Source organism: Enterococcus sp. AZ177 (assembly GCF_050544585.1).
Taxonomy (GTDB): Bacteria; Bacillota; Bacilli; order Lactobacillales; family Enterococcaceae; genus Enterococcus_L; species Enterococcus_L plantarum.
This window is the reverse complement of sequence record NZ_CP172944.1, coordinates 1,672,477-1,728,948: the sequence shown is the minus strand read 5'-3', so window position 1 is coordinate 1,728,948 and position 56,472 is coordinate 1,672,477. Positions and strand designations below refer to the sequence as shown.

General features: G+C 36.2%; 61 protein-coding genes and 1 riboswitch (2 of these 62 cut by a window edge). Of the genes, 48 read left to right on the top strand and 13 right to left on the bottom strand.

The window, feature by feature from the left end:
- Positions 1–348, bottom strand: the 5' portion of a protein-coding gene (locus IGJ34_RS08420) for a ribonuclease HI family protein (RefSeq protein ID WP_069654831.1). Its footprint begins 48 nt before the window's first position; the window shows 348 of its 396 coding nt (coding positions 1–348); the start codon lies at positions 346–348; the stop codon falls past the left edge of the window.
- A gap of 83 nt (positions 349–431) precedes the next feature.
- Here IGJ34_RS08420 and IGJ34_RS08415 point away from each other — a divergent pair, with 83 nt between their 5' ends.
- The gene (locus IGJ34_RS08415) at positions 432–875 is read left to right on the top strand and encodes an EbsA family protein (RefSeq protein WP_111247925.1); all 444 of its coding nucleotides are present in this window, start codon (positions 432–434) and stop codon (positions 873–875) included.
- 35 nt (positions 876–910) lie between these two features.
- Here IGJ34_RS08415 and IGJ34_RS08410 read toward each other — a convergent pair whose 3' ends face one another.
- A complete protein-coding gene (locus IGJ34_RS08410; protein WP_206850115.1) occupies positions 911–1,111 on the bottom strand; it encodes a cold-shock protein in 201 nt (66 codons plus the stop codon).
- A 361-nt stretch (positions 1,112–1,472) separates the two neighbouring features.
- On the opposite strand from IGJ34_RS08410, the gene IGJ34_RS08405 reads away from it, so the two are divergent.
- The 16 genes from IGJ34_RS08405 (at position 1,473) to IGJ34_RS08330 (ending at position 17,687) form a co-directional block, all read left to right on the top strand.
- Positions 1,473–1,856: a hypothetical protein gene (locus tag IGJ34_RS08405; RefSeq protein ID WP_430597214.1), complete on the top strand. Its 384-nt coding sequence runs from the start codon at positions 1,473–1,475 to the stop codon at positions 1,854–1,856.
- Positions 1,856–2,557: a CBS domain-containing protein gene (locus tag IGJ34_RS08400; protein WP_069654834.1), complete on the top strand. Its 702-nt coding sequence runs from the start codon at positions 1,856–1,858 to the stop codon at positions 2,555–2,557. Before IGJ34_RS08405 ends, IGJ34_RS08400 begins: the two co-directional genes overlap by 1 nt.
- 6 nt (positions 2,558–2,563) lie before the next feature.
- Positions 2,564–3,040 carry a signal peptidase II gene (gene lspA, locus IGJ34_RS08395; RefSeq protein WP_069654835.1) on the top strand — a complete coding sequence of 159 codons (477 nt, stop codon included), beginning with the start codon at positions 2,564–2,566 and terminating at the stop codon, positions 3,038–3,040.
- Positions 3,027–3,932: an RluA family pseudouridine synthase gene (locus tag IGJ34_RS08390; RefSeq protein ID WP_069654836.1), complete on the top strand. Its 906-nt coding sequence runs from the start codon at positions 3,027–3,029 to the stop codon at positions 3,930–3,932. Before lspA ends, IGJ34_RS08390 begins: the two co-directional genes overlap by 14 nt.
- A 430-nt stretch (positions 3,933–4,362) precedes the next feature.
- Positions 4,363–4,920, top strand: coding sequence for a bifunctional pyr operon transcriptional regulator/uracil phosphoribosyltransferase PyrR (gene pyrR, locus IGJ34_RS08385; protein ID WP_206836380.1), 558 nt, complete (start codon positions 4,363–4,365; stop codon positions 4,918–4,920).
- Between the two features lie 33 nt (positions 4,921–4,953).
- A complete protein-coding gene (locus IGJ34_RS08380; RefSeq protein ID WP_069654838.1) occupies positions 4,954–6,240 on the top strand; it encodes a solute carrier family 23 protein in 1,287 nt (428 codons plus the stop codon).
- Positions 6,241–6,278: 38 nt separating this feature from the next.
- Positions 6,279–7,205 carry an aspartate carbamoyltransferase catalytic subunit gene (locus IGJ34_RS08375; protein WP_111247921.1) on the top strand — a complete coding sequence of 309 codons (927 nt, stop codon included), beginning with the start codon at positions 6,279–6,281 and terminating at the stop codon, positions 7,203–7,205.
- A 9-nt stretch (positions 7,206–7,214) separates the two neighbouring features.
- Positions 7,215–8,498 carry a dihydroorotase gene (locus IGJ34_RS08370; RefSeq protein ID WP_430597213.1) on the top strand — a complete coding sequence of 428 codons (1,284 nt, stop codon included), beginning with the start codon at positions 7,215–7,217 and terminating at the stop codon, positions 8,496–8,498.
- Between the two features lie 2 nt (positions 8,499–8,500).
- Entirely contained in the window at positions 8,501–9,580 is a 1,080-nt protein-coding gene (locus IGJ34_RS08365) for a carbamoyl phosphate synthase small subunit (RefSeq protein WP_430597212.1), read from the top strand.
- Positions 9,580–12,759 carry a carbamoyl-phosphate synthase large subunit gene (carB, locus tag IGJ34_RS08360; protein ID WP_430597211.1) on the top strand — a complete coding sequence of 1,060 codons (3,180 nt, stop codon included), beginning with the start codon at positions 9,580–9,582 and terminating at the stop codon, positions 12,757–12,759. Before IGJ34_RS08365 ends, carB begins: the two co-directional genes overlap by 1 nt.
- An 82-nt stretch (positions 12,760–12,841) precedes the next feature.
- Complete coding sequence (locus IGJ34_RS08355; RefSeq protein ID WP_206836392.1) at positions 12,842–13,624, top strand: dihydroorotate dehydrogenase electron transfer subunit; 783 nt, start codon at positions 12,842–12,844, stop codon at positions 13,622–13,624.
- Positions 13,621–14,550 (top strand): dihydroorotate dehydrogenase, encoded by a 930-nt coding sequence (locus IGJ34_RS08350; RefSeq protein ID WP_069654844.1) that lies wholly within the window; start codon positions 13,621–13,623, stop codon positions 14,548–14,550. Before IGJ34_RS08355 ends, IGJ34_RS08350 begins: the two co-directional genes overlap by 4 nt.
- Entirely contained in the window at positions 14,547–15,263 is a 717-nt protein-coding gene (gene pyrF, locus IGJ34_RS08345) for an orotidine-5'-phosphate decarboxylase (protein ID WP_430597210.1), read from the top strand. The genes IGJ34_RS08350 and pyrF overlap by 4 nt, the downstream gene beginning before the upstream one ends.
- A complete protein-coding gene (pyrE, locus tag IGJ34_RS08340) occupies positions 15,263–15,898 on the top strand; it encodes an orotate phosphoribosyltransferase (protein WP_069654846.1) in 636 nt (211 codons plus the stop codon). The genes pyrF and pyrE overlap by 1 nt, the downstream gene beginning before the upstream one ends.
- Positions 15,899–16,080: 182 nt before the next feature.
- Positions 16,081–16,782: a carbonic anhydrase family protein gene (locus IGJ34_RS08335; protein WP_111247914.1), complete on the top strand. Its 702-nt coding sequence runs from the start codon at positions 16,081–16,083 to the stop codon at positions 16,780–16,782.
- 14 nt (positions 16,783–16,796) lie between these two features.
- Positions 16,797–17,687, top strand: coding sequence for a LysR family transcriptional regulator (locus IGJ34_RS08330; RefSeq protein ID WP_111247913.1), 891 nt, complete (start codon positions 16,797–16,799; stop codon positions 17,685–17,687).
- Between the two features lie 115 nt (positions 17,688–17,802).
- Here IGJ34_RS08330 and hisC read toward each other — a convergent pair whose 3' ends face one another.
- Entirely contained in the window at positions 17,803–18,861 is a 1,059-nt protein-coding gene (gene hisC / locus IGJ34_RS08325) for a histidinol-phosphate transaminase (protein WP_111247912.1), read from the bottom strand.
- Positions 18,862–19,088: 227 nt separating this feature from the next.
- Between hisC and IGJ34_RS08320 the strand changes: the two genes are divergently transcribed.
- Positions 19,089–20,255, top strand: coding sequence for a pyridoxal phosphate-dependent aminotransferase (locus IGJ34_RS08320; protein WP_111247911.1), 1,167 nt, complete (start codon positions 19,089–19,091; stop codon positions 20,253–20,255).
- Positions 20,256–20,424: 169 nt separating this feature from the next.
- Entirely contained in the window at positions 20,425–21,333 is a 909-nt protein-coding gene (locus tag IGJ34_RS08315) for a phosphate ABC transporter substrate-binding protein PstS family protein (RefSeq protein WP_430597209.1), read from the top strand.
- Between the two features lie 64 nt (positions 21,334–21,397).
- On the opposite strand, the gene IGJ34_RS08310 is transcribed toward IGJ34_RS08315, so the two are convergent.
- Together IGJ34_RS08310 and IGJ34_RS08305 are read right to left on the bottom strand one after the other, a co-directional pair.
- Positions 21,398–23,155, bottom strand: a complete 1,758-nt coding sequence (locus IGJ34_RS08310) for an ATP-binding protein (protein ID WP_430597208.1) — start codon at positions 23,153–23,155, stop codon at positions 21,398–21,400.
- Entirely contained in the window at positions 23,152–23,865 is a 714-nt protein-coding gene (locus tag IGJ34_RS08305; RefSeq protein WP_069654853.1) for a response regulator transcription factor, read from the bottom strand. Before IGJ34_RS08305 ends, IGJ34_RS08310 begins: the two co-directional genes overlap by 4 nt.
- Before the next feature lie 145 nt (positions 23,866–24,010).
- On the opposite strand from IGJ34_RS08305, the gene IGJ34_RS08300 reads away from it, so the two are divergent.
- The 3 genes from IGJ34_RS08300 (at position 24,011) to ffh (ending at position 26,465) form a co-directional block, all read left to right on the top strand.
- Positions 24,011–24,478 carry a DUF523 domain-containing protein gene (locus IGJ34_RS08300; RefSeq protein WP_111247907.1) on the top strand — a complete coding sequence of 156 codons (468 nt, stop codon included), beginning with the start codon at positions 24,011–24,013 and terminating at the stop codon, positions 24,476–24,478.
- Between the two features lie 225 nt (positions 24,479–24,703).
- Entirely contained in the window at positions 24,704–25,042 is a 339-nt protein-coding gene (locus tag IGJ34_RS08295) for a putative DNA-binding protein (RefSeq protein ID WP_069654855.1), read from the top strand.
- 4 nt (positions 25,043–25,046) lie between these two features.
- Positions 25,047–26,465 carry a signal recognition particle protein gene (gene ffh, locus IGJ34_RS08290; protein WP_206850098.1) on the top strand — a complete coding sequence of 473 codons (1,419 nt, stop codon included), beginning with the start codon at positions 25,047–25,049 and terminating at the stop codon, positions 26,463–26,465.
- 57 nt (positions 26,466–26,522) lie between these two features.
- Here the strand turns inward: ffh and IGJ34_RS08285 are convergent, their stop codons facing one another.
- Positions 26,523–27,074: an NADPH-dependent FMN reductase gene (locus tag IGJ34_RS08285; RefSeq protein ID WP_430597207.1), complete on the bottom strand. Its 552-nt coding sequence runs from the start codon at positions 27,072–27,074 to the stop codon at positions 26,523–26,525.
- Positions 27,075–27,324: 250 nt separating this feature from the next.
- Here IGJ34_RS08285 and rpsP point away from each other — a divergent pair, with 250 nt between their 5' ends.
- Both rpsP and IGJ34_RS08275 read left to right on the top strand, forming a co-directional pair.
- Positions 27,325–27,600 (top strand): 30S ribosomal protein S16, encoded by a 276-nt coding sequence (gene rpsP, locus IGJ34_RS08280; protein WP_010761445.1) that lies wholly within the window; start codon positions 27,325–27,327, stop codon positions 27,598–27,600.
- A gap of 11 nt (positions 27,601–27,611) precedes the next feature.
- On the top strand, positions 27,612–27,857 hold the full coding sequence (locus IGJ34_RS08275) for a KH domain-containing protein (protein ID WP_069654858.1): 246 nt from the start codon (positions 27,612–27,614) through the stop codon (positions 27,855–27,857).
- Positions 27,858–27,904: 47 nt separating this feature from the next.
- On the opposite strand, the gene IGJ34_RS08270 is transcribed toward IGJ34_RS08275, so the two are convergent.
- Together IGJ34_RS08270 and IGJ34_RS08265 are read right to left on the bottom strand one after the other, a co-directional pair.
- Entirely contained in the window at positions 27,905–28,243 is a 339-nt protein-coding gene (locus tag IGJ34_RS08270; RefSeq protein WP_206836412.1) for a hypothetical protein, read from the bottom strand.
- Positions 28,221–29,549: a DUF1576 domain-containing protein gene (locus IGJ34_RS08265; protein WP_069654860.1), complete on the bottom strand. Its 1,329-nt coding sequence runs from the start codon at positions 29,547–29,549 to the stop codon at positions 28,221–28,223. The genes IGJ34_RS08270 and IGJ34_RS08265 overlap by 23 nt, the downstream gene beginning before the upstream one ends.
- A gap of 295 nt (positions 29,550–29,844) precedes the next feature.
- Here IGJ34_RS08265 and IGJ34_RS08260 point away from each other — a divergent pair, with 295 nt between their 5' ends.
- Together IGJ34_RS08260 and IGJ34_RS08255 are read left to right on the top strand one after the other, a co-directional pair.
- A complete protein-coding gene (locus IGJ34_RS08260) occupies positions 29,845–30,393 on the top strand; it encodes a TetR/AcrR family transcriptional regulator (protein ID WP_069654861.1) in 549 nt (182 codons plus the stop codon).
- 124 nt (positions 30,394–30,517) lie between these two features.
- Complete coding sequence (locus IGJ34_RS08255; RefSeq protein WP_069654862.1) at positions 30,518–30,892, top strand: YxeA family protein; 375 nt, start codon at positions 30,518–30,520, stop codon at positions 30,890–30,892.
- A gap of 95 nt (positions 30,893–30,987) precedes the next feature.
- On the opposite strand, the gene IGJ34_RS08250 is transcribed toward IGJ34_RS08255, so the two are convergent.
- Both IGJ34_RS08250 and IGJ34_RS08245 read right to left on the bottom strand, forming a co-directional pair.
- Positions 30,988–31,203, bottom strand: a complete 216-nt coding sequence (locus IGJ34_RS08250; RefSeq protein ID WP_069654863.1) for a hypothetical protein — start codon at positions 31,201–31,203, stop codon at positions 30,988–30,990.
- A 207-nt stretch (positions 31,204–31,410) separates the two neighbouring features.
- A complete protein-coding gene (locus tag IGJ34_RS08245) occupies positions 31,411–32,169 on the bottom strand; it encodes a peptidylprolyl isomerase (RefSeq protein WP_430597206.1) in 759 nt (252 codons plus the stop codon).
- Between the two features lie 177 nt (positions 32,170–32,346).
- On the opposite strand from IGJ34_RS08245, the gene IGJ34_RS08240 reads away from it, so the two are divergent.
- The 9 genes from IGJ34_RS08240 (at position 32,347) to IGJ34_RS08200 (ending at position 40,470) form a co-directional block, all read left to right on the top strand.
- The gene (locus tag IGJ34_RS08240; protein WP_069654865.1) at positions 32,347–33,438 is read left to right on the top strand and encodes a DUF871 domain-containing protein; all 1,092 of its coding nucleotides are present in this window, start codon (positions 32,347–32,349) and stop codon (positions 33,436–33,438) included.
- Between the two features lie 262 nt (positions 33,439–33,700).
- Entirely contained in the window at positions 33,701–34,633 is a 933-nt protein-coding gene (locus IGJ34_RS08235) for an alpha/beta hydrolase (protein WP_430597205.1), read from the top strand.
- Positions 34,634–34,793: 160 nt separating this feature from the next.
- The gene (xerD, locus tag IGJ34_RS08230) at positions 34,794–35,684 is read left to right on the top strand and encodes a site-specific tyrosine recombinase XerD (protein ID WP_430597204.1); all 891 of its coding nucleotides are present in this window, start codon (positions 34,794–34,796) and stop codon (positions 35,682–35,684) included.
- Between the two features lie 24 nt (positions 35,685–35,708).
- Positions 35,709–36,071, top strand: coding sequence for a GNAT family N-acetyltransferase (locus IGJ34_RS08225; RefSeq protein WP_069654868.1), 363 nt, complete (start codon positions 35,709–35,711; stop codon positions 36,069–36,071).
- A 44-nt stretch (positions 36,072–36,115) separates the two neighbouring features.
- A complete protein-coding gene (locus IGJ34_RS08220; protein WP_069654869.1) occupies positions 36,116–36,895 on the top strand; it encodes a segregation/condensation protein A in 780 nt (259 codons plus the stop codon).
- Positions 36,892–37,509, top strand: coding sequence for an SMC-Scp complex subunit ScpB (scpB, locus tag IGJ34_RS08215; protein ID WP_069654870.1), 618 nt, complete (start codon positions 36,892–36,894; stop codon positions 37,507–37,509). The genes IGJ34_RS08220 and scpB overlap by 4 nt, the downstream gene beginning before the upstream one ends.
- A complete protein-coding gene (locus tag IGJ34_RS08210) occupies positions 37,510–38,226 on the top strand; it encodes a pseudouridine synthase (protein ID WP_430597203.1) in 717 nt (238 codons plus the stop codon).
- Positions 38,227–38,373: 147 nt separating this feature from the next.
- A riboswitch (FMN riboswitch) is annotated at positions 38,374–38,498 on the top strand.
- Positions 38,499–38,999: 501 nt separating this feature from the next.
- The gene (locus IGJ34_RS08205; RefSeq protein ID WP_111247896.1) at positions 39,000–39,608 is read left to right on the top strand and encodes an ECF transporter S component; all 609 of its coding nucleotides are present in this window, start codon (positions 39,000–39,002) and stop codon (positions 39,606–39,608) included.
- A gap of 139 nt (positions 39,609–39,747) precedes the next feature.
- Positions 39,748–40,470: an alpha/beta hydrolase gene (locus IGJ34_RS08200; RefSeq protein WP_069654873.1), complete on the top strand. Its 723-nt coding sequence runs from the start codon at positions 39,748–39,750 to the stop codon at positions 40,468–40,470.
- 81 nt (positions 40,471–40,551) lie between these two features.
- Here the strand turns inward: IGJ34_RS08200 and IGJ34_RS08195 are convergent, their stop codons facing one another.
- On the bottom strand, positions 40,552–40,764 hold the full coding sequence (locus IGJ34_RS08195; protein ID WP_069654874.1) for a ferredoxin: 213 nt from the start codon (positions 40,762–40,764) through the stop codon (positions 40,552–40,554).
- 39 nt (positions 40,765–40,803) lie between these two features.
- Here IGJ34_RS08195 and IGJ34_RS08190 point away from each other — a divergent pair, with 39 nt between their 5' ends.
- The 5 genes from IGJ34_RS08190 (at position 40,804) to rpsA (ending at position 46,110) form a co-directional block, all read left to right on the top strand.
- Positions 40,804–41,835 carry a helix-turn-helix domain-containing protein gene (locus IGJ34_RS08190; RefSeq protein WP_430597202.1) on the top strand — a complete coding sequence of 344 codons (1,032 nt, stop codon included), beginning with the start codon at positions 40,804–40,806 and terminating at the stop codon, positions 41,833–41,835.
- Positions 41,832–43,274, top strand: a complete 1,443-nt coding sequence (locus tag IGJ34_RS08185; protein ID WP_430597201.1) for a RecQ family ATP-dependent DNA helicase — start codon at positions 41,832–41,834, stop codon at positions 43,272–43,274. Before IGJ34_RS08190 ends, IGJ34_RS08185 begins: the two co-directional genes overlap by 4 nt.
- A 79-nt stretch (positions 43,275–43,353) precedes the next feature.
- Positions 43,354–43,902 carry an SAG1386/EF1546 family surface-associated protein gene (locus IGJ34_RS08180; protein WP_069654877.1) on the top strand — a complete coding sequence of 183 codons (549 nt, stop codon included), beginning with the start codon at positions 43,354–43,356 and terminating at the stop codon, positions 43,900–43,902.
- A gap of 114 nt (positions 43,903–44,016) precedes the next feature.
- Positions 44,017–44,685 carry a (d)CMP kinase gene (cmk, locus tag IGJ34_RS08175; protein WP_111247893.1) on the top strand — a complete coding sequence of 223 codons (669 nt, stop codon included), beginning with the start codon at positions 44,017–44,019 and terminating at the stop codon, positions 44,683–44,685.
- A gap of 213 nt (positions 44,686–44,898) precedes the next feature.
- Positions 44,899–46,110, top strand: coding sequence for a 30S ribosomal protein S1 (gene rpsA, locus IGJ34_RS08170; protein WP_206850079.1), 1,212 nt, complete (start codon positions 44,899–44,901; stop codon positions 46,108–46,110).
- A 98-nt stretch (positions 46,111–46,208) separates the two neighbouring features.
- On the opposite strand, the gene IGJ34_RS08165 is transcribed toward rpsA, so the two are convergent.
- On the bottom strand, positions 46,209–46,985 hold the full coding sequence (locus IGJ34_RS08165; protein ID WP_430597200.1) for a helix-turn-helix domain-containing protein: 777 nt from the start codon (positions 46,983–46,985) through the stop codon (positions 46,209–46,211).
- A 228-nt stretch (positions 46,986–47,213) separates the two neighbouring features.
- On the opposite strand from IGJ34_RS08165, the gene IGJ34_RS08160 reads away from it, so the two are divergent.
- The 6 genes from IGJ34_RS08160 (at position 47,214) to IGJ34_RS08135 (ending at position 54,279) form a co-directional block, all read left to right on the top strand.
- Positions 47,214–48,554 carry an acetaldehyde dehydrogenase (acetylating) gene (locus IGJ34_RS08160; protein ID WP_430597199.1) on the top strand — a complete coding sequence of 447 codons (1,341 nt, stop codon included), beginning with the start codon at positions 47,214–47,216 and terminating at the stop codon, positions 48,552–48,554.
- Positions 48,555–48,733: 179 nt separating this feature from the next.
- Positions 48,734–50,044: a ribosome biogenesis GTPase Der gene (gene der, locus IGJ34_RS08155; protein WP_069654882.1), complete on the top strand. Its 1,311-nt coding sequence runs from the start codon at positions 48,734–48,736 to the stop codon at positions 50,042–50,044.
- A gap of 247 nt (positions 50,045–50,291) precedes the next feature.
- Positions 50,292–50,567: an HU family DNA-binding protein gene (locus IGJ34_RS08150; protein ID WP_010761417.1), complete on the top strand. Its 276-nt coding sequence runs from the start codon at positions 50,292–50,294 to the stop codon at positions 50,565–50,567.
- An 860-nt stretch (positions 50,568–51,427) separates the two neighbouring features.
- Positions 51,428–52,474 (top strand): hypothetical protein, encoded by a 1,047-nt coding sequence (locus tag IGJ34_RS08145; protein ID WP_111247889.1) that lies wholly within the window; start codon positions 51,428–51,430, stop codon positions 52,472–52,474.
- A 3-nt stretch (positions 52,475–52,477) separates the two neighbouring features.
- Positions 52,478–53,737 carry a tetratricopeptide repeat protein gene (locus IGJ34_RS08140; RefSeq protein ID WP_430597198.1) on the top strand — a complete coding sequence of 420 codons (1,260 nt, stop codon included), beginning with the start codon at positions 52,478–52,480 and terminating at the stop codon, positions 53,735–53,737.
- Positions 53,738–53,745: 8 nt separating this feature from the next.
- The gene (locus IGJ34_RS08135; protein WP_069654885.1) at positions 53,746–54,279 is read left to right on the top strand and encodes a YpiB family protein; all 534 of its coding nucleotides are present in this window, start codon (positions 53,746–53,748) and stop codon (positions 54,277–54,279) included.
- A gap of 53 nt (positions 54,280–54,332) precedes the next feature.
- On the opposite strand, the gene IGJ34_RS08130 is transcribed toward IGJ34_RS08135, so the two are convergent.
- The gene (locus tag IGJ34_RS08130) at positions 54,333–55,223 is read right to left on the bottom strand and encodes a YitT family protein (RefSeq protein WP_069654886.1); all 891 of its coding nucleotides are present in this window, start codon (positions 55,221–55,223) and stop codon (positions 54,333–54,335) included.
- Positions 55,224–55,383: 160 nt separating this feature from the next.
- Between IGJ34_RS08130 and IGJ34_RS08125 the strand changes: the two genes are divergently transcribed.
- Both IGJ34_RS08125 and dapB read left to right on the top strand, forming a co-directional pair.
- Positions 55,384–55,731, top strand: a complete 348-nt coding sequence (locus IGJ34_RS08125) for a nucleotide pyrophosphohydrolase (RefSeq protein ID WP_206836453.1) — start codon at positions 55,384–55,386, stop codon at positions 55,729–55,731.
- Positions 55,724–56,472 carry the 5' portion of a 4-hydroxy-tetrahydrodipicolinate reductase gene (dapB, locus tag IGJ34_RS08120; protein WP_206836457.1) on the top strand. It continues 40 nt past the right edge of the window, so only the first 749 of its 789 coding nucleotides appear in the window; its start codon is at positions 55,724–55,726; its stop codon lies beyond the right edge, outside the window. Before IGJ34_RS08125 ends, dapB begins: the two co-directional genes overlap by 8 nt.

The following is a 56,472-nucleotide window of genomic DNA, read 5'->3' as shown; positions in this document are numbered from 1 at the left end:
ATTCTGGCTTTCAGGTAGCCATTTTACCAATAATAGCGGGAACTGACTTTCCAATTCTTGAAAAGTATGTAGATAAGGTTGGAATAATGGGTTTTTAGCATGTTTTTTTTCAATCGTTTGTACAACGATTTTACTATCGGAATGGATCAACACAGTTTGATTGTTTTGCCTTTTTTCGATGATCAATTGTAGAGCGTTAATAAAAACTTTAAATTCAGCTTCATGGTTGGAACACTCTCCAAGAAAGGTGTGGATTTGCTCGTGTAGTGCATCACCTACAATAACGATACCGCCACCACTAGGACCTGGATTTCCTTTTGTTGCAGCATCGACATATATTCGTAACATAAAAGTCTCCTTATTTTCTTTTTGTTAAAAGTTGAAATGTGGTACTATTATAACATACTGAATTTCTATTAAGGGGTCGCTACATGAAGAAAAGAGTCTATCATTGGCAACCAGAATTATCATCAGCGATAATTTATTGGTCCTGTACATTTGGCATTTTATTTTTAAGTTTGATTTTGACATTGGAACACACTCGTCCTTATTTGATTAGTAACATTGTGTTAGGTATTTTCTTTTTCTTTGTATTACTGGGGCATAATCGTTATTTTATTGTAGAAGACGAGTACTTGATCATTCATGCAATCTTACCAGTAAGACGTAAAAAAATAACATTATCAGCAATTGAAATAATTCGAGTGGGATCTAAATGTATTGAAATAAAAGCTCCTGGGTTTAAAGAAGAGACACAGATGTTTATTATGACAAAAAAAAATAAGACAACTTTTATAGAGGCCATCAAGAACCAAACGTTGTTTAAGGCACAAATTATTGAGGATCCAGATTTAACTATTAGTAAACACTATTAAAAAACAGCATTCTGCTTAGCAGAGTGCTGTTTTTTCTATATTTTCTTCACATGAGCGGCTTGCAAGCCACGTGTACCTTCCATTACTTGAAATTCAACAGCTTGATTTTCTTCTAAAGACTTAAAGCCATCTTCTTCGATTGCTGTGAAATGAACAAAGATTTCCTCGTCTTCATTGTAACCAATAAAGCCATAACCTTTTCTATTATCGAACCACTTGACGAACCCTTTTTCCATTCAAATCACGCTCCTTTATTTTCTAAAGTCTTTCATCATTATAAAGTGAAAAAAGGAAGCCGTCAATCTTTTGCAAAAAAGTCATCTTTGTGACGGAAATGGTTTAAAAGATATAGTATATTGTGAGATAACACATCGAAGAGCTTGTTTTATTTGAATAATGTTCGGGAAAGTCGACGGATTATGGGAAAACACATGTAAAAACTGTTCAAAATGTTGAATTGATTTTTATAATAAAAGCAGTAAATCAATTGGTTTGGTTGCAAAGTCTTTCTATTTAATTCTCATAAAATCAACTTCTTTCTTCCAGTACGCGGATTTTTGTTATATACTTTAAACTAAAGCTCGAGGAGGAATCAACATGAATATTCGTTGTACTAGAAATACCGGATTTTATGGGATGGGCAGTCCAATCGAGATAAGAAGAAATGACATAAAATGGTTTTATTTAAGCCATAACGAAACAAAACAAGTTGAAACAAATGAAATGGAATGCACAATTCAGGCTGCTTTTTTCTTTATGAAAAGTACCCCCATAACGGTGCGAGATTTAGGTCAGACAGTAGAGTTAGAAGTTACGATGAACCCAACACTGATCTCAATTTATGTTATACTCTTCACTGGCATGTTATTGGTTCCAGTGCTACATTTAAACATCTTTGGAATCATACTGTTACTTGTGGTGTATTTTATTTATGTATTGTCAATATTAAATAAAGCATATGTAATCAAGGAGAAAATATGATGGGCGATAGAGCTGAAGAGTTTTTAAGCAGTTTTAACCGCATTGAAAAGTGGTTTCGTGAACAATTAAATAATCCAACAAATATGGGCTTCAGCGAAATGGTTCGCAGACTATCAAGAAAAAAAGACAGTCAAGTCCCGCTTTTTCAAGATGATTTATTGCAGATGGCTCAACTGCGAAATGCGATTGTTCATGAACAGATTTCAACTGATTTTGTAATAGCCGAACCGAATGAATGGGCAGTTAATCGCATGCTGGAAATTGAGAAATCTCTGCTTAGTCCTGAAAAAGTTTTACCACGTTTTGCAAAAAAGGTAACTGGATTCGATTTAACTATTTCGGTTAAAGAAATTTTATCAATTGTAGCTCGTAAACAGTATTCGCAATTTCCAATCTATGACAGTGGGATATTTAAAGGGTTGATAACTGTTCGAGGATTAGGAATTTGGTTAGCGATCGAAAGTTCAAAAGGAGATATCCAATTAGAAGGAAGAAACGCTTCTGAACTTTTGGTAAGTAATTATAAAGAGAACAATTACCAATTTGTCAGTAAAGAAACAACGGTGTTTCAAGTTGAAGAAATGTTTGTGAGTCAAATCAGATTAGAAGCCATCTTGATTACTAAAGATGGCAATCCAAATGGCAGTTTGCTTGGTATTATCCGTCCAAGAGACCTATATAATAATTTAGAGAAGGAATGAAAGCCGTTGTTAGCAGTTTATTTAATTATCAGTGCAGTATTGGTCGGTTTAGATCAGTGGGTCAAATATTTAACGGTAGCCAATATTCCATTGGGCGAAACAAAAGAGTTTATCCCAGGGGTATTATCGTTTACTTACCTTCGAAATACAGGTGCCGCTTGGAGCCTTTTAGAAGGGAAAATGTGGTTTTTCTATATTGTTACGGTAATTGTGGTAGCCGTAGTGTTGTATATCTTAGTAAAAAATATTAATGGAAGTAAATGGTTTACAGTCGGTTTGAGTTTAGTCTTAGCGGGCGCTATCGGTAATTTTATCGATCGCATTCGTCTAGGTTTTGTTGTTGATATGTTCCAAACAGAATTTATTAGCTTTCCTATATTCAATGTTGCTGACTCTGCGCTAGTAGTTGGCGTGATATGTATTTTTATTTATTTGGTTTTAGACGAAAAAGCAGCGAAGGATGGAAAAAATGGAACAAATTAATGTAAAAATAAAACAAGAAAAAGGACGGATCGATAAAGTTCTAAGTGATTTATTGAAAAATCACTCCCGTTCGCAAATTCAGCAGTGGTTAAAAGACCAAAATATAACCGTCAATGGTGATATTACTCGCTCAAATTACAAAGTAAAAGAAAACGACGAGATCAGTATCAATGTGCCTGAACCAGAAGAACTTGATGTTGTTGCAGAAAATATTCCAATTGAAATCGTGTATGAAGATGATGATGTATTAGTCGTTAATAAACCACAAGGGATGGTCGTTCACCCATCGGCAGGACATCAGAATGGGACGCTTGTAAATGCTTTGTTATACCACATAAAGGACTTGTCTTCAATCAATGGAATCATTCGTCCTGGTATTGTTCACCGTATCGATAAAGACACCTCGGGCTTATTGATGGTTGCCAAAAATGATAAAGCACATATTGCTTTAGCAGAACAACTAAAGGATAAAACGTCACTTAGAAAATATATTGCCTTGGTTCATGGTGAAATATCACATGATAAAGGTGAAATCAATGCCCCAATCGGTCGTTCAAAAAATGATCGGAAGATGCAAGCTGTTATAGAAGGCGGAAAACCTGCGGTGACACATTTTGAAGTCTTAGAACGGTTTGAAGGTTTTACGTTACTTCAACTACAATTAGAAACTGGACGCACACATCAAATTCGTGTGCATATGAAATACATCGGCTATCCAGTGGCTGGTGATCCATTATACGGTCCAAGAAAAACGTTAAAAGGCAATGGACAATTTTTACATGCTGAAGTATTAGGATTCAAACATCCTACAACTGGCCAAATGATGGTCTTTGAAGCACCTTTACCTGAACTTTTCGAAAAAACTTTAGACCAATTAAGAAATAATGATTGATTTATTTTAAAAGAAAAGGTACACTGTTTTAGAAAGAAAATTAAATAAGTAATCCTTTAAGAGTAGTCCCGTGAGGCTAAGAAGGAGACATGCAGAACAATTTCTAGGTGCGCTTAGAAAAAATCTGTGTGAATTGAATGGTATCTTTGTATAGATAATTCAATCCTCCTATCCGAACGCGGGTGGGAGGATTTTTTGTTTGGTGTGAATTGCTGTGAATCATTGCGACTGCTTTGCAGAACAGATGACGAACAGTACTTGGCGAACGAAGTGAGCGAAGCTACCATAAGTACTGCATTCCCAAATATCCTCAACTACTTAAAATTAGGAAAAACAGACACACATGAAAAAGAGCAAGTGTAACGCCTTTACACTGAAACAGGAAGCTCATAAGGCATCGGTAAAAACTATATATTTAGGAGGAGAAAAAATGCAAGGAAAAGAAGTCGTTGATGCAGTAACGATGAAACGAGCGTTAACAAGAATCACTTATGAAATTATCGAAAGAAACAAAGGAATCCAAGATATCGTATTGGTGGGAATCAAAACACGTGGTATTTATATCGCTCAAAGAATAGCTGAACGCTTGAAGCAATTGGAGCACATTGAAGTTCCAGTAGGTGAATTGGATATTACCTTGTATCGCGACGATATGGACGGACAATCTATGAAAGAACGTTCATTAGAAGAACCAGAACTACACTCGTCTGATATTCCAGTTTCGTTAGAAGGGAAAGAAGTGATTTTGATCGATGATGTACTCTTTACTGGTCGGACGATTCGAGCAGCGATGGATGCAGTGATGGATCTTGGTCGACCAAGAAAGATTTCATTGGCAGTCCTAGTGGATAGAGGGCATAGAGAACTTCCAATTCGAGCAGATTACGTTGGGAAAAATATACCAACTTCAATGGCAGAAGAAATCATTGTTGAAGTAGAAGAAAAAGATGGCGCAGATCGAATTCTGATCGCAAGCACAGAAGAGTAGTCAAATACAATAGCAAAGATAGGGTAGGTTAAGATGACAGAAAAAGAATTTCGTAATGATGAAGCAGTTTTAGATATTCATGATAGACCAAAGGCAACACATTGGGTCGGTTTAAGTTTACAGCATTTATTCACAATGTTTGGTGCAACAGTTTTAGTGCCAATATTAGTAGGAATCGATCCGGGAATTGCGTTAGTAAGTTCAGGACTTGGAACAATAGTCTATTTATTCGTAACAAAAGGAAAAATTCCTGCTTATTTAGGAAGTAGCTTTGCGTTTATCGCAGCTATGCAGATGCTGATGAAAAGCGATGGCTACCCAGCAATCGCACAAGGGGCTATCACAACAGGATTAGTGTACCTAATCGTTTCTATTATAATCAGTAAAATCGGATCAGCTTGGCTGGACAAAATTTTACCACCAATTGTAGTCGGTCCAGTCGTGATGGTCATCGGATTAGGGCTTGCCTCTAATGCTGCAAATAATGCGATGTTTAACAAAGGCGAATATGATTTTAAATTCATTGCAGTCGCATTGATCACACTTGGTTTAACAATTTTCTATAACATGTTTTTCAAAGGATTTCTGGGCTTGATTCCCATTTTACTTGGCATCGTAAGTGGCTACCTCGTTGCGTTATTGTTCGGTATCGTAGATGTCGAACCAATTAAAAATGCAGCATGGGTTGCTATGCCCAATTTTGAAGTCCCTTTTGTTCAATATCAACCAAAACTACATTTAAACGCAATCACAACAATGGCACCCATCGCCTTTGTTACGATGACAGAGCATATCGGACATTTAATGGTTTTAAACAAACTTACTAAACGGAATTTTTTCCAAGATCCAGGTTTATCAAAAACCTTGATGGGTGATGGTGCTGCTCAAATCGTTGCTGGTTTAGTTGGCGGACCTCCAGTCACAAGTTATGGAGAAAACATCGGAGTGTTAGCCATTACGCGAGTACACAGTGTGTTCGTTATTGCAGGTGCCGCAGTCTTCGCTGTTGGGCTTGGTTTTGTAGGGAAATTAAGTGCAATCATTTTAAGTATCCCCGGTCCAGTCATTTCAGGAATCAGTTTTGTTTTATTCGGAGTTATTGCTGCTAGTGGGTTGAAAATCTTGATTGATAATCAAATTAATTTTGATAAGAAGAAGAATTTACTGATTGCCTCAGTGATTCTAGTTATCGGTATCGGAGGTTTAGTCTTTAAATTGGATACTTTTGAGTTATCATCAATGGCTTTAGCAACAGTTTTAGGCATTATTTTGAACTTGATTTTACCTGAAACAGCACGTAGCGAAGAAAAATCTGTCTAACCAAGCTCTTTCAGCTTTGTTAATAAGGAGGAAAACGAATGATCATCACATCTGAACGTATCAGTTTAAAACATCTTTTAACAGTAGAAGCATTAAGTGATCAGGAAGTAATGGGCTTGATTCACCGTGCGCAAGAGTTTAAACAAGGAGCGACTTGGCAACCGGAGAAAAAACAATATTTTGCGACAAATTTATTCTTTGAAAATAGTACACGGACGCACAAGAGCTTCGATGTTGCAGAGAAAAAATTAGGCATCGAAGTCATCGAGTTCGAAGAAAGTATGAGCTCGGTAAAAAAAGGTGAGACGCTTTATGATACAGTGCTGACTATGTCGGCAATCGGAGTGGATGTGGCAGTCATTCGTCACGGGGAAGAAAATTATTACGATGAACTGATCCAAAGTAAAACAATCCAGTGTTCCATTATCAATGGTGGAGATGGTAGTGGACAGCATCCTACTCAATGTCTACTAGATTTAATGACAATTTATGAAGAATTTAAACACTTTGAAGGATTAAAAATCGCAATCGTGGGCGATATCACTCATTCCCGAGTTGCAAAATCCAACATGCAGATGCTAAAACGATTAGGAGCAACAATCTTTTTCTCAGGGCCAGAAGAGTGGTACGATAAGCAATTTGAAGCGTATGGACATTATATGCCATTAGATGAAGTGATCGAAACAGTAGATGTTATGATGCTACTTAGAGTACAACATGAGCGTCATGATGGATCGGAACTGTTTTCGAAAGAGGAGTATCATCAGCAATACGGTTTAACGGTTGAACGAGCAAAACAATTACAAAAACATGCGGTTATCATGCATCCAGCGCCTGTCAATCGTGACGTAGAGCTTGCAGATTCTTTAGTTGAAGGAATTCAATCCAGAATCATCCAGCAGATGAGTAACGGCGTTTATATGAGAATGGCAATTTTAGAGGCAGTATTACACGGAAAGGCATAGGTGAACAAAATGAAAACACTTATCAAAAATGGCAGAATCGTAAAGAAAGACAATCAATTGATACTAGCAGAAATTTGGATTGAAGATGGCAAGATCAAAGCAATCGGAACATCTTTTGAAGAAAGTACCTTTGAAAAAGTTTATGATGCTAAAGGACAATTGATGACACCTGGATTAGTGGATGTACATGTGCATCTGAGAGAGCCGGGCTTTACGTACAAAGAAACAATCGAAACAGGTAGTAAATCAGCTGCAAGAGGTGGATATACAACCGTTTGCGCGATGCCTAACTTAAATCCTGTCCCTGATACTGCGGAAAAATTAAAAGATGTATACAAAATCATTGAAGAAAATGCGGTAGTAAAAGTTCTACAGTATGCACCCATTACAGAAGAATTACGCAGCGAAATATTGACTGATCAAAAAGCGTTAAAAGAAGTTGGAGCTTTTGCATTTACAAATGATGGCGTAGGGGTACAAACAGCTGGGACAATGTATCTTGCAATGAAAGAAGCGGCAGCGAACGATATGGCGATCGTGGCTCATACAGAAGATGAATCACTTCTTTTTGGTGGGGTAATGCACGAAGGCGAAATCTCAAAAAAACTGAGGTTACCTGGGATTTTAAGCTCTACTGAAGCTTCACAGATTGCTCGAGACGTCGTTTTAGCAGGAGAAACAGGAGTTCACTACCATGTCTGTCACGTCTCTACACAAGAAAGTGTTCGGGTAATCCGCGATGCAAAGCGAGCTGGAATTCACGTAACAGCAGAAGTTGCTCCGCACCATTTGATTTTAGTCGATGAAGATATCCCAGAAGACAATGGTTTTTGGAAAATGAATCCGCCACTTAGAGCAATCTCAGATCGAGAGGCTTTAATCGAAGGATTATTGGATGGCACGATTGACTGCATTGCAACAGACCACGCACCCCATGGCTTAGAAGAAAAAAATCAAACGTTTCTAAAAGCACCATTTGGAATCGTTGGAAGTGAGACTGCATTTCAATTAATTTATACCCACTTTGTTGAAACAGGAAAATTTACCTTAGAACAAGTGATCAACTGGATGGCAACCAAGCCTGCTGAAATTTTCGGTATAGACGCAGGGACACTCACAATAGGTGCTCAAGCAGACATTGCCGTTTTCGATTTAGAGTTGGAAGAAGCAATTGATGATAAAGATTTTGAGTCGATGGGAATCAATACTCCATTTGTTGGCTGGAAAGTAAAAGGGAACACATTAATGACCTTTGTTGATGGTAAATCAGCTTGGTCTAAGGGAGATGCATAAATTTGAAACGACTATTGATACTAGAAGACGGAACTGTTTTTGAAGGAAAAGCGTTTGGTGCAGCTGTTAATGTTGTTGGCGAAGTTGTATTTACAACAAGTATGACAGGCTATCAAGAAACAATCACTGATCAAAGTTTCAATGGTCAAATTATTACATTTACCTATCCGATGGTTGGAAATTATGGTGTTAATCGTGATGATTATGAATCGATTTCGCCAACATGTAAAGGAGTAGTCGTTAAAGAACATGCAAGACTTGCTTCAAATTGGCGTGCTCAAATGACATTGGATGAATTTTTAAAAAGAAAAGGAATTCCTGGGATTTCTGGAATTGATACTCGCGCTCTAACACGAAAACTTCGCTCAGTTGGGACAATGAAAGCTGCGTTTGTTGATGCAGATGACGACTTGACACATGAATTTGATCAGTTAAAGGCAACGGTTTTACCAAAGAATCAAGTCGCTCAAGTATCTACAACAAAACCATATCCAAGTCCAGGTATCGGTCGAAATGTTGTCGTGGTTGATTTTGGATTAAAACATAGTATATTACGTGAGTTATCCAAACGTCAGTGCAACTTAACTGTTTTACCGTATAATACCACTGCTGAAACAATTTTAGAGCTTTCACCAGATGGTGTCATGCTGACAAATGGACCTGGAGATCCAAAAGATGTACCAGAAGCACTTGAGATGATTCAAGTGATTCAAGGTAAAGTACCGATTTTTGGCATTTGTCTAGGTCATCAGCTGTTTGCCTTAGCGAACGGAGCCGATACCTACAAGATGAAATTTGGTCATCGAGGATTAAACCATCCAGTTAAAGAAATTGCAACAGGAAGAATCGACTTTACTTCTCAAAATCACGGTTATGCAGTAGATGAAACAACCGTTGATCCTGAAAAATTATTCATTACTCACGTTGAAGTAAATGATGGTTCTGTTGAAGGAGTCAGACATCGCCAATACCCAGCCTTCACAGTGCAATATCATCCAGATGCGGCTCCAGGACCTCATGACGGGCTTCATTTATTTGACGAATTTATGGAATTAATGGATGCATGGAAGGAGCAAGACTAATGCCAAAAAGATCAGATATCAAAAAAATCATGGTTATTGGTTCGGGGCCAATTATTATCGGCCAAGCCGCAGAATTTGATTATGCCGGCACACAGGCATGTCTTGCTTTAAAAGAAGAAGGATACGAAGTCGTTTTGGTCAATTCAAATCCAGCGACCATTATGACGGACAAAGAAATTGCGGATCACGTTTATATCGAACCTATCACATTAGAATTTGTCTCACGAATTTTGAGAAAAGAACGTCCAGATGCATTATTGCCTACTTTAGGTGGACAAACGGGTCTGAATATGGCAATGGAACTAGCGGCTTCTGGTATTTTAGACGAACTGAAAGTGGAATTATTAGGAACAAAATTAGAGGCAATCGACCAAGCCGAAGACCGCGATCTATTTAAGCAACTGATGGAAGAGTTAAATCAACCTATTCCTGAAAGTGAAATTGTCAACACTGTTGAACAAGCAGTAGCATTTGCTAATGCAATTGGCTATCCAATTATCGTACGTCCTGCATTCACTTTAGGTGGAACTGGCGGTGGAATGTGTGATAACGAAGAAGAATTGCGGATCATTGCTGAAAATGGTCTGAAATTATCTCCTGCAACACAATGCTTGATTGAAAAAAGTATCGCCGGTTTTAAGGAAATTGAATATGAAGTAATGCGCGATTCAGCGGATAATGCGATTGTTGTGTGTAACATGGAAAACTTCGATCCAGTTGGAATCCATACAGGAGACTCAATCGTTTTTGCACCAAGCCAAACCTTATCTGATTATGAATATCAAATGCTCCGTGATGCATCCCTTAAAATCATTAGAGCTTTGAAAATAGAAGGAGGCTGCAATGTTCAGTTAGCGTTAGACCCTCACAGTTTCAACTATTATGTGATTGAAGTAAATCCTCGCGTCTCTCGGTCCTCAGCCTTAGCTAGTAAAGCAACCGGGTACCCAATTGCGAAACTAGCTGCGAAAATCGCTGTAGGCTTAACTTTAGATGAAATGAAAAATCCAGTTACAGAAACAACTTATGCTGAATTTGAACCAGCGTTGGATTACGTTGTTGCAAAGATTCCTCGTTGGCCCTTTGACAAATTTGAAAAAGGGGAACGGCGCTTAGGAACACAAATGAAGGCGACTGGAGAAGTGATGGCGATAGGACGAAACATCGAAGAGTCGTTATTAAAAGCGGTTCGTTCGCTTGAAATCGGCGCATACCATAACGAATTAACAGAAGTCGAAAACGTTAGCGATGAGCTATTGACTGAAAAAATTGTGAAAGCTCAAGATGACCGATTATTCTACCTATCAGAAGCTATTCGAAGAGGATTTACGATTGAGGATCTGGCCATGCTTACCAAGATTGATTTATTCTTCTTAGATAAACTGCTGCACATTTTTGAATTAGAAACGGCATTGCAAGAGAATATCAACGATGTCGAACGTTTGAAAGAAGCAAAACAAAACGGTTTTACCGATCGAAAAATTGCTGAATTATGGGAAGTCACAGAACAGACCGTTAGGAAGTTTCGTCATGAACAAAAGATTCTCCCTATTTATAAAATGGTCGATACTTGTGCTGCAGAGTTTGAATCTCAAACGCCTTACTTTTACAGCACTTATGAATCTGAAAATGAAAGTATTCCCTCTGAAAAACCTTCTGTATTAGTTCTGGGTTCAGGTCCTATCAGAATTGGTCAAGGAGTAGAGTTTGACTATGCAACGGTTCACTCTGTAAAAGCGATTCAGGAAGCAGGCTTTGAAGCAATTATTATGAATAGTAATCCTGAAACTGTTTCAACAGATTTCTCAATTTCAGATAAACTTTATTTTGAGCCATTAACACTAGAAGATGTGATGAATGTAATCGAACTAGAGCAACCAATGGGTGTTATTGTTCAGTTCGGCGGCCAAACCGCAATCAACCTAGCGGAACCTTTAGTAAGACAAGGGGTGAAGATTCTTGGAACATCAATAGATGATCTAGATCGAGCTGAAAATCGTGATTTGTTTGAACAAGCATTACAAGAACTAGATATTCCGCAACCGCCTGGTGATACTGCGACCAGTGCTGCAGAGGCGGTGGCAGTGGCCAATAAAATTGGTTATCCTGTTTTAGTTCGCCCAAGTTATGTTCTTGGTGGTCGGGCGATGGAGATTGTTGAGAATCAAACTGATTTAGAAGATTACATGAGCAATGCTGTAAAAGCTTCTCCGGAACATCCTGTACTAGTCGATAGTTATTTAATAGGTAAAGAATGCGAAGTTGATGCAATTTGTGATGGTCAAACAGTGTTGATTCCAGGAATAATGGAACATATAGAGCGCGCAGGAGTTCATTCCGGTGATTCTATGGCAGTCTATCCTCCGCAAACTTTATCCAAAGAAATTCAACAAACAATTTCTGATTACACAAGAAAATTAGCAATTGGACTAAATTGTGTCGGTATGATGAATAGTCAATTCGTTATTCATGAAGAAAAAGTTTACGTAATTGAAGTCAACCCTCGAGCTAGTCGAACAGCGCCATTCTTAAGCAAAATTACTGGAATTCCGATGGCTCAAGTAGCAACAAAAGTAATTCTTGGTGAAAAACTAACAGATTTAGGCTATAAAGATGGTTTATATCCTGAAAGCCAACAAGTACACATTAAAGCGCCCGTATTTTCTTTTACGAAACTTCAAAAAGTAGACACGTACTTAGGACCTGAAATGAAATCAACGGGCGAAGTGATGGGATCAGATTACAGTTTAGAAAAAGCATTATATAAAGCTTTTGAGGCTTCTGGACTTCACTTGCCAAGTTTTGGAGCTGTATTATTTACTATAGCGGATGAAACGAAAGAAGAATCATTGGCATTAGCGAAGCGTTTCAATGAGATTGGTTATAGCTTGATTGCAACCAAAGGGACGGCAGAATTTTTTGCGGAATATGGCCTACTAGTGAAAACGGTTCTTAAAATAAATCAAGGGGGAGAGACAGTTCTTGACTTGATTCGTAATGGTGAAGCACAAGTAGTTGTTAATACGATGGATAAAAATCGCTCCGATCTAAATCAAGATGGATTTTTGATTCGTCGAGAAGCGGTAGAACACGGGGTTCCACTTTTAACCTCTCTTGATACGGCAGAAGCCATTTTAAAAGTCTTAGAATCACGAGCATTTTCAACTAAATCAATCTAATTTCTTGAGGTTGGGTCATCACGTTGTGAGTCACATCCTAACCTATTCTAGTACAATAAAAAGTTGTAAAGGAGTATCATAAATGAAACAGGAACTAATGACCATCCTCTCTCAAAAACAATTAGCACCTAGAATTTTCCAAATGACATTGACGGGTGATTTAGTCAATGAAATGGAAAAACCTGGGCAGTTTATCCATATAAAAGTCCCTAGAGCAGATATGCTTTTAAGAAGACCAATCAGCCTCAACCAAATTGATAAAAAAGCGAAAACTTGTACAATCATCTACAGAACTGAAGGGGATGGGACTAAAATTTTTTCTGAACTCACATCAGGCGATTCTCTAGATGTGATGGGTCCTTTGGGAAATGGCTTCGATGTTGACTGTTTAACGGTAGGTCAAAAAGCCTATGTAATTGGTGGTGGGATCGGTATTCCACCGATGTATGAGCTGTCAAAACAATTGAAGCAAAGAGGGGTTGACGTTGTACATTTTCTTGGTTATGCCTCTAAAGAGGTTGCTTACTTTCAGGATGAATTTATCGCTCTAGGTGATACACGTTTTGCGACTGACGACGGTTCGTTCGGTGTTCAAGGAAATGTTGGTAATTTGTTGTTAGATGCAGTTGAAAAAGAGCAACCAGATGCTGTTTATGCTTGTGGTGCCAATGGCATGTTAAAAATGGTGGCACAAGTTTTTTCCGATAATCCAAATGTTTTTCTCTCTTTAGAGCAACGAATGGCCTGTGGTATGGGAGCTTGTTATGCCTGTGTTTGTCACGTGCCAGATGATGAAACAGGGACAAAAAGCGTCAAAGTTTGTGATGAAGGGCCGATTTTTAGAGCCAGCGAGGTGGTTTTATGATGAATAATTCGTTAGCAATCAGTATTCCTGGGTTAGAACTTAAAAATCCAATCATTCCTGCTAGTGGTTGTTTTGGGTTTGGTGAAGAATATGCTAAATACTATGATCTAGGCAAACTTGGCTCCATCATGATCAAAGCGACAACGCCACAAGCACGTTTTGGAAATGCTACGCCAAGAGTAGCTGAAACACCTAGCGGAATGTTAAATGCGATAGGCCTACAAAATCCTGGTTTAGATGTAGTCATGAATACGAAACTCCCGGCATTAGAAGCGTATGATATACCAATCATTGCCAATGTTGCGGGAGCTTGTGAAGAAGACTATGTTGAAGTGTGTACTAAAATCGGTGACGCACCAAATGTCAAAGCAATAGAACTAAATATTTCATGTCCAAATGTAAAACACGGTGGGATTGCCTTTGGAACTGATCCAGAAGTGGCATTTCAACTAACTCAAGCTGTCAAAAAAGTAGCAAAAGTTCCGATTTACGTAAAACTTTCCCCGAACGTGACAGATATTGTGCCTGTAGCTAAAGCAATAGAAGCTGGAGGTGCAGATGGTTTTTCGATGATCAATACACTTTTAGGCATGCGGATCGATCTAAAGACCCGTCGTCCGATTTTAGCGAATCAAACAGGAGGATTATCGGGACCAGCAATCAAACCTGTAGCCATTCGTTTGATTCATCAGGTTTCACAAATTTCTAGTTTACCAATTATCGGCATGGGCGGAGTCCAAACAGTGGATGATGTCTTAGAGATGTTTATGGCTGGAGCAAGTGCGGTAGCCGTTGGAACTGCTAATTTTACCGATCCATATATCTGTCCGAAATTGATTGATGCTTTACCTAGTAGAATGGCAGAACTTGGCATCGAATCATTGGAACAACTAATAAAAGAAGTTAGAGAGGGGAAAAATCGATGAGTCAACGACCGATTATCGCACTAGATTTCCCATCAAAAGCAGAAGTAGAAGCGTTTTTAGACAATTTCCCCAAAGAAGAATCGTTATTCGTTAAGATAGGGATGGAACTGTTTTATCAAGAAGGACCTGAAATCGTCCGCTGGTTGAAAGGGTTAGGTCATTCTGTTTTTCTTGATTTAAAGTTACACGATATCCCTAACACCGTTGAGAAATCAATGATTGGTTTAGCAAAACTGGGTGTTGATATCACAAACGTTCATGCTGCTGGTGGTGTCAAGATGATGGAAGCCGCTAAAGCAGGACTAAAAAAAGGGACGAAAGCTGGAGCGAAAGTGCCAATCTTGATTGCTGTAACCCAGCTCACCTCAACGAGTGAAAAAGAAATGCAAAAAGACCAATTGATTGAAGTACCTCTGAAAGACAGCGTGTTGCATTATGCAAAATGTACGGAAAAAGCTGGACTAGACGGTGTGGTTTGTTCTGCATTAGAAGCACAAGACATTCATCAGGCGACAAGTGAAACGTTTGTTTGCTTAACACCAGGTATACGTCCAAGCGGCTGTGAAGTTGGAGATCAACAGCGCGTAGTGACACCAATCGCGGCAAAAAAAATTGGTTCAACTTATATTGTAGTTGGTCGACCAATTACACAAGCTGAAAATCCATATGAAGCCTATCAATCAATAAAAAATGAGTGGAATGGAGCAAGATAATGACAGAATTAGCCAAAAAAATTGCGAAAGATTTATTAGAAATTGAAGCAGTATTTTTAAGTCCGAATGAACCATTTACATGGGCAAGTGGAATCAAAAGCCCAATTTATTGTGATAATCGGATTACAATGAGCTATCCGATTGTTCGTAAAGATATTGCCAAAGGATTAGCAGAAAAAATCAAAAAAGAATACCCTGATGTCCAGGTTATTGCTGGCACTGCAACAGCTGGGATTCCTCATGCTGCTTGGGTAGCAGACATCTTAGATTTACCTATGGTTTATGTTCGAAGTAAAGCGAAAGAGCATGGGAAAGGCAATCAAATTGAAGGCCGAATTTTTAAAGGACAAAAAATGGTTGTGATTGAAGATTTGATTTCAACTGGCGGAAGTGTCTTAGAAGCTGCAGATGCGGCGGAACGTGAAGGGGCAGATGTTTTAGGTGTGGCGGCTATCTTTACGTATGAATTACCAAAAGGAAAAGAAAATTTTGCTCATCGAAAAATGGATTTAATAACACTAACAAATTATTCAACATTGATCGATGCGGCGTTAGAATCAGACTATATTGAAAAAAACGATGTAGCATTATTAAAAGAGTGGAAACAAGATCCGGAAAATTGGTTAAATAAATAGGAATAATATAAGAAGCATGATTTTTGATTACGTATTCAAAGGTTATGCTTTTTCTTGACCGAATTATTCATCAAATATGATATACTTTGAGTACAAAAATAGCAAAACAGCTATTGAAAATTGACTGTTCATATTTTTTAGGATACAGTTAGTCAAATGATAAAATCTGAAGGTGGGGTTTGATGAAAAAAATTCGAAATATGGACGTAGAATGGGGATACAAAGGCGATGTTGGACCGGAGCATTGGCATACACTTTGCGATTGGTTTTCAACAGGTGCTAAATATCCTTATCAATCGCCCGTTGATTTATCCAAAAACGTAACCGACGGGGCGTCAGCTAGTAGAGCCATCGATTTTTGTTATAAAACAGAAGAATTTACAGAAAAAGAATTTAAAAATACCTTTCACTTTGTTCCACCGAATACAGAAAGTTACGTGATTTTTGAAGATGAAAAATATTATTTGACCGATATTCATTTTCACACACCGAGTGAGCATACCTTTGATGGTGAACATGCACCGTTGGAATTTCATCTAGTTCATATGAATAACTCTGGTGATAATTTGGTTGTAGGTTGTTTATTTACGATCACTGAAGATGAAAATAGGTTCTCAAAAAAACAAACGACACTTAAATGGAACTCTGAAACCCATCAACAATGGTTTGATCCTTCTATTTTTTTACCGGAACAAAAGTCGCATTTCCATTATTTAGGATCGCTAACAACACCTCCAACAAAAGGGCCTGTTCATTGGTTTGTTTTCGATTCTATCCAAAAAATGGATCAAGATTTCTTTGAACGAATCTACGAAGGTATGTTACCGTTTAATAATCGTCCAGTCCAAGCATTGAATGGACGTAAAATCTATTTTTCTGAATAAGGCGGAGAACATCTATGAATATTCAACAAATGAAATATGTTGTAGCTGTTGCGAATAACGGTAGTTTCCGAGAAGCGGCAAAAAAATTATTTATCACACAACCCAGTCTTTCGAATGGGATTCGTGAATTAGAAGAAGAAATTGGAGTAACTCTATTTATCCGTACCAACAAAGGAGCTTCTTTGACAGATGAAGGGTTGACCTTTTTAGAACATGCGGAAAAAATTTTGACACAAATGGAAATCATTGAAAATCGCTATCAAGAAGTGACCAAAAGTGAACGTTTTTCGATCTCATCTCAGCATTATGATTTCTTAGGAGAAGTAATGGGGAAAGTCATTCAGCAATTCAAAGACCAATATAAAAATTTTCGTGTATTCGAGACAACAACCTTGAAAGTAATCGAAGATGTAAAAAGTTATCATAGTGAACTTGGTATTATTTATTTAAATAGTCAAAATCAAACGGGGATTGAGCGATATCTAGAGCAAGCAAATTTAACATTTGATGTCGTAGGCAGCTTCAAAACACATATTTTTCTTGGCAAAAACCATCCGTTAGCAAAACAAAAAGAAATCGAGTTGGACCAATTATGCTGCTATCCTCAAGTTCGATTTACACAAGAAGGAAGCAATTTTGCCTATTTTTCAGAAGATTTGATTGAGAATCAGGAACAAGAAACGGTGATTTATACGAATGATCGTGGAACCTTAATGAATTTACTAGTAGAGACTGATGCTTATGCATCTGGATCTGGTGTAGTGACTGGATTTACCAAAAAAGAAATCCGATTAGTTCCATTGGCAGAAAGTACCAACAACAAGATTTGTGTTTTATACCAAAAAAATAAAGCAATTAGTTCGATTGGACAATTTTTTATAAAAGAATTAAAACAGCTGTTTTAAAAAGAAAATCACTTTAGAGTCTTAATTGAACTGACGTATACAATTTAAACTAAAAAATCATCCTATTAAATAAGGGTGATTTTTTAGTTTAAATGAACAGTTGATTAATAAACCATTATGTTGTTTTCTTCCATATATAATCGGCCATTAGTTGATACACTATTTCCATATCTTCTTGCGTTCCAATTGAAATTCGTAAGTAATTGCTCAATCGTTCGATTTTTGGAAAATATCGAACAAAAACATCTTTCGTTTCCAAATAATGATAAAGCTCTTCAATAACCAACTCTGGATGTGTGAGCAAGAGAAAATTGGTTTTTGACTCTAAAGAGTGAAATCCTATTTCTTCAATTTTTTTAGAAAACCAATCTCTGGTTTTACAAATTTCAGCCGTTATTCCTAAATAATATTCCTCATCATAAACAGCGGCAACCGCTATATTTTCAGCCAACATATCAACAGAATAAGGATTAAAAGAAGATTTAATGCTTTCCACAATTTTGACATATTCTGGATTACCGATTGCATAACCAATTCTTAAACCAGCCAAAGAACGTGATTTAGAGAACGTTCTAATAATAATTAGATTGGGGTATTTATCTAAAAGTGAAACAGCTGATTGATCCGCAAAATCAATATAGGCTTCATCAATGATCACAATAACGTCTTGATTCTTTTGTAACAACTTCTCAATTTCTGACAATGGTTTGAATAACCCAGTAGGTGCATTGGGATTAGCGATGATTATGCCACCGTTTAATTGTATATAATCGTTACAATTTACTTCAAAAGCATTATTCAGCGGTAATTCTTTAAATGGAATCTTAAACAATTCAGCCCAAACTTTATAAAAACCGTAAGTGATATCTGGAAATAAAATAGGATCTGAACTATTAAAAAATGCAAGAAAACAAAAAGCTAACACTTCATCAGAGCCATTACCGATTAAAAAATGATCAGGAGATAACCCGTGTTTACCCCCTAATACTGTTTTTAAAGCGAGATTATCAACGGAACTGTATCGTTTTAGTTGCTCAGCATCAAAATGTTTCAAGACTGTAGCAACAGTGGGTGAGGGCGGATAGGGATTTTCATTGGTGTTCAATTTGATCATATCTGGATAATTTGGTTGTTCTCCTGGAACATACGGTGTGATATTTCTGATACCTTTCATTTAACTCGCTCCTTTCATTTCCTTTAACTATAAAGAAGCAACATTAGTTTCGCAAGTTTAATCTGTGAATTTGAAAAGAAAACACGGAGTTTTGAAATACAAATTTCATTTTACGGTAAATTATGCTATGATAATTCCATTAAGAAAGTACAATTAACACACGAACGTTTCGATTGATGTAAATTTGATTTGAAGGTCGAACCATTACGGTATGAGGAGATGGTTTCATGGATTTAACGAAAAGATTTAACAAGCAAGTTTATAAAATTGCTGTTTCAACGATCAGACAATTTGACGAACAAGTAACAGATATTGAGGGCATCATAAAGCTAACGTTAGGTGAGCCGGATTTTAATACCCCAGGACACGTAAAAACAGCAGCACATGATGCGATTGACAAAAATTTTTCGCATTATTCAGGTATGTCTGGGTTGACGGATGTTCGTGAAGCAGCTACTTTTTTTATGAAAGAAAAATATGGTGTCAGCTATCAACCAGCGTCTGAAGTTTTAGTCACTGTAGGAGCAACAGAGGCTATTTCAGCAAGTTTATTATCCATTTTGGAACCCGGGGATAAAGTCTTGATGCCAGCGCCAATCTATCCAGGCTATGAACCCGTAATCACGTTAGCACAAGCAGAACCAATTTATATCGATACAACACCGAATGATTTTGTATTGACTCCTGAAATGATCGAAGGTGCAATGAAAGAACATGGAGATAAAGTCAAAGCAATTATTCTAAATTACCCAAGCAATCCGACTGGTGTAACGTATACTCGTGAAGAAGTCAAAGCCATCGCTGATGTATTGAAAAACTATCCAATTTTTGTGATCAGTGACGAAATATATAGTGAATTAACTTATGAAGATCAACATGTATCGATTGCTGAATTTATTCCAGACCAAACCATTTTAATTAATGGACTATCAAAATCACATGCGATGACGGGGTGGCGAATCGGATTTATTTTTGGACCGAAAATTTTGATTGCGCAAATCATCAAAGTCCACCAATATTTAGTCACAGCGGCTTCGACTATATCTCAAAAAGCTGCTGTCAGAGCATTGATTGAAGGAATGAATGATGCTGCAGTGATGAAAGAAGAATACCGTGAACGCCGAGATTTCGTTTATGAGCAAATGACCTCTTTTGGATTTGAAGTTGCCAGACCAAATGGTGCCTTCTATATTTTTGCTAAAATTCCTGCAGGATATCTACAAGATTCGATGAAATTCTGTGTAGATTTAGCTCAGCAACAAGCAATCGCCATCATTCCAGGGATTGCTTTTGGTCAAGAGGCTGAAGGGTATGTACGAATCAGCTATGCTGCTGATTTAGCTACCTTAAAAGAAGCAATGAAGCGAATTGGCAAGTATATCCAATCGAAGTGATTGCATTTATTTTCGAGTGATCATTTAATCTAATCCCAATTTGAACGCTATAAAAATGAGGCAAACATAACCTTTACATTCCTTTACTCATTATTTACAGAACGTTGAAACAGAATTAACACTCTACTGTTAAACTAATCTTGTAACTAATTGAAAAGGACGTGTAAAAATGAAGAAACGTTTATTATCAACAATTGTTTTAAGTGTAGGACTTTTAATCGTAGGTTGTGGCAATCAAGGAGCTGCAACTGATGAGAGTAGTAATAAAGCTAAAGACAGTGGAAGTAATAGTAATCAACCGGTTAAAATTGTAGCAGTTGGCTCAACTGCTTTACAACCATTAGTAGATGCAGCAAAAGAGCAATTTGTTTCTGAGCATGCTAATTATACAATCTCTGTTCAGGGGGGAGGGAGCGGAACTGGACTTTCTCAAGTTGCTGACGGAGCTGTAACAATTGGAAACTCTGATGTTTTTGCCGAAGAAAAATCGGGAGTAGATGCTTCAAAACTCGTTGACCATCGTGTTGCTGTTGTCGGAATGGGACCAGTTGTTAACAAAGATGTAGGTGTTAAGAATATTAGTAAACAAGAATTAATTGATATATTTTCTGGGAAAACTAAAAATTGGAAAGATTTAGGCGGCAAAGACCAAGAAATTGCTGTCATCAATCGTCCAAGTGGTAGTGGTACGCGGGCAACGTTTGAAAAATGGGGTCTGGATGGTGCAAAAGCTGTTCAATCTCAAGAACAAGACTCTTCAGGTACGGTTCGTCAAATTGTGTCTCAAACACCTGGTGCAATCAGTTATCTTGCCTTCTCATATATGGACGAATCAACAGAGGCATTAAGCATTGATAATGTAAAACCTACAGAAGAAAATGTTGCAGATAATTCTTGGAAAATTTGGTCTTACGAACATATGTATACAAAAGGCCAACCAGATGAGGATGTAAAAGCATTTTTAGATTTCATGCTAACAGATGATGTTCAAGAAGGTGTAGTGAAAGAATTGGGCTACTTACCGATGACCATGATGAAAGTGGAAAGAGATGTAACAGGAACCATCACTACTAAATAATTTTTTCTCCTTAAAGAATCAAAAAGAGGCAGGATGTGAAAACGTCTGCCTCTTTTTGATAAAATCAGTTTTTAGGTAGTTTTACTATAAAAGTTGAGCCTAAGCCTAAATGACTATCGATCGTAACGGTTCCGCCTAATAATTCGGAATAATTATGCACGATTGATAAGCCTAAACCAGTTCCGCCTGAATGTCGACTTCTTGCTCTATCTACACGGTAAAAGCGTTCAAAAATTCGTTCTTGGTCTTCTAAGCTAATCCCGATTCCCGAATCCTTGACCACAAAATAAAATGTTTCAGCGAAACCAAAATCAATTGTGATCGTTCCATTAGATTGAGAATACTGAATGGCATTTTCAATCAAATTTTTAACGATTGGATAAAAAAGTTCATACTTTGTTGTATAGGTAATGGTTTCATCCCCAAGAATTTCAATTGATAAATTCTTTTCTGTGATAACTTTCCGGTAAGAACGCAGAATTTCTGTGATGAAAGGGTGTACGGCAACATTTTGATCATCGTATGAAATAGTTCTGCCATCACGAGAAAGTTGTAAAATTTCCTGAATCAATTGTTGCAAACGCAATGCGTCTTTTTGCATGATTTCTAAAAATTGCGTTAAGGTTTCAGGATCATCTTTTGCTCCATCTAATAAGGTTTCTGTAAAACCTAGCAAAGAAGTGACAGGTGTTTTTAACTCATGAGACACATTACTAACAAAATCTTTCTGGATTTTTTCCAATTGCCTAACACGGGTTAAATCATACGCTATTCCAAGAACTTGGTAATCATTTCCATCTTCTTCTATAAAACGTAAAGACATGTCTAAAATCGTTTCATTCAATGTGTCAGTTAGTTTGATTTCTTGGTGTATTGAACTTTTTTCTGTGATAACTTGATGAATCAAGTGGATTAGGGCAGGTTCTTTAATGACGTCAAAGTAATCTTTACCAGAATCATTTTCATCAATCATTAAAATTTCAGTCATTTTAGGGTTGATCAATTGAAGCTTCCCATCAATATCAATAATGAAGACGCCAATCATCAGCTCATCTAATAATGCGTGGAATTGTTCGTCAGTTGATGTATAAGCTAGATACGTTTGACTCATTTGTTGGCTCAAGAGGTTAACAGTTTGATACAGTTCATTCCATTCCGGAGAATCTTGGATAATTGAACGAGCTTCGTCTGGGTATTTTACAATTTTTTTCAAAACGGGTAAAACCGTCACCAACGGTTCATTTTTCTGGCGAAGTAATAAAAAGACAAATGCGGTAATAACAAAAAATAAAAGGCCTAACGTAATTAGAATATAACGTCGAAATGATTGTATGCTATTTGAAAACTGTGCTGTTTCTTCTGACATACGAATAATTCCGATTAGTTCGCCATTTTTTTTAACTGGTAAAGCAAGATAAAGCAATTGTTGCTTTAACGTAGTACTTTTTCTTAAAGCAGAACCAAAATCAGCGCCAGACAAAACTGCTTTGATTTCAGGTCGGCTACTTCTTGATTGGTGAAGTGCCGAATCGATACTGTCGAAAAAAATCTCGCCTTTATCATTCATGAGGGTCAAACGTTCGTTTTTATCAGTTGAATAGTGTTTAATCAACGTTTTTTCTTGTTCTGAAAACTGTTGCGTTAAAAATAAATCTGGGGAAAGTTGATCAAGAATCAACGTGCCTTTTTTTTGCAAATATTCTTCCTGTTGGGACAATAATTCCCTTTTGAAAAAGTAGTTTGTCAAAAGAATACTGCCCACAAATAAGGCCAGCATCATAATTCCAACTATCCAATATTCAATTCGCTGACGTTTTTTCATTTTTTAGGCTCCTGAAAGCGATAGCCAAATCCTCTAACTGTGACTAAATAAGCAGGGCGTTTTGGGTCAATTTCAATTTTATCTCTTAGATGACTGACATGAACATCTACAATGCGACTTTGACCTGCAAAATCATAATTCCAAATGCGGTCTAACAACGTATCACGATCAATGACACGATCTTTACGCTTGACGAAGTAGACAAGCAATTCAAATTCTTTCGGTGTTAACTCGATTTTCTTGCCGCGAACACTCACTTCATAATTTTGCTCATCGATACTAATTTCACCTAATACCAACGGGGCTTTAGTCGTTTCATTAAATTCTTCTGTTTTATTTGCTGTGGGTTTTAGACGACGGAAGATTGCTTTCATTCTTGCCAAAACTTCTCTAGGACTGAAAGGTTTTGTTAAATAATCATCGGCACCAATCTCCAATCCGATGATTTTATCAACTTGATCATCTTTAGCGGTCAAGATCAAAATGGGCGTGTCAATTTTTTCCCTACGTAGTGATTTTGTGATTTCTAAGCCATCCATGTTCGGCAGCATAACATCTAGAATGATAAAATCAAATTGATTGGACAAGGCTAACTCATAACCGACTGCTCCATCTTCTGCTGATATTACTTCATAGCCGTCTTTTTCTAAGTTAAATGTTAACAGCGTTACGATCGACGGCTCATCGTCAACAACGAGTATTTTCTTCATCTATTGAGCTCCTTTAAATACGAAATAAACACAAGGTTATTTTATCATAGATTCCGAGCTATCAAAAACTTTATGGAATGTTTCTAAAACTACTTTCAAAGCTAAAGAAATGGTATAATAGTAAAGATTGAAATGAGGGAAGCAAATGATAGGAATTAGCGCATGTCTTGGAGGGGTTTGCTGTCGCTATGATGGTCAAGCCAAAGAAATTACTGCCTTGAAAAAATTAGTAGAGAACGGTCAAGCCGTACTTGTTTGTCCAGAAGTGTTAGGTGGTTTACCAATTCCTCGAGAACCTGCTGAAATCAGAGGCGGGGACGGATTTGATGTATGGAATGGTGATGCGAAAGTCCTTACGAATACTGGGGAAGATGTGACTGCTCTATTTAAACAAGGAGCCATCACAGCCTATCAAAAGTTAGTTGAACAGAAAATCACCACGATTATTTTAAAAGAAAATAGTCCGTCTTGTGGAAGTAAAAGCATTTATGATGGGACATTTTCTGGCAATCATCGTAATGGTTCTGGCGTTGCAACAGCCTATTTTATTGATAGAGGGCTGATTGTTGTTTCAGAAAACGACTGGGAAACCGCGATTGATCGTGTCAAATAAGTTCCTGTGACTACCTTAAAATAATGTTCTAAAATTATTTTAACTGTTTAGTAGTAAAAAATAATGGAAGAACGCATTTTTATTAAAAGACCTTTGCGCAAATAATCACCGTTATTTGGGACGATTGAGCGATTCTTAAAAAAAACTCGAAAATCAAAGAAGAACTATTGACTAATCACCCTTAAATCGGTAATCTAAAAGGGATTGAAGATAGGAGCAACAACTATGGAAATTGAAAAGACCAATCGAATGAATGCGTTGTTTGAATTTTACTCCACTTTGTTGACAGAAAAACAAATGAATTATATGGAGATGTATTATGCGGATGATTTCTCATTAGGCGAGATTGCTGAAGAATATGATATTAGCCGTCAAGCCGTTTACGACAATATAAAACGGACAGAAAAGATTTTAGAAGAATATGAAAAAAAGCTTCATTTATTTTCTGACTATATCGTACGTGGGGAATTACTTGAGACACTTAAACGTTACGTGAACGAAACCTATCCGAAAGACACAGCAATCATACAGTATATAGAACAAATACAAGAAGTAGAGGAATGAGATTATGGCTTTTGAAAGTTTAACAGACCGCCTGCAACAGGCAATGAGCAAATTACGTCGTAAAGGAAAAGTATCTGAAGCTGACGTAAAAGAAATGATGAGAGAGATTCGTTTGGCTCTCTTAGAAGCCGATGTCAATTTACAAGTTGTCAAAGACTTTACAAAAAGAGTTCGTGACCGAGCAGTTGGTGTGGAAGTTCTTGAAAGTTTGTCGCCAGCCCAACAAATCGTTAAAATCGTCGATGAAGAATTAACCGCGACATTAGGAACTGAGACAGTTGGCTTAAATAAGTCAGAGCGTATTCCGACTGTTATCATGATGGTTGGGTTACAAGGGGCTGGTAAAACCACTTTTGGCGGTAAATTAGCGAATCATTTGATTAAGACTGAAAGTGCACGGCCATTAATGATTGCAGCTGACGTTTATCGTCCAGCGGCGATCGACCAATTAAAAGTATTAGGTCAACAATTAGACGTACCAGTTTTCGATATGGGGACTGAGACAAGTCCTGTGGAAATCGTTCGTCAAGGGATGGCATTAGCTAAAGAAAAGAAAAATGATTATGTCTTGATTGATACGGCAGGTCGTCTGCACGTCGATGAAGCATTGATGGATGAGCTAAAACAAATCAAAGAAGTAGCGCAACCAGATGACATTTTGCTTGTTGTTGATGCAATGACCGGGCAAGATGCAGTGAATGTTGCGGATAGCTTTAATCAACAATTGGGAATAACTGGTGTAGTAATCACCAAACTTGATGGAGACACACGCGGAGGTGCGGCACTTTCTATTCGTTCTGTCACTGGCGCACCGATCAAATTTATCGGTTCTGGTGAAAAACTAACTGATTTAGAAATTTTCCATCCAGATCGTATGTCTAGCCGTATTTTAGGTATGGGAGATATGCTGACACTGATTGAAAAAGCCCAACAAGATTATGATGAGAAAAAAGCTGAAGAATTAGCCACAAAAATGAAAGAAAACAGCTTTGACTTTAATGATTTTATCGAACAGCTCGATCAAGTAATGGGTATGGGTCCAATCGAGGACTTGCTAAAAATGATTCCAGGTATGAATAATATGCCTGGGTTAGAAAATGTCAAAGTCGATCCCAAAGATGTGGCTCGTAAAAAAGCAATGGTGCTTTCTATGACGCCAGCCGAACGTGAGAATCCAGACCTATTGAATCCGAGCCGTCGTCGCAGAATTGCAGCTGGTTCAGGAAATAATGTCGTTGAAGTCAATCGGATGATCAAACAATTCAAAGAATCCAAAAAAATGATGCAACAAATGTCCAAAGGAAATATGGATATTCCAGGCATGGATCAAATGCTTGGTGGTGGTATCAAGGGCAAATTAGGTAAAATGGCCATGAATCGCATGGTGAAAAAAAACAAGAAGAAGAAAAAGAAGAAAAAATAAAAAAAGAACTGACTCAGGTTGACGACCTGAGTCAGTTCTTTTAGCTAAATCGCTAGTTTAACTATTCTTCTCTAAAAAAACAAGATAAGCATCAACAATCGTTTTGAAAAAACTCATAGTATTTTCAGCAATAGTTCCATCTTCATTAATTAGATTTACCACATTGCCGATATAAGCTTCTGGCTGTTGCAATGTAGGAACATTTAGGAAAACAAGTGATTGACGTAAATGATGATTTGCACCGAAAGCACTTAATGCACCTGGGGAAACACTAACAACTAAACCAGGTTTACCATCCCAAACACTTTGACCGTAAGGACGTGAACCAACATCTAAAGCATTTTTTAAAACGCCTGGAACAGAGCGATTGTATTCGGGTGTGATGAAAACAAGACCAGACAATGACTTTACTTCTTCTCTAAATTTCGTCCAAGCAGCAGGAGGCGTACGTTTATCATCAAAATCTTGATTATACATTTCTAATTCATGTAAATCGACAAAAACAGGTTCATATTCTTTTGGGAACAAACTTGAAAGTGCATGTGCAATTATTTTACTATAAGAATCTTTTCTCAAACTTCCGACAAAAAAACCAATTTTTTTCTTCATAAAATAGTCCTCCATTCATTGAATAACATTGTTTATTTTATTTTAATTCGAAAAAGGTAGTTTTGCAAGAAATCACTATTTAATCATCAACACGTTGTATGCAATCATTATTCATTACTAGCTACTAAGAGCGTCAATAATAAGCGGTTTAAAGCTTTTTTAAAGGTGTCAAGAAAAAACTCTTTACAGCTTGCTGAAAATCTGGTAAACTAACATTTGTGATTAAGTTAATGGAGGTGTAATATATAAAATGTCAGTTAAAATTCGCTTAAAACGCATGGGTTCTAAGAAGAGTCCTTTTTACCGTATTGTAGTTGCAGATTCTCGTTCTCCACGTGATGGACGTTTCATCGAAACTGTTGGAACATACAATCCTTTAAAAGATCCTGCAGAAGTAGTTTTAAAAGAAGATTTAGTTTTAGACTGGTTGTCTAAAGGCGCTCAGCCTTCAGATACAGTTCGTAACATCCTTTCAAAAGAAGGCGTTATGAAAAAACACCACGAAGCTAAACTTGAAAAGAAATAAGGTGACCGATGATGACAGATGTGAAAGAGTTAGTCTTAACTATCGTTCGCCCATTAGTCAGTCAACCTGAGCTGGTCAACTTGGAAATAGCAGAATCAGATGATTTTATAGAGTACAATTTGACTGTATCGCCTGAAGATATTGGGCGTATCATTGGCAAGCAAGGACGTGTTGCTAAAGCAATTCGTACAATTGTTTACAGTGTACGTGTAGAAGGACCTAAAAAAGTTCGTTTAAATATCGTAGATGGCAAATAGCACAAAAGAAAGCACCCAAATTGTTGGGTGCTTTTTTTGTTGAATAATTATTTTTTTCTAAATACTTTAATCTCAAAAATTGGTGCATCAAAAATGATTTCAGCGTCATCAATCATCAGACCCAGTAGGTGATAATCTTCTTCTTCATGGTGAGTGATACCAAGTAATTCATCATAATAACTCTCAATGCTTAGATCTCTTGGTGTGTTTAATAAATCCAATAAATGCAGGACATTTTCTGGTTCTTCTTCAGTATTTCCTTGTATAGCAATAGAAAAACCTTCAGACGTAAAGTTAACACTAATACGGATTTCTTCAATGTCATTCGAAAAGAAGTAAGTCAATAATTCATCTATGATTCTCTTAGCTTTGTCTCTTTCTTGCATGTTGTTTCACCTTTCTGATCTGTAAAATATTATCAAGTAATGGTACCATGACCGCTGCCACAAAACCAGTAGAAAATCCATTATTATAAAGATTTAGTCCACCGTGAAGATAACTGACATTTGTGACCAACGACATATGTAAAAATCCGGCGATCAAGCCAAACGTGATGCCATAATATCCAGCAATTGGTGCTAACCCAGTACCGAAAATACCCGCAAGCACGACTGTTGTTTGGTTTACCTCGAAAACAGAAGACACTTGAGCGGTCAAAAAGACGCTAACTAACAAAGGGAGACTATTGAGAAGATGATTACCGAACGCACTAAAACCAACTGCAGATAAAATAGCGCCAACAATCGGTCCATTAAGTGTTGAATGACTGATTTGAGTATAACCAACAAGCAACAAACCCATCAGGGCCATATTCATCATAGTAGCACCTACACCTGAGATAGAAATAAAATCAGTGATCAATTTCCCGGATGTTTTGCTGATATCTTTTAATCCCTTCAGCGAAAAATGATTGACAATAAACCCAAGCAAAAACATGATGAAAAATAAAAACAGCAGAAAAAAAAGAAGTTTAGTATGATAATCAGTTGAAACTAAGTTTTTCCCTTCAATCTTCCAGCCGAACATCCTTAAAATACCAGTAAATAACATAGCAATAAGTCCAGAAGTAAAACCAACATTATATAACGAAAATCCTTTATGGAAGGTCAGAATATGCGAGGCTAGAGGTGGTAAAATCAACCCAATAAATATACCCACTGAACATCCTAACGGAATGGAAAACATCAAAGGTAACGAGATCCCAAAAGTGAGGTAACTAATAATAGGAGATAGGGCACTCCCAAATAAGCTGACAACGATAAACTGTGAAAAAGGTTTCTTTACAATGTTTGCATAAAAAAGCCCGCCAACGATGATCGGAATCGAATTATACATATTTTTTCCGAAAAATGAGCATCCAGATACTGTAAACAAAGCAGCGATCATAGGACCATTGATGGGAATATTTTCTTTTTTAGCAAGTAAAACACTAATTAGTGTAAGCAAACCACTATTAACAAACGCGCTGCCAAATGTTCCAAGTTCAATATAATCAGTTAATAAGTTGCTAGGTGAAGTTAAGATTCGAAGCATACCAGACCACAAAAACGAAAGAGGTTCACTAAATACGCCAATCAAAATTAAAATCAAGCAATAGCCAATCAGAAAATAATAGTTTCTATTCTTATCGATCATTTCTGAACGATTTTTATCAGTGTGTAAAAAAAGTGTCTGGCCATTATTGTTAGCCATAAAAATACCTCCATTATCTATTTAATAACATAACTATAGCTTGTAAAAGCTTCATCGGTCAATACCATTTCAGTAAAGTCGAGTAAATTATCATGTTTTTCTGACATATTCATAAATATTGATAAAATCAGCCGCCAAAAGAGTGTAAAATAAAATTGTAATATTAATAAGATAAATAGTTAGATAATTTAAAAATTATCATCAAGCTTAAAAGTTAGACATTACACTCTTTTCTGTCACAGGTTAAGACGTTTCACATGTTTATTTTGCTTTAAAAATTAAGGAGGGACTATTGTTGGTTAGGAAAAAAATTTATAAAAAAGAACATATCTTAGCTGCTGCACAAGATTTATTACTAGAAAAAGGATTTTCATTTATCACAGCGAGAAATGTTGCAAAACACATGGAGATTTCAACACAACCTATTTATCTTGAATTTAAAAATATGGAAGAGTTAAAATTAACATTACTAAAAACAATCCATGTATTTTTAGAAAATGAATTCTTTTCTAAAATAAAAACATCAAATAATTGTGCGAATTTTGCCTTAAATTATATTGATCTAGCAAAAACAAACAAAAAATTATATATCTCTTTATTTGTGGAACCTCATTCATATGGGAAAGAATTACAGAAATTATTTTTCAGTTCATTTCAAAAATATCTTCTTAATGATGACAACTATCGTACAGTTTCAAATGAACAGCTTGAAACGTTACATAAGAATATATGGATCGTTGCAGCTGGCATCGCTTCTTTAAGTGGTTCTGGAATAGTAAATCAAACAGAAGGACAATTGATTGCATTGTTTACAACTATCGAAAAAAATAGTGGAATAAGCTAAACCATTCAGAGACCGAGAACTATCTCAGTCAAAAGGACTAGATTGATTTCGTCTATTCGACTGATTGTTTTTTGTTATTCTGATGCTAAACTAACTTTATCAAGTGAAAGTTGGAGGAAGTATCGTGAAAATAATCAAAACAATCATTGTAATAGCAATACTTGGAGGAGTAGCTCTTTTTGGAGCTAAACTATATACGCAAAATCATTCAGATGAACTTTCTGGCACGATTGACCAATTAAACCCGTTAGTTCCAGAAGGGGAAGTTTATGTGAAAACAAAAAAGGCCGACAGTATTAATAGTTACGGCATTACGACATATAAACAACAATCTTTTGATAAAGAAGGAAAATCAAAAGAGATAATATTTACAGCAGATCATGAATTACAAACAGATCGCTATTTGAAAATTTATAATAAAGGCGCACACATAGAGACTTATGAAGAAGTTTCAGAGCAGGATATTCCAGAAAAAGCACTAAAGCAACTGCACAAATAAAAAACTACCAGAGTATTATCATCTGACCAAAAAGAGGAACAGTAAGGTTCTCTTTTTGGTCAGATGATTTCTGGCAGTTTCTTTGATCAATTTATTCAAATAGCCTGAGGTATAAAGTCAATTGTACATAAATCATTATGATAGAAATGGATTGTTGCATGAATTTGTCCATCCTCGATTAATTTTTGTGCAGTGTCTTTTACGTCTTCTTGGTTATATTGCTGGAAATTGATCACGTTTGCTACAAAATGAGGAGATTTCCGATAGGAAGCCTCAAGTATGAGCGTTTCGATTTGTGGATTAAACGTCATTCGTTTTCACCTCTTTTGTTAACAATACCACTTTATTTCTAAATTAGATAGTAATTCGTTGATACATGAGGATATAGAAAGAAATATTTTCATCAAATATTAGTGTAATAGAGCGAGAAAGGTAAAAAATCTTTACATCATACATAACTAATTTGTTTGCATCTGAAAGAAAAAAGAATGGCGATGAATCACCATTCTTTCAACGATTTATTTTTTTGCTTCTTGCAAGATATTGATCTTTTCGATTCGAATGTCTTTTTTAGGTTTATCTTGTTCTCCAGTTTCAGCAGAAGCGATTTTATCAACAACATCCATTCCTTTAGTCACTTGACCAAAAACAGTATGTTTGCCATCTAGGTAAGGTGTACCACCTTTTTTGTAAGCATCGATAATTTTTTCTGGATAATCATCTTTTAGCAAGCCATCTGACTTATCCTCAGCATTCTGAACAATAAAGAATTGGCTGCCGTTTGTGCCATTGCCTTTTTCATCTGTACCAGCATTTGCCATCGATAAGGCGCCACGCAGATTATATAATTGGTTAGAGATTTCATCATCAAACGAATTACCCCAGATACTTTCACCGCCAGTACCATCACCTTTAGGATCTCCGCCTTGGATCATGAAATCTTTGATAACGCGATGGAATGTAACATTATTATAATACCCATCTTTTGCATGTGTCATAAAGTTTTCGACTGTTTTTGGTGCTTGTTTAGGAAATAGTTTGATTTCAATTGTTCCTTCTGTTGTGACCATTTCGACTAAATCTTCATCTTCACTGACTTTATCAGATAACTGAGGTAGCTCTAGTGAATTTAAATCTACTGATTCAGATGATTTCGTCTTTGTTGAAGATGTAGCAGAAGAATCTGCTGTTTTTTTCTCATTTTTAGGACCACATGCTACAAACAATGCTAAAGCAGTTAATAAAGCTGTAGCAGCAATGATTTTTTTGGTTTTCATAAAGTTAAGTCTTCCTTTCAAAAATCGTTATATCTCATAATAACAAATCCGTTATAGAACCGCTAGTCAAAATGGAATATTTTTAAGATTCTTAAAAGGTGTAGACCACTTTTTCTTATTCTGCTATAATGAAAATGGATACATTATAATCAATACAAATCATAGGAGGTAGTAATAATGGGAAAATTAGGTATTTCTATTTATCCAGAACGATCAACTTTTGAAAAGGATAAAGCGTATCTAGACCTAGCAAATAAATACGGATTCAAACGTGTTTTTACAAGTTTACTTCAAATCACAGAAGACAAAGAAAAAGTACTAGCAGAGTTTAAAAAAGTGGTTGATTATGCAAATAGTCTTGGGATGGAAGTTATGGTCGACATTAATCCTGCCTTATTTGAACAATTAGAAATTTCGTATGATGACTTATCATTTTTTGATGAGATGGGTGCTTATGGTGTGCGTTTAGATGTTGGATTTACTGGAGCGGAAGAAGCACGTATGACAAGAAATCCATATGGAATCAAAATAGAAATCAATATGAGTTCAGGAACAAACTACGTAGATAATATTATGAGTTATTCACCAAACACAGACAACTTATTAGGATCTCACAATTTTTATCCGCATCGTTACTCTGGTTTAGGCTATGATCATTTTGTTTTTTGTTCAGAAAAATTTAGAAAATATAATTTAAATACAATGGCTTTTGTAAATTCACATGATGCTACTTTTGGTCCTTGGCCTACACAAGATGGATTGTGTTCGTTAGAAGACCATCGTGATTTAGAAATTGCTACCCAAGTGAAACATCTCGTATTGACGGGGTTGATCGATGATATCTTAGTGGGGAATGCTTATGCTTCAGAAGCGGAACTAAAGGCAATGGCGGATGCATTTAATGCAGAATATCCTTCTATAAAAGTAGACGTAGAAAAAGATATCACAGATGATGAAAGAGAAGTCTTATTCACAAGCCTTCACAGTTATCGTGGAGATCGTTCAGAATATATTTTACGTTCAACAATGACGCGTATTCACTTTAAAGACCGTGAATTTCCAGCTCACAACACAAGAAATATGACGAAAGGTGACGTGTTGATCGACAATGAGGGGTATGATCAATACAAAGGAGAAACACAGATTGCTCTGAAAGAAATGAAGAACGATGGACGAGTGAATGTCGTTGGGCGCATTTCAGACGACGAATTATTCCTATTAGACTTCTTGAAACCGTGGTCTAGTTTTAAACTGATTGAACATAACTAATAGTAATAAGATCAAACTGGAAGTAAAATACTTTCACTTGATCTTATTTTTTCTTAAAAGAGCTTTTTTTGTTAAACTCTACCAGTCAGGATAATATTGAAAGTTTTTTACAGCTGAAAGATATATTTTTGTATATGATTAATATTGCGAAAATTCGAATAAAACATTATACTATTTAAGAATTTAAAAAATCGTATTATTTATTCTTTGTCTAAGAATCACATGTTTTTGTGAGTGATACGTTTAAACGGGGAGTATTAGGATGAATCGAATTGTAAAATTTTTGATAGCTGTAGTAATTTTGTTGGTAATCGTATTAACAGGAGCAGGGATGTATTTCTATAATTATGCCGTTGTTCCATCAAAAAAAGATTTTCTAGCTGGAGATACACCAGGAACCGATACCGAGGTGAAAACACCTCAAGAAAAATGGTTTAAAGACAAACGTAATCGTTCTTATTGGGATGTAACATCCAAAGATGGTTTAAAGTTAAAGGCAATCTATTTGCCGGCTGAAGGAAAAACAGATAAAAATGTTATTATGGCACACGGCTACATGGGCAGTGCAGAGACGATGGCTAATTTTGCTAAAATGTACCATGATTGGGGCTATAATGTTTTGGTGCCAGATGCTAGAGGACATGGTGAAAGTGAAGGCGACTATATAGGTTTTGGTTGGCCAGAACGAAAAGATTATTTACAATGGATTGATAAATTATTAGCTGAAAATGGTAAAGATGCTCAAATCACCTTATACGGGATTAGTATGGGTGGCGCTACAGTCATGATGACCAGTGGTGAAAAGTTACCAGAAAATGTTAAAGCAATCGTTGAAGACTGTGGTTATTCCACAGTAAATGAAGAATTAGCGTATCAATTAAAAGATATGTTTCATTTACCATCATTTCCGTTAGTACCTGTTACAAGTTTGATCACGAAAATTCGTGCTGGTTATTTCTTTGGTGAAGCAAGCTCGATTGCACAACTGAAGAAAAATAAAGTACCGATGTTGTTTATACACGGCGATGCAGACAAATTTGTGCCTTTTGAAATGCTAGATGAAGTATACAAAGCCACAGATGCACCAAAGGAAAAATTTGTTGTCAAAGGTGCAGAACACGCTAAATCCTATTCTGCTGACACTAAAGCTTACAAAGAAAACGTTGAACGGTTTTTAAAAAAATATGTAGATTAATAAAAATCGTCATCCAGTATGAACAGCTGGTGACGATTTTTTAAAGCAAAAAGTAGTCATTATTTAGAATGACTGCTCATTAATTGTGATTCTTGCTACTTTAACTATACATCTACTAGAATTCTTTGATATGATAATAAAAAGAAATGAGGTAAAATAGATGGAAGAACAAATTATTGACTATCTGCATAACTTACAAATCGAACGTGGGCTATCTCTTAACACAAGAAAAAGCTATGAACGTGACTTACATAAATATTTTGCTTTTCTAAAAGAGCAAAAGGTAGAGACTTGGCAAGTAATTGATCGTTACATAATTATGGAATATTTACAAACCTTACATAATGAAAATAATGCGTCTGCTACCATTATTCGAATGATTTCAACTCTGAGAGGGTTTCATCAATTTTTAAGACAAGAACGCTATACAGATCATGATCCAATGCAGCATATCGATTCGCCGAAAAAAGCGCAAAAGCTTCCGAGCACACTGTCGATTGAAGAAGTGACGACTTTAATCGAAACGCCTGATACAACCAAGCCTCTAGGGATAAGAAACCGAACGATCTTAGAAGTCATGTACGCAACTGGGTTACGAGTAAGTGAATTAGTTGATTTGAAAATAGGCGATTTACATTTGTCGATTGGCTTACTACAGACGATTGGTAAAGGAGATAAAGAACGGATTATACCTTTAGGAGATTATGCGATTCAATGGATCGAAAAATATTTAGAAGAAGCTAGGCCAATCTTAATAAAAAAAAATCAAAATGAAACACATCTATTTGTAAATCATCACGGGAATTCCTTGTCAAGACAAGGAATTTGGAAAAACTTGAAACAAATTGTACAGGAAGCTGGAATTAATAAAACGATTACGCCACATACGCTTCGTCATAGTTTTGCGACACACTTATTAGAAAACGGGGCTGATTTAAGAATTGTACAAGAACTCTTAGGTCATGCAGATATTTCTACGACTCAAATCTATACTCATATCACGAAACAGCGAATGGCGGATGTTTATAAGCAGCACTTCCCAAGGGCTTAACGAATAAAAAAAGAAGGTGAGATCATGTTAACGTATTATCGAAAAGAGCAAAGAAAAATTGCAATGGGTCTTTTAAGTTTCCATCAAAAATTAACAGAGTATCACTCGTTACTAAAAGAAATAGATACATATGAAACTGACGATCACTTTTATTTACTTTTTTGGACACCAGTCGGAGAACAAAATATTCAAGGAATTATTGGGATAGAGTTAGAAACAGCTGATGGGATGATTTTACATGATATATCGATCAATCCTTCTTTTAGAGGTGAAAATCTTGGCTTCATTTTGTTAAATGAACTAACTGAGCTGTATCCTGATACAAAAATTTACGGAACATTAGCTACATCTTCATATTTATCTAAGTGGAAAGAACACAACGCCTGAATTTTATGGTAAACTAAAGCGTTGAAAAAGAAAGTTGGATAACCTTGCAGGAAATTAATGTTAAATTAGATGTATTTGAAGGTCCGCTCGATCTTCTACTGCATCTGATTCAAAAATTAGAAATTGATATTTACGATATTCCAATCGCTGCTGTAACAGAACAGTATATGAACTATATCCATACAATGAAAACTTTGGAATTAGAGATTGCTGGCGAATATTTAGTGATGGCAGCGACATTGATGGCAATCAAAAGTAAGATGCTTTTACCTAAACAAGAGTTGGAAATGGCAGAAGACGATGAGATTCTTGATGGGGAAGATCCTCGAGACGCGTTGGTTGCGCAATTACTTGAATATCGGAAATTTAAATATGCCGCAGGTCTTTTGCATGAAAAAGAATCCGAAAGAAGCCTTTATTATACAAAAGAACCAATGGATATCGATGAATACAAAGAAGACAATCCTTTATTAGAACCGAATCAATTGAATACAATCGATCTTTTTCTAGCTTTTCATGCAATGCTAGAAAAGAAAAAAAGTCGTCAGCCAGTTGAAACGACGGTTGCAGGGGATGATGTTTCGATTGAGGAAAAGATTGCAACAATCACTCAAAAAATGCGTCAGATCGATCGGAAAACACCGATACAGTTTGACTCTTTTTTCACTTCATATTCTAAACAAGAAGTAGTTACGACTTTTATGGCTTTGTTGGAATTAATGAAAAAAGGAATTGTTCATGTAGAACAAGAGGATAATTATAGTACTATTTTACTTTATAATACATCCGAAGAGATTGAGACAAATACGGAGGAAACAGCGTGACAACAGTAAGTCAAATCGAAGCGATTCTATTTGTTGTTGGTGAAGAAGGTATTGGATTAGAAGAATTATCTTATTTATTGGAATTATCTACCGCCAAAACATACGAAGCCTTGACCACTTTAAAAGAACGCTATGAATCAGATAAACAAGCAGCTTTAAATATTTTAGAAGTTGGCAATCACTTCATACTTTCAACTAAAAAAGTCTTTGCACCATTATTAAAAAAATATGCGCAATCCCCTATCTCCAACTCGTTGTCTCAAGCAGCGCTCGAAACATTATCGATCGTTGCTTATAAACAACCAATTTCAAGAGTTGAAATAGATGAAATTAGAGGTGTTCAGTCGGCAGGTTCAATGCAAAAACTAGTTGCCCGTCAATTAATCGAAGAAAAAGGACGGGTAGACGGGCCCGGTCGCGCTATTTTGTATGGAACTACGGCTTATTTCATGGATTATTTTGGTTTAAGATCCTTAGAAGAGCTGCCAGACATTCATCAAATGGAAGAAGAAATCGCTGAAGAGTTACCTTTAGACCTCTTTTTCGACCGTTACAAAGAGTTAAATGAAGAAGAATTACCAACGGACACAAATGAATCGGAGGAAGAAAACTAAATGGAAAGACTTCAAAAGGTTATTGCGCATGCAGGCATTGCATCACGCAGAAAAGCAGAAGAATATATCGTCAATGGACGAGTAAAAGTAAATGGAAAAATTATTCGAGAATTAGGAACACAAGTAGGGAAAAATGACAAAGTCGAAGTAGATGATGTACCGATTTACAAAGAAGAATATGGTTATTATCTTTTTTATAAACCAAAAGGTGTTATTTCAGCTGTTTCTGATGACAAAGGCAGAAAAGTTGTGACGGACTTTTTTTCTCATATCAAAGAACGAATTTATCCTGTTGGAAGATTGGATTATGATACATCTGGATTGCTGCTTTTAACAAATGACGGTGAATTTTCTCAAAGATTGACTCACCCAAGTCATGAAATCAATAAGGTGTATGTAGCAAAAGTAAAAGGATTAGCTAAAAAACATGATTTGCTTCCGTTGACTAAGGGAATGAAAATCGAAGGCTATAAGACTGCACCTGCTGCTTTTGAGATCATATCTGTTGATCTTAAAACGAACACAAGTATTGTTGAATTGACGATTCATGAAGGTCGTAATCACCAAGTGAAAAAAATGCTGCAAGCAGTTGGTTACCCAGTTCAAAAATTAAAAAGAGAAAAATACGGTGACTTGACCTTAAAAGGACTACGTCCAGGTGAATACCGTAACTTAAATAAAAAAGAAATCAGTGTCTTAATGAATCAATCAAAGTAATCTTATTATAAATATGAGTTGAAACTAAATTTAGTTTTAACTCATATTTATAATGGGTCAATTGCTGTATATGTGACCTTGTGAACAAATATATTGCTTTTTTTTTAAAAGGTTGTATACTGTACTTGTACAAAAAAATTAATAAAGGTTCGTCTTCAGGGGCAGGGTGAAATTCCCGACCGGTGGTTATAGTCCACGACCTACTTCATTTGAGGTGGCTGAATTGGTGAAATTCCAATACCGACAGTAAAGTCTGGATAAAGAAGATAGGGCTTATTTGAATTGGCATTTTTCAGATAAGATAACTCTACTCTATTTTCCCTGTTGGAAAATAGAGTTTTTTGCTGTAAAACACTGCGACTGGCTTTGCCAGACGTAGATGTAAACAGTACTTGGTGAGATACGTTTCCTTCATGCTGAAACACGACACTTCGATTCAGTATTATTGTTGTAAACCATGAAGAATCGTGGGACAACAAAGTAGAGGGTGAATAGTGTTTTTCGAGTGAAATAAGAGAAGTCACCTTCATTGTAAAACACTATATTTAACCAAAATGAAATATGAGTGAGTCTCTTTTAAAACGAAATACTGCTGTACACTCAACAACTGCTAAGAAATTTTCAATAAATTAGGAAATAACCTAGCAGTATATAGTGATGCAAACTTTGTTGTTCAGCCAAGCACCACCACACAACAAATCAAGAGTAATCGATGAAAAAGTCAGTTTAGAAAAGTTCGTTTGAAGATGGGTCCTTAAACAGGAGGATTTCATATGCGAAACAACAAGGTACAAAAAATGGTAAGTGTAGCAATGTTAGCAGCAATCGGTGTGGTTTTACAATATGTGGCGTTTCCAATTATACCGTCATTAGGTTTTTTAAAGATTGACTTTAGCGATATTCCCGTTATGATCAGTATGTTTTTGTTCGGCCCACTAGCTGGAATAAGTACTGCTTTCATAAGATCAGTATTGCATCTATTTACGACAGGAGCATCGCCACAAAACTTAGTGGGAGATGCCGCCAGCTTTTTTGCAACCACTGTCTTCACTTTGCCGATGTATTATTTTTTCAAGCGAGGAAGCGACAAACGTTCAAACAAAATTTTAGGTGTTTCTACAGGAATTATTGCGCTCACTGTTTTTATGGGTGTTGCGAATTACTTTGTCATCACACCAATTTATTTACAATTATTTGGCGTATCAGCTGGGCAATTCTTAGGAATGTCTTTAGCAAAATATGTTACGATTGGCATTATTCCATTCAATTTGATAAAAGGTGCAATCGTGAGTGCCGTTTTCTTGGTCCTTCATGCAAAACTTTTGCCATGGCTGTCTAGAAAACAATATCAGTTGAGTGATAAAAAAACATTAACGAAATAAACGATTGATTGATAGAATCTCTAAAACATAGAGTGGGACGACGTGTTTTGCTCTGTGTTTTTTTGTTCGTCAATACAAATTCTTCTAGTTCCATGGAAATTTTTGTTAAAATAGAAAAGATGAAGAGAGGAGAACAACGATGAAAAAATGGCAAAAACGATTACTTTGGTTTATGGGTGTATTGATAGCATTGATTTTAGTAGGTTTATTTTATGTAAAAACCATTACATATACTCCGACGACAATGGCCTTAGAAGCATCACAAAAAGCAACAGATGAGAAGGATGTATTGTTTTTTAAAGGGGATAAAGAGAAACCCGCACTAATTTTTTATCAAGGAGCTTTAGTTGAAAGTGCCAGCTATAGTATTTGGGCTGAGAAAGTGGCAGAGGCTGGATATTCGGTTTATCTAGTAAAAGAACCCTTAAATTTGGCTGTTTTAGGTCAAAATAAAGCGGAGCAAATCATACGTTCTAATGATCTAACAGATTACGTGATCGGCGGGCATTCCTTAGGTGGCGTTATGGCTAGTCGCTTTGCAACCGAACAAGATAATAGTGGATTAAAAGGTGTATTTTTCTTAGCCAGTTACCCTGATGAAAAAGGTAGTCTTTCATCCTTTAAAGGACAAGTTCTTTCACTGACAGGATCTAAAGATGGTGTTTTAAATTGGGATGCGTATGAGCAAGCGAAAAAATATTTACCCAAACAAACTGTTTTTCAAGAAATCAAAGGCGGAAATCATGCTGGATTTGGTAGCTACGGTGAGCAAAAAGGGGACAAACCCGCTGGAATCAATAATGACGAACAACAAGAAGCTGTTGCCAATCAACTAATTGATTGGCTAAAATCAATAAAATAAAGAATAAAAGGAGAGATTATAGTCTTTAGACAAGCATTCTCTCCTTCTTTTATTTCTAGTGTGAAAGTGAGAAACTATTTATTATTTTTCGATGATCTCTATTGCACGAACAGGACATTTGCGGTACGCTGTTAACGCATTGTTTTGTTCGTTTTTGGGAACAAATTCTTGTTGGGCCTGACCATCATTCTTTAAAATGACGATCCCATCATCATTATAATCAAAAATTTCTGGTGCATAAACTTGGCATAATCCGCAAGCGATACATTTTTCAGGAATAATTTTACATAACATAAGAGCACATCCTATTCTATCATTGAAAGAGGTGGAAATATGGAACTTTACTTTATTTTAGCGTTATTTCAGCACGGATACAAGGTACGAACTTCGACTTTGTACCACCTTTTAAAAGGCAAACGGACAAGCTCCGTATTACTATATGGTTTTCTATACGAAAATTTACGTTTTTTTCAGTTATTTCCATTATTATCTGAAAAGCAATTTAATACTATACTAGATGAATTAGTTAAGCAAGAATTATTGTGTTTAATGTCAGATAGCAGGGTTCAGATAACCGCAAAAGGGAAGCAGATCGTGCTTGAAGAGGGCAATCATTTTTCTTGGATCGATCATTATCGTTTTGGTAAAACAGACGAAATAATTTGGCGATTCTTACAGTTTACAGTGCAAGTGGTTTCGAACTTGTCCTACAATCATAAAAACTACATTCCTCTAGAACAGTCGCCACTATATCAGAAACAAATCAAACTGTTCCTAAAGTCAACAACGAAAGCACAATTGATCGGAACTGTAAAAAAAGAATGGATGCAACTTTTTTCTCAATTAACAAAAGATGAGGCGAATTTTTTCGCGCAACAATTTTCCGGCTATCAACTAATAGGTAAAACTTCTTTTCAACTAATGGATAATCAAGCGGATCCCTTTGAGCAGTTTTTGAGTAAAAAAGAAAAACTCCATCATTTACTGGATATAATTTGTCAAATGCCAGAGGATAGCTTCCTAAAGAAGCTGATTTTACCGCTAGTGAGACAAAATGAAAATAAGAGTATGAGCGAAACTTGGTCATATTTGGAAGCGCAGCTATCTTTAGAGGCATTGGCTCAGCAAAGAAGGGTCAAGGTAAGTACGATTAAAGATCATCTTATGGAATTAGCTTTAACGAAAAATTTTCCGTTTGAACAGTTTATATCAAAAAAAACAAATCAATTCTTACTTGAATACCCAAAACCCTATCAAGATTGGGTCTATTATTCCATCAAACAAATAATGCCAGAACTTGACTACTTTGAGTTTCGTTTATATCAAATTCAAAAACTTAGGGAAGAAAGAGACTTTAGACAATGACAATCGATTTAGAGCAAATATTGCAGGAAAATTTTGGTTTTAGTACGTTTAAACCTGGGCAAAAAGAAGTAATCCAGCAGCTTTTAAAGAAACGTGATACGTTAGCTGTTTTACCAACTGGTACAGGGAAATCATTATGCTATCAATTAGTTGGACAATTACTTAACGGCACAGTGATCATTATTTCCCCGCTTCTGTCATTGATGGAAGACCAAGTATACCAACTTCAGAAAAAAGGTGAAGCCAAGGTTATCGCCTTGAATAGTAGTTTGTCCTTTATGGAAAAACAATATGTACTTGATCATCTAAGTGACTACAAATTTATTTTAATTAGTCCTGAAACGCTAAGCCAAAAAGAGGTTCGAAAAAGAATTTCTGAGTTAACTATTGCTTTGTTTGTGGTAGACGAAGCGCATTGCGTTTCCCAGTGGGGTGTCGATTTTAGACCAGAATACACCAAATTAGCTAAAATCCAAGCAGAGTGTGGTTATCCATTGACTTTAGCCTTAACTGCCACAGCAACACCAGCTGTAAAAAAGGAAATAATGAAACAAATCTTTTCTCATCGTGAACCAATTTCAGAAGTCATTTTTTCTGTGAATCGGCCTAATATCGGTTTGATTGTTAATCAAACAACTGAAAAAGACGAGACACTGATTTCCTATTTGACACAATTAACAAACAGAGGAATTGTTTACTGCGCAACTAGAAAGATGGCTGAGAGAGTGAATCGTGTCATCAACGACCAAACAAATTTAAAATCAGCATTCTACCACGGGGGACTGACAGCCAATGAGCGCAGTTTATTACAACAGCAATTCGTCTCAAACCAATTAGATGTTTTATGTGCAACAAATGCTTTTGGTATGGGAATCGATAAACCAGATGTGCGCTTTGTTATTCACTACGATTGTCCTGATAGTTTAGAAAATTATGTACAAGAAATTGGTCGAGCAGGTCGTGATGGTCAGGCTAGTGTCGCGATTTTACTCTATCAAAAGGGTGATGAATCAATTCACTATTATTTCCAATCAGAAAGTCGGCTTGACCGAGAGCTGTTAAACGAATTAGCTGAAATACACTCAGACAATCAAGACAATGTTTTACCTACACTAAATGAAATTCAGCAAAAATGGCTACAAGGTTATTTAGAAAAAGAGTACACGATTGAAGAGTTAGAACAAAGATTATTAAGAAAAGAGAAAGAACGTCAACAACAGTTGGATGCTATGTTAAACTATATTAATGAAGAAAAATGCCGTCGGGTGTTTATTCAGCAGTATTTTTCAGAAACAATCGCAGAAATAAACCAAGAAAATTGTTGTGATCGATGCGACTTATCTTTTGACAACTACAAAGTTCAAATAGTACAATCACCAGAAGAAAACGAAATCTCCGAACAATGGGAGGACATTTTAATAAGATTATTTAAAGAATAAAAATAATCTTTTTTTAGACTGCAGTTGATAGAAAGCTGTGGTATAATAGCAAACGAGAGAATTTTAGGAGGAACGATACGTGAGTAAAAAAGATAAGAAAAAACAATCAGGTGCCCGTGAACCTTGGGAGCAGTCAATTTATGAGACAGATAAGAATGCTGGAGGTTCTCGCTCAGAAAAACGTCAACAAAAAAAAGGGAACACAGTTTTTCTAACGATTTTAGTTATCTTATTACTAATGATCATTACTTTACCAGTAGGAACATACCTTTATGTGATGCGAGATAAACCAAGTGACAACAAGCAGACTAGTCAGCCTTCATCCTCTGTGGTTGTTCAATCATCGACTAAAAATAGTTCGACAGAATCATCATCTTCAAGTTCTAGCTCTTCACAAGAGCAACCAGCTTCATCCTCTGAGGTAGCAACCGATGGTGGACAAAGTAGCAGTGTACCGCAAGAGACTACACCGACAAGTGAAGCGGCTGTGTACGATCAAGTTCGTAGTGGTGAGGGACCAAATCAAGTCGCTCAAAGAAATGGTATTACTGTTGAAGAATTATTACAATTAAATGGTATTTCCTTAGATACTGTTTTACAACCTGAGCAATCTTTACGCGTTAAATAACAAGAAAATCGGAGTGTAGCAATAGCGCTACTCCCCGTTATTAAGGGTCTGAAACAAAACAACTTATGTTTTGTACCAGACTCTTTTACTATGTGACAAACAAAGGAGTTCATTATGGAAAAGATAAGTATTGCGATCGATGGACCAGCATCTTCTGGCAAAAGTACAGTAGCAAAAATTTTGGCAAAAAAATTACATTATATTTATTGCGATACAGGCGCAATGTATCGGGCATTAACCTATTTAGCTATTCAAAAGAATGTCGACTTTGAAAATGAAAATGGTTTGGTTGATCTATGTCTCACACACACAATTTCTTTCAAGCAAACAGAAAAAGAACAATTAGTTTTTATTGATGGAAACGAAGTAACTGAAGAAATCAGACAACCGAATGTGACAAATGCAGTTTCAATTGTTGCGAAACATGCTTCTGTTCGTGAAAAAATGGTAGAGCTTCAACAAACAATCGGACGTCTAGGTGGTGTCGTTATGGACGGTCGTGATATTGGAACGGCTGTCTTACCAGATGCTGAAGTTAAAATCTTTTTGGTGGCAAGTGTGGAAGAACGCGCTGAAAGACGTTATAAAGAAAATCAGGAAAAAGGAATTAAAACCGATTTTACCACATTAAAAAAGGAAATCGAACACCGGGATTATCTGGACTCAACAAGGGAAGTGTCCCCGTTAAAGCAAGCAAAAGATGCTGTTAAAATCGACACAACTGGAATGAACATAGAAGAAGTTGTAAAAGCAATCGAAGAGGTCATCACAGTAAAAAGTTAACCTTTCAAATTTGGTCATAACATAGATAAGAAGATAATATGACTGTGGTAAAGTTATGCTATCTTTGCCTTGAAACAAGAAAATTTCTTCTCACTCTTAAAGAAATAAAAGAAAATGAGAGAAATCGCTTTATTTTTTTAGCAAAATCCCGTACTATTAAAGGAGTAGGTCAGATTTTACGAATTTTTTGGTGGCATAGGAGGATAAGTATTCATGACAGAAGACAAAAAAGTGGAAAACAGCAATGAAACAATGGAAGATGCAATGAACAGTTTCAAAGAAGTAAATGTTGGCGACATCGTTAAAGGTGAAGTGCTAGCAATCGAGGACAAACAAGTAATTGTTGGTATTGAAGATGCTGGCGTTGAAGGTGTAGTACCAGCAAAAGAATTATCTACGACTCAAGTAGAAGATATCAATGAATTAGTTAAAGTAGGCGATATCTTAGATTTAGTTGTCATCACTTCAATTGGCAAAGATAAAGAAAATGGTAGTTATTTACTATCTAAACGTCGTTTAGACGCTAAAAAAGTCTGGGAAGAAATCGAACAAGATTTTCAAGCTGGAAAAATCATTGAAGCCCCAGTTACAAATGTTGTAAAAGGCGGCTTAGTCGTTGATGTTGGTGTTCGTGGTTTTGTTCCAGCTTCAATGGTAGAAGACCATTTTGTTGACGATTTTTCTGAATACAAAGGCCAAACTTTGACGTTTAAAATCATTGAAATCGAGCCTTCTGAAAATCGTTTGATTTTATCTCATAAAGCTGTTGTTGCAGCAGAGAAAAATTCTAAGAAAAAAGATATCTTAGCGACGCTTCATGATGGAGACATCGTCGAAGGAAAAGTTGCTCGTTTAACTGATTTTGGTGCGTTTATCGATTTAGGCGGAATTGACGGATTAGTTCACGTATCAGAAATTGCGCATCAACACGTTGGGAAACCAAGCGATGTGTTAACAGTTGGCGATGATGTAAAAGTGAAGATTCTTTCAATCAATCCAGACGAAGAACGTGTTTCTCTATCTATCAAAGAAACACTAGCCGGACCTTGGGAAGATATTGAAAATAAAGCGGCTGTCGGTTCAGTTCTTGATGGAACAGTTAAACGCCTGACTAGCTTTGGTGCATTTGTAGAAGTATTCCCAGGAGTTGAAGGATTAGTGCACATTTCTCAAATTTCACACAAACATATTGCAACACCTCATGAAGTATTAAAAGAAGGCGATGCAGTTCAAGTGAAAGTACTAGAAGTTAATCCAGACGAACATCGCATTGCATTAAGTATCAAAGCCTTGGAAGCAAAACCTGAATCTCAAGAAGAACCAAAAGATGTTCAAGAATATGAGTTGCCAGAAGAAAATACTGGTTTCACAATGGGGGATATCTTAGGTGACGCGCTAAAAGCACAAGATACTGATTCAGAATAAGTATAATGATTCGAGCGGAGGGAAACCTTCGCTTTTTTTATTAAAAAGAGAGACTCACTACCTTAATGAGGTGGTAAGTCTCCTTTTTAGATAGACAATCAATTATAAATGATTCGTAAATCTGCCGGTATATGTTCGCCTTGATAGTGTTTGCGGAATTGATGGGGGGATTGACCTACTTTTTTCTTGAATAGTTTACTAAAGTAAGTCGAATCGACATATCCCACAGTTCCAGAAATTTCAGAAATAGACTTTTCTGTTTTCATTAATAATTGTTTTGCTTTTTCTATACGATAAGCAGTCAGATAACCAATAAAATTCATGCCAACAGCTTCTTTAAAAAATCGACTGACATAATGACGATTTAAATGCATGATATCAGCCAACGTTGTCAAATTGATTTCTTCATTATAATGGTCATGGATGTAATCCAAAATAGTATTGATTTGTTCTTTTGCTAAAACAGTAGGTTTATTATTCAAAACATCCATTAGAGAAACCTGGTTGAGTGATTTAACACAGCGATCAATGGCAAATTTTAATTCATTAAAATCAATAGGATTTAATAAGTAGTCGATCACCCCGCCGCGTAAAGCCTGATGAATACTCTGGAAATCATTCCGTTCCGTCAGTATAATGACTTTAATATTGGGTAGTTGTTGTACTATTTTACGTTTAACGATAAATCCGTCAATTTCTAAATGGTCGATAGCAATCAAAAGAATTTCTGGAAGTAGTTTATCAGCAATGTTTAGAGCTTCTTGTTCTGTTTCTGCAGGAGGTAACACTTTTATGTTCATAAATGCATCGTTGATAGAGTGTTGAAGAGTTTGTTGCTCTTTTGTATCATTGCTAACAATCAATAATCGGCACATAAATAACCCCTCTTTTCTTTCATGAGATAATGTCCTTTTTCTTTGTTAAATATACTTTACTACTTTATGATACCTTGAAAAAATGAACCTTTCAAGTATAACTCTTTGTGAAAAAATACGTTAATAGGTAAATTTTGTCCACAAACTTCTTAAAAAAGTACCTAACAAATTGAATAGAATAGATTAAAATTGAGTTGTAAGCGTTAAAAAAAGAAGGAGTGTTCAAATATGACTGAAATAATCAGAGTGAAAGAAATTGAAACACTAGTCGAAACTGCAAAGAAAGCACAGGCTGAATACGAAAGTTATACGCAAGAGCAAGTAGATGCTATCGTGAAAAATGTCTATCAAAAAACGCTTGATAACGCAGAAAAATTAGCAGTGTCAGCACATGAAGAAACTGGATTTGGAAAAGTTTCTGATAAAATAATCAAAAACACTTTTGCAAGTGAGCAAGTCTATGAAAGCATCAAGGAGTTACCGACAGTGGGAGTCATCAACCGCCGTAAAGAAGAGAAAATCATTGAAATTGGCATTCCTTTAGGGGTAGTAGCAGGTCTAATCCCTTCAACAAATCCGACTGCAACAGTGATCTTCAAGGCATTGATTGCACTAAAAACTAGAAATGCAATCGTTTTTTCACCGCATCCAAAAGCCTTAAAATCAATTTTAATGGCAGTTGATATTATTGAAAAAGCGGCTATTGAAGCTGGGGCTCCATCTGGCTTGGTTCAAGTGATTCAGGAACCGACTTTGGATGCGACTAGTGCTTTGATGAAGCATGTAGATGTTTCACTTATTCTTGCTACCGGCGGTAAAGCAATGGTTCAAGCTGCATACAGTTCTGGAAACCCAGCAATTGGGGTAGGTCCTGGTAATGTACCAGTATTAATCGATGCAACAGCTGATGTGGCACATGCAATCGATTGTGTCATTAGTAGTAAAACCTTTGATAACGGAATCATCTGTGCATCAGAACAAGCACTTGTTGTAGATAAGACGGTGAAAGATGCAGTAGTCGAACAGCTAAAAGCAAAAAAAGCTTATTTTATGAATGAAGAGGAATCTGCAAAAGTTAGCCAATTTATTTTGAGAGAGACGGGCACCCTAAATCCAGATATCGTTGGTAAAAGTGCATCAGACGTTGCAAAACTGGTTGGTATCTCTGTTCCAGACGACACATCGATTTTACTCTCAGAGCAAACAGAAATCGGTCATCACAATCCTTATTCAAGAGAAAAATTAACGCCAATTTTAGGTTTATTCACCGTTGATTCTTTTGAGAATGGTGTAGAAACATGTAAAGCTTTACTGGCGAATGAAGGAACTGGTCATACTGCAGTTATTCATACAACAACCGATGCTAATGCAGAATCATTTGGATTAGAGATGAGAGCATCACGTATTTTAGTCAATACATTAGGTGCACTAGGTGCAATCGGAGCGACAACAAAACTAGCACCTTCAATGACATTAGGTTGTGGTGCGATGGGTGGCAGTAGTACAACGGATAATGTAACGGCACACCATTTGATGAATATAAAACGCATTGCTTATGGTGTTGAATAGTAGAAAACGATTAATTTAAAAATAAAGTGTCCTGTAATTGCTATTTATGATACGTGCAATTACAGGGTATTTTTTCTGTTTAGCGGGTTAATTCACTTATTTCACTAGTTTTTCTTGCATCTTAGACAAGCTTTAGGTAAACTAGTAAGGATTGAAAACTTGTCAAGGAGGTAATTTGAATGGCAAATCCAACAATTGCAATTGTCGGGCGCCCGAACGTAGGGAAATCGACAATTTTTAACCGTATAGCTGGTGAGAGAATTTCTATAGTAGAAGATACACCAGGTGTAACAAGAGACCGTATTTATACCACAGGAGAGTGGTTAGGCCGTGAGTTTAGTATTATTGATACAGGTGGTATTGATCTAAGTGACGAGCCATTTATGGATCAAATCAAGCATCAAGCTGAAATCGCTATTGAAGAAGCGGATGTCATTATTTTTGTCGCAAGTGGCAGAGAAGGTGTGACGGATGCTGATGAATTAGTAGCAAGAATTTTATATCGCAGCAAGAAACCAGTAATTCTGGCTGTAAATAAAGTTGATAACCCTGAAATGAGAAATGATATTTATGAGTTTTATTCTTTAGGCTTAGGTGATCCACTTCCTATCTCTGGAAGTCATGGTTTAGGTATCGGAGATGTTTTGGATGAAGCTGTTAAACATTTTTCATCTGAAATCGAAGAGGACGATGAAGATACAATCAAATTTAGTTTGATTGGGCGTCCAAATGTTGGGAAATCTTCTTTGATCAATGCGATTCTTGGGGAAGACCGTGTCATCGTTTCAGAAATTGAAGGAACGACTCGTGACGCAATTGATACACATTTTGAATCGGAAGATGGTCAAAAATTCTTGATGATCGATACAGCTGGCATGCGCAAACGAGGCAAAGTATACGAATCAACTGAAAAATACAGTGTTATGCGTGCAATGCGTGCGATTGAACGTTCAGATATTGTTTTAATGGTTTTAAATGCTGAAGAAGGTATTCGTGAACAAGATAAGAAGGTTGCTGGATATGCGCATGAAGCAGGACGCGGCATTATTATCGTTGTGAATAAGTGGGATACTGTTGAAAAAGAAACCAACACGATGCGTGACTTTGAAGAAGAGATACGTGAAGAGTTTCGATACCTTGATTACGCACCAATCATCTTTGTTTCAGCATTAACAAAACAACGCTTGAACAAATTACCAGAATTGATCGAACGTGTCAGCATGAATCAAAATCTGCGTATTCCATCTGCTTTGTTGAATGATGTGGTAATGGATGCCATTGCTATTAATCCGACTCCGACAGACAAGGGCAAACGGTTGAAAGTATTTTATGGAACACAAGTGGCAATTAAGCCGCCAACATTTGTTATTTTTGTAAATGAAGAAGAATTAATGCATTTTTCATATGCTCGCTTTTTAGAAAATCAAATTCGCAAAGCTTTTACGTTTGAAGGAACACCAATCAAAATCATCCCAAGAAGGCGAAAATAGAGCATTTTACCACACTTGTTTTAATTGCACAAATAAATTCATTGAGTTATAAAAAAAAATGATATTTTTAGAAAAAACTGGTTAAAACGCATCAAAAACCTTGCTATTACAAGCTTCCTATGATATCGTGATAACAGAATATTGATTCAATTCAATATTTGTACGTCATTTTTGGACCACTCAAAAAGAAACGTAAATTAGATATCTTTTAGATATCCTATCCCTTGTGGAGGAGGTGAAATAATCCATGGCAAATAAAGCAGAATTAATCGAAAACGTTGCATCTTCAACTGGTTTAACTAAAAAAGACGCAACTGCAGCAGTGGATGCTGTATTTTCAACAATCCAAGAATCTCTTGCTAAAGGTGAAAAAGTTCAATTAATCGGTTTTGGTAACTTTGAAGTACGCGAACGTGCGGCTCGTAAAGGACGTAACCCACAAACTGGTAAAGAAATTCAAATCGCTGCAAGTAAAGTACCTGCGTTTAAACCAGGTAAAGCGTTGAAAGATGCTGTTAAATAAGACAGATCTTAGAACCCTTGATGAGTCAAGGGTTCTTTCTTTATTTCATTATTTTTTTCATATCAGCATTATACCAATAGTGTTTTTTTTAATAAAAAAACATGAGAGTGGACATCATAATTATTTCGTGTATCATGAAGTTATGGAAACTCACACAGGATTATTAACCCATATCAAGGTGTTCAAAGAAAAGCCGTATGCTATAACAGGAATGTTAATTTGGGAAAATGATGTCTGTATCAATTGTGTTATCAAAAACAGACCATTTGCCAGGTATGTCCTATCGCTACCGATGCACCAGTATGAAGTTGAGGTAAAAGGAAACTATAATAGTAGAGGACAGTTTGACGTAAAACATATGCGCATCGTTAACATAGATAGTTATATTGCTTTGATAGGAACCCCCGAATGAAAGAGCTCGTCATTAATTGAGAGTTCTTTCATTTATTTTCTGTTAAAAAAAGTTGTGACATAACTTTTTGAAGTTATATCCCAACCTTTTGCGGATAATGAATAATCAGCTATGTTTAAAATAACTATGAACGTTACAAAGTGCTAATTATTCAGCTTAGACTGAATCACAATGTTTCTTCAAAATAGCACTTTTTAAGAAGTGCGCTATTTTCTTTAAAAGCGAACTATTTCTTGAAACAAGTTAAGTATAAAAGTAAAGTAAGTTTTTTTTGCATAGATATAGTAGAATAACTGTAACGAAATAGTGAAACAATTATGTCTGTTCTTTAAGGAAAGTAAAAGAATAATTGACTTTGATCAGTTATCATTGCATTTTTTTTTAAAAAATCATCCCCTTTCTGTTTTATAACAACTAATGGTAAAATGTATAAAGAGGGGTGTTATCAATGGAATTAGTTTATAAGAAGAATCAGTTGCAAACGACGATTATCTATGGCGAAACGTTTGCCTCACAAATCAAATCAGCCTCATTCGATTCAAAACATCTTTTTTTGATTACCAATCAGCGGTATTATGATTTGTTTTCGGAAAAACTCATTCAGCTTTTTGATGACAAACAGGAATTAGATTGGTATATTTGTAAGAATGATTCACATTGTAACAATATGAAAGAGCTGGAAAGCTTATTGGCTTTTTTGTCGGATTTTGACCAGCAACAAGAGTTTCTTTTTCTAGGTGTTGGAAATGAAGGAGTCGTTCAATTAACCCATTTTTTACACGAAACATCTGTGCTAACTTCAGATTGCTGGCTTTTACCACTATCCATTGAATCATTAAGTAAAAGTTTGATTGCTGAAGCTCAAATAGAATTAAAAAATCATCCGGTTTTATATAGTAAAGTGCTAGCAGAAAAAATTATCTATGATCATACCTTAACCACGGGTCAAGGCGATGGAAAACTTGTGGATTTTGTTGTTTTTATCCGTTGTGGATTAGTTTGTAGCCATGATTTTTTACGGATGCTTTTTAAGAACTACAGTGATGCAACTCGATTGAATCAGCAGTCGTTTAATGGTATGTTGGACGAGATGATAGGTTATTACGAAAAAGAAGGACAAACGATCGATCGATTTGGCCAACTGTTTGAACAAGGTTTTTTAGAGACTGAAAATGGTCATTTGTTGTCCAGTCATATGAAACGGTTCTTAGGGTGTTTATTGCAGTTGCTCTGGTCTCAAGACGTTAGTCAGTTTTCGTTCCATTATAAGAACTTTATGATCTGGTTGATTCGCTTAGGTTTTCCAGTGGATTTTCCAGAGCAAATTTTAGTCAGTGATTACGTGGAAGGTGTTTTAAAATACGTGAACTGTGGCGAAACAGCTGCTCTTTTAAAAGATATTGGGCAGCTTGATTCTATGCAACAGCCAAAAACTGACGAACTACTAAAAACAGTAGAACAATATAAAAATATATTAAAAGAAATTAGAGGATAAAAGATGACAACATATAGTGAACAAATGCTCCAAGCATTACATGAAGAAGAGTTGGCTCAAGTACAATTGATGCTAGCAGAAGCAATCAAGAAAGATGATGATGATACACTTGCTGATTTAGGAGAAGAGTTATTGTCACTAGGATTTTTAGAAGAGGCTAAATTAGTTTTTGATCATTTGCTGACAATTTTTCCTGATGCAGACGGCTTGAATATTCCTTTAGCTGAAATTGCAATTGAAAATAATTTAATTGACGACGCCTTTGGTTACTTAGAAAAAGTTGATAAAGGTAGCGATAGTTATGTTCAAAGTTTGCTTGTAACAGCAGATTTATATCAAGTAATAGGCATTCCAGAAGTAAGTGAAGCGAAATTAAAAGAAGCGCAACGATTGATGCCAGATGAACCTTTGATTCTGTTTGCTTTAGGGGAGTTGTATTTTTCTAACGGACAATTTAAAGAGGCCTCAGTAGCCTATCAAGAGCTGCTTAACACCCACGTTACAGAAATATCCAATGTCTCAATCAATGAACGTTTGGGAAGCACTCACAGCATGTCAGGCGATTTTGAAGACGCGATTCCATTTTTAGAACTAGCATTAAAAGAAGGTCAAACGGATGATCGGATGTTCCAATTAGCTTTCACTTATCTACAATTACATGAAAATCAAAAAGCAATCGCACTGTTACAACAGTTAAGAGTGCTAAATCCGCATTATCAATCATTGTATTTATCTTTAGGCGAGGCGTTACAAGAAGAAGAGCAACTGGAAGAAGCGCAAACTGTTTTAGCAGAAGGAATCAAAGAAAATCCTTTCCAAGTAGATTTATACCAATTAGCGTCTGAGAATGCTTATCGCCTTCATGATACAGAAAAAGCTGAATCTTTATTGAAGCAAGCACTGGAACTTGGTGAAAAGACGGATGAAACGAGACTTACATTAAGTAATCTGTATTTGAATGAACAGCGTTTCGATGAAGTAGTTGAAGTCATACAACAAATGGAAGAGCAAGGCCATCCATATGGTGAATGGAATTTAGCTCATGCATATAATGAGCTAGAGGAATTTGATTTAGCAAAAGTTCATTTTGAACAAGCTTATCAAGAATTGTCTCATGAACCTGAATTTTTAAAGGAATATGCTGTTTTTCTTCGTGAAGAAGGACAATTAGAAAAAGCAAAAGAGTTATTGCAACACTATCTTCAACACGAGCCAGGGGATAATGAAGCACAATCCCTGTTAGATGATATTGAAGAAAGATAGGTGATAAGATGTTTGTTAATGTAGCTGATAAAAAAGAGTTTTTGGTTTGGCTAGTGAATAATGTCTCATTTAGCCAAAGAGAAGTGTTATGGATTTTGAATTATTTGATTAACCACGAAGCTATTTTAAATAATGTTCATTTCATTGAGCAGGCAGACAAAGCAGTTCGCGGGTTAAAAGTTACGGCAAGAGAACTAGATGATGAACCAATCCAATTGTTCTTGTCAGGAAAAGAATTTAATGATACTGATCAGATTTTTCATGAAATTCGTATGAATTGGAAAGAAGCATTGTTTATAGAATGCATTTTTGATGGTTCTTGGCAAAATAGTCAGTATTTGTCGATTCTGGAAGATAATCCATATGCTCGTTGGAATGAGCAAGTAAGTGATGATGTGATTGAGAGTATCAATGATTTCTTTGCCCATGAAGAAAAACAAGCAAAATTAGACTTGCTATATAGTCAAATCGATTTAGCATTAGAAGATAATAATTATGAGGCTTTTTTAGAATTAACAGATGAATTGAATCGATTAAAATAATAAAAAAGGTAAAATAGCACGAATCCCGTCTGTTTTACCTTTTTTTATTTAGGCTAAGTTAATTGTTTTTTTCTTTTAAAAAGCATTTTTTCAGGTCGAGAATAGGTGAATCCTTCCCCGATGGCTTCATGAACATTGATGACAGAAATGAAAGCTTTGGTATCTAACTCATGAACGATACGTTTAATTTCAATAATTTCACTAGGACTAACAACTACATAAAGAACTTTCTTATGTACTTGAGAGTATCCCCCTTGACCATCTAAATACGTTACACCACGCTCTAAAAGAGCCATAATCACTTCCCCAATATCCTCAGAATGGTCAGAAATAACCAAGATCCCTTTTGCAGCATAGGCGCCATCTAAGACAGAATCGACGACTTTACTAAAAACAAATGAAACAATTAAAGTATACATCATTCTTTTGACATCAATGTAACTCAATGAAAGAATCAAAACTAAAATATCAAAAATCAACAACGAACGGCCCATACTAATGCCATAATTTTTTTCTAAAATACGAGCAACTACATCGGTTCCACCTGTTGTCCCACCAACTCGATAAACCAGTCCACTACCAAGACCTGCAGCAAGCCCGGCTAATAAAGAAGCGATTAATAAATCATGATCTAAATTCACTTCTATCGGGAATCGTTGCCATAACCACAAGAAGACAGATAAAGAAACAGTACCCAAAATTGTATAATAAAATGAATGCTTTCCTAATATTTTTCCGCCAATCAAAATCAACGGAATATTGATGATCAATGTTGAATAGGCTGGATCAATAGAAAAAAGCGCACGTAAAATCAACGTGATCCCAGTTACGCCACCCTCTGCTAGATCATTTGCAATATTAAATGTTACCAACCCAAATGCGTAAAGACATGTGCCAGCCAAAATAAACAGAATGTCTTTAACATAAAACTTTTTTTCTTCCATAATGTTCACTCCTATAACATATTGGTTCATTGCACGCATAGCCAAAGTGAAAAACCCTTATCCAGTACTCACTTTATCATTCTCACTATAAAACAACAAGCAGAACCTTTTCAGATGGCGCACTTTTTGATAAGATGAGTAGTAGAAAGGTTGGGGTAAGATGACAGACGACAATCAATCTCTGCATTCCATGCAAGAAGAAGTGGATACGTATATCCAGCAATTTAAAACGGGCTATTTTTCTCCACTAAGCCAGATGGCACGATTAACAGAAGAAGTAGGTGAATTAGCAAGAGAAATCAATCATTATTATGGCGAAAAACCTAAGAAAACAGATGAGAAACCAAAAACAGTTTCTGAGGAACTTGGGGATGTTTTATTCGTGACAATGATTATGGCTAATTCTTTAGACATAGATTTAACTGAAGCGTTTCAAAAAAATATGAATAAATTCAACCAACGGGATAAATATCGTTTTGAACGAAAGGATGGGCAAACAAATGATTAAAATTTTAGTCGCAGGTTTTAAAGGGAAAATGGGTGCAACCGCAACAAAAATGGTTTTAAATCATGACCAATTTGAGCTAGTAGGAGTATTAGATCCTTTTGAAGAAAAAGGTAATCTGAATGAATTAATTGAGTATCCAACAATTAATGTCCCAATTTTTAAAACGAAAGAAGCCGTTCTTTCTGTTCAGCCTGATGTTTGGATTGATTTTACGATCCCAGCAGTAGCTTATGAAAACACACGATTTGCTATTGAACACAACATTTCCCCCGTTGTAGGGACGACCGGTTTAACAGAAGAACAATTAGCCGAGTTGACTGATCGTTCAAAAGAATTGCAAGTCGGTGGTCTGATTGCACCTAATTTTGCAGTGGGGGCGGTTCTAATGATGCAATTTGCCCAAAAAGCAGCCGAATATTTCCCTGATGTTGAAATCATTGAGTTACATCACGACAATAAACGAGATGCACCAAGTGGAACGGCCATCAAAACAGCCGAAATGATGAGTGCGGTCCGTGCAAAGAAAAAACAAGGACATCCTGAAGAAGAAGAATTGATTGAAGGTGCCCGAGGAGCTGATTTTGAAGGAATGAAAATCCATAGCGTTCGCCTACCAGGCTTGATTGCCCATCAGCAAGTTCAATTTGGTGGGATTGGAGAAGGCTTAACAATCCGACACGATTCTTATGATCGTAGTTCATTTATGACGGGTGTAGCTTTAGGATGCGAAAAAGTAGTCCA

Excerpts from the sequence above, each read along its gene's own strand:
- IGJ34_RS08320 (WP_111247911.1), top strand. The coding sequence starts at position 19,089 with ATGGATTTAACGAAAAGATTTAACAAGCAAGTTTATAAAATTGCTGTT.
- IGJ34_RS08390 (WP_069654836.1), top strand. The coding sequence starts at position 3,027 with ATGGAACAAATTAATGTAAAAATAAAACAAGAAAAAGGACGGATCGAT.
- IGJ34_RS08190 (WP_430597202.1), top strand. The coding sequence starts at position 40,804 with ATGGAACTTTACTTTATTTTAGCGTTATTTCAGCACGGATACAAGGTA.
- IGJ34_RS08200 (WP_069654873.1), top strand. The coding sequence starts at position 39,748 with ATGAAAAAATGGCAAAAACGATTACTTTGGTTTATGGGTGTATTGATA.
- IGJ34_RS08415 (WP_111247925.1), top strand. The coding sequence starts at position 432 with ATGAAGAAAAGAGTCTATCATTGGCAACCAGAATTATCATCAGCGATA.
- IGJ34_RS08235 (WP_430597205.1), top strand. The coding sequence starts at position 33,701 with ATGAATCGAATTGTAAAATTTTTGATAGCTGTAGTAATTTTGTTGGTA.
- IGJ34_RS08210 (WP_430597203.1), top strand. The coding sequence starts at position 37,510 with ATGGAAAGACTTCAAAAGGTTATTGCGCATGCAGGCATTGCATCACGC.
- carB (WP_430597211.1), top strand. The coding sequence starts at position 9,580 with ATGCCAAAAAGATCAGATATCAAAAAAATCATGGTTATTGGTTCGGGG.
- cmk (WP_111247893.1), top strand. The coding sequence starts at position 44,017 with ATGGAAAAGATAAGTATTGCGATCGATGGACCAGCATCTTCTGGCAAA.
- IGJ34_RS08125 (WP_206836453.1), top strand. The coding sequence starts at position 55,384 with ATGACAGACGACAATCAATCTCTGCATTCCATGCAAGAAGAAGTGGAT.
- IGJ34_RS08130 (WP_069654886.1), bottom strand. The coding sequence starts at position 55,223 with ATGGAAGAAAAAAAGTTTTATGTTAAAGACATTCTGTTTATTTTGGCT.
- IGJ34_RS08410 (WP_206850115.1), bottom strand. The coding sequence starts at position 1,111 with ATGGAAAAAGGGTTCGTCAAGTGGTTCGATAATAGAAAAGGTTATGGC.
- IGJ34_RS08270 (WP_206836412.1), bottom strand. The coding sequence starts at position 28,243 with ATGCAAGAAAGAGACAAAGCTAAGAGAATCATAGATGAATTATTGACT.
- IGJ34_RS08355 (WP_206836392.1), top strand. The coding sequence starts at position 12,842 with ATGAAACAGGAACTAATGACCATCCTCTCTCAAAAACAATTAGCACCT.
- IGJ34_RS08240 (WP_069654865.1), top strand. The coding sequence starts at position 32,347 with ATGGGAAAATTAGGTATTTCTATTTATCCAGAACGATCAACTTTTGAA.
- IGJ34_RS08265 (WP_069654860.1), bottom strand. The coding sequence starts at position 29,549 with ATGGCTAACAATAATGGCCAGACACTTTTTTTACACACTGATAAAAAT.
- IGJ34_RS08295 (WP_069654855.1), top strand. The coding sequence starts at position 24,704 with ATGGAAATTGAAAAGACCAATCGAATGAATGCGTTGTTTGAATTTTAC.
- IGJ34_RS08205 (WP_111247896.1), top strand. The coding sequence starts at position 39,000 with ATGCGAAACAACAAGGTACAAAAAATGGTAAGTGTAGCAATGTTAGCA.
- IGJ34_RS08370 (WP_430597213.1), top strand. The coding sequence starts at position 7,215 with ATGAAAACACTTATCAAAAATGGCAGAATCGTAAAGAAAGACAATCAA.
- IGJ34_RS08160 (WP_430597199.1), top strand. The coding sequence starts at position 47,214 with ATGACTGAAATAATCAGAGTGAAAGAAATTGAAACACTAGTCGAAACT.
- IGJ34_RS08285 (WP_430597207.1), bottom strand. The coding sequence starts at position 27,074 with ATGAAGAAAAAAATTGGTTTTTTTGTCGGAAGTTTGAGAAAAGATTCT.
- IGJ34_RS08310 (WP_430597208.1), bottom strand. The coding sequence starts at position 23,155 with ATGAAAAAACGTCAGCGAATTGAATATTGGATAGTTGGAATTATGATG.
- IGJ34_RS08300 (WP_111247907.1), top strand. The coding sequence starts at position 24,011 with ATGATAGGAATTAGCGCATGTCTTGGAGGGGTTTGCTGTCGCTATGAT.
- ffh (WP_206850098.1), top strand. The coding sequence starts at position 25,047 with ATGGCTTTTGAAAGTTTAACAGACCGCCTGCAACAGGCAATGAGCAAA.
- IGJ34_RS08185 (WP_430597201.1), top strand. The coding sequence starts at position 41,832 with ATGACAATCGATTTAGAGCAAATATTGCAGGAAAATTTTGGTTTTAGT.
- IGJ34_RS08145 (WP_111247889.1), top strand. The coding sequence starts at position 51,428 with ATGGAATTAGTTTATAAGAAGAATCAGTTGCAAACGACGATTATCTAT.
- IGJ34_RS08335 (WP_111247914.1), top strand. The coding sequence starts at position 16,081 with ATGAAAAAAATTCGAAATATGGACGTAGAATGGGGATACAAAGGCGAT.
- IGJ34_RS08305 (WP_069654853.1), bottom strand. The coding sequence starts at position 23,865 with ATGAAGAAAATACTCGTTGTTGACGATGAGCCGTCGATCGTAACGCTG.
- IGJ34_RS08375 (WP_111247921.1), top strand. The coding sequence starts at position 6,279 with ATGATCATCACATCTGAACGTATCAGTTTAAAACATCTTTTAACAGTA.
- IGJ34_RS08350 (WP_069654844.1), top strand. The coding sequence starts at position 13,621 with ATGATGAATAATTCGTTAGCAATCAGTATTCCTGGGTTAGAACTTAAA.
- rpsP (WP_010761445.1), top strand. The coding sequence starts at position 27,325 with ATGTCAGTTAAAATTCGCTTAAAACGCATGGGTTCTAAGAAGAGTCCT.
- IGJ34_RS08400 (WP_069654834.1), top strand. The coding sequence starts at position 1,856 with ATGGGCGATAGAGCTGAAGAGTTTTTAAGCAGTTTTAACCGCATTGAA.
- xerD (WP_430597204.1), top strand. The coding sequence starts at position 34,794 with ATGGAAGAACAAATTATTGACTATCTGCATAACTTACAAATCGAACGT.
- IGJ34_RS08275 (WP_069654858.1), top strand. The coding sequence starts at position 27,612 with ATGACAGATGTGAAAGAGTTAGTCTTAACTATCGTTCGCCCATTAGTC.
- IGJ34_RS08330 (WP_111247913.1), top strand. The coding sequence starts at position 16,797 with ATGAATATTCAACAAATGAAATATGTTGTAGCTGTTGCGAATAACGGT.
- IGJ34_RS08135 (WP_069654885.1), top strand. The coding sequence starts at position 53,746 with ATGTTTGTTAATGTAGCTGATAAAAAAGAGTTTTTGGTTTGGCTAGTG.
- rpsA (WP_206850079.1), top strand. The coding sequence starts at position 44,899 with ATGACAGAAGACAAAAAAGTGGAAAACAGCAATGAAACAATGGAAGAT.
- IGJ34_RS08140 (WP_430597198.1), top strand. The coding sequence starts at position 52,478 with ATGACAACATATAGTGAACAAATGCTCCAAGCATTACATGAAGAAGAG.
- IGJ34_RS08405 (WP_430597214.1), top strand. The coding sequence starts at position 1,473 with ATGAATATTCGTTGTACTAGAAATACCGGATTTTATGGGATGGGCAGT.
- IGJ34_RS08165 (WP_430597200.1), bottom strand. The coding sequence starts at position 46,985 with ATGTGCCGATTATTGATTGTTAGCAATGATACAAAAGAGCAACAAACT.
- IGJ34_RS08150 (WP_010761417.1), top strand. The coding sequence starts at position 50,292 with ATGGCAAATAAAGCAGAATTAATCGAAAACGTTGCATCTTCAACTGGT.
- IGJ34_RS08225 (WP_069654868.1), top strand. The coding sequence starts at position 35,709 with ATGTTAACGTATTATCGAAAAGAGCAAAGAAAAATTGCAATGGGTCTT.
- hisC (WP_111247912.1), bottom strand. The coding sequence starts at position 18,861 with ATGAAAGGTATCAGAAATATCACACCGTATGTTCCAGGAGAACAACCA.
- pyrE (WP_069654846.1), top strand. The coding sequence starts at position 15,263 with ATGACAGAATTAGCCAAAAAAATTGCGAAAGATTTATTAGAAATTGAA.
- IGJ34_RS08195 (WP_069654874.1), bottom strand. The coding sequence starts at position 40,764 with ATGTTATGTAAAATTATTCCTGAAAAATGTATCGCTTGCGGATTATGC.
- der (WP_069654882.1), top strand. The coding sequence starts at position 48,734 with ATGGCAAATCCAACAATTGCAATTGTCGGGCGCCCGAACGTAGGGAAA.
- pyrF (WP_430597210.1), top strand. The coding sequence starts at position 14,547 with ATGAGTCAACGACCGATTATCGCACTAGATTTCCCATCAAAAGCAGAA.
- IGJ34_RS08250 (WP_069654863.1), bottom strand. The coding sequence starts at position 31,203 with ATGACGTTTAATCCACAAATCGAAACGCTCATACTTGAGGCTTCCTAT.
- IGJ34_RS08380 (WP_069654838.1), top strand. The coding sequence starts at position 4,954 with ATGACAGAAAAAGAATTTCGTAATGATGAAGCAGTTTTAGATATTCAT.
- IGJ34_RS08315 (WP_430597209.1), top strand. The coding sequence starts at position 20,425 with ATGAAGAAACGTTTATTATCAACAATTGTTTTAAGTGTAGGACTTTTA.
- IGJ34_RS08245 (WP_430597206.1), bottom strand. The coding sequence starts at position 32,169 with ATGAAAACCAAAAAAATCATTGCTGCTACAGCTTTATTAACTGCTTTA.
- pyrR (WP_206836380.1), top strand. The coding sequence starts at position 4,363 with ATGCAAGGAAAAGAAGTCGTTGATGCAGTAACGATGAAACGAGCGTTA.